Below are 57,671 nucleotides of genomic sequence, written 5' to 3' on the forward strand. Positions count from 1 at the left end.
GGTTACATTCCGAACCCGGAAGCTAAGCCCCAGAGCGCCGATGGTACTGCAGGGGGGACCCTGTGGGAGAGTAGGACGCCGCCGAACAAATTGTGACAGGGTTGGACTCCGAACTTCGGTTCGGGGTCCAACCCTTTTTTGTTCTGCGTCACTTGAAGTTCACGTTGCGCCACGAGCATCCATCCCATGGGTACTGCTGCACTGCTCAGGGCCGCCGGTGTCGGAGTCGGTGACGAGGTGGTCGTGTCCGCCTTCGGGAACGTGGAAGTCGCCGAGGCTGTCGCCCTTGCAGGCGCGTTGCCGGTGTTCGCCGAGATAGATCCGGTGACCTACTGCCTCGCGCCGGCTGCTGTGGAAGCCGCCATAACTCCGCGGACAGCAGCCGTTGTTGCCGTCCACCGCTTCGGCAGGCAGGCCGACATCGCCCGGTTGCACATCCTCGGGCAGCGGCACGGCCTGCTGATACTGGAGCGTGGGGAGTTCGAGGGGCCGTACGACGAGATCGCTCGGCGCAGGGCGCGGGCGGCCTATCTCGACGTGAAACTGCGGGGTGTTCGAACGCCCGACGGTGGCGACGGGCACACCTACCAGCAGTACGTCGTGCGAGTGCCCGGGAACGGTCGCCCGGACCGGGACGCTTTTGCACGGGCCGTACGGGCCAAGGGGGTTGACTGCAGGGTGCCGGTGAAGACGCCCGTGCACCGGCTGCCCGGATTCCGACGGTGCGTTTCCCTGCCCGAGACCGAGCGGGCTGCCGACGAGACGCTGGCCCTGCCCGTGGACGCCTCGCTGACCAAGCGGGACATGCAGCGTGTCGCGTCGGCCTGCAACGCGCTGGGCGGGCTGCTTCAGCCGGCTCTCTGAACCGTGGTTGGGAGCACAGGGCTGGTCAGGGTATGATCTATTCCGTTGCCAACGCGGGAAACCGCAGAGCGGCAACAGGCCCCTATAGCTCAGTCGGCAGAGCGTCTCCATGGTAAGGAGAAGGTCAACGGTTCGATTCCGTTTGGGGGCTCCGACAGAAAGGCCCCGCCCTCCCGGGCGGGGCCTTTCTCATGCCCTGGCTCTCAGTCCTGGTGGAGGCCCGGGACGCGCATGGCGAGGATCGCCATGTCGTCGGAGGGGGCGTCGGAGGCGAAGCGTTCCACGGCGCGCATGATGCGGGCGGCGACCGCGCCCGCAGTGAGGCCCGTGCAGGTCGTCAGGACCTCGGCGAGGCCGTCGTCGCCCAGCATGTTCAGGCCCTCACGGCGCTCGGTGACACCGTCGGTGACGCACAGCAGGACGTCGCCCGGGTCGAGGACGACCGTCTGCTCGTACAGGTCCAGGTCCTCGAGGACACCGAGGAGGGGTTGCGGTTCGGCGGCGGGTTCCACGGTGCCGTCCTGGCGCAGGCGCAGCGGGAGGGGGTGGCCCGCGCACACCACCTTCAACTCCGCGCTGCCGTCCTCCTGCGGGCGCAGCTCGCCGTACAGGAGGGTGAGGAAGCGGCTGCGGGCGCCCTCGTCGAGGATGGCGGAGTTCAGGCGCTCGAGGACCGCCGGGCCGCTGAGGCCCTCGCGGGCCAGCAGCCGGAGCGCGTGCCGGGCCAGCCCGGTGACGGCCGCGGCGTTCGGGCCCGTACCGCAGACGTCGCCGATGGCGAAGCCGTAGGCGCCGTCGCTGATCGGGAACAGGTCGTAGAAGTCGCCGCCGACCTCATTGCCTTCGCCGGCCGCGCGGTAGATGACCTCGACCTCGACGCCGTCGATCACGGGGAGTTCCGGCGGCAGGAGGCTGCGCTGGAGGGACTGGCTGATGGCCGTGCGCTCGGAGTAGAGACGGGCGTTGTCCAGGGCCAGGGCGGCCCTGCGGGAGAGGTCCTCGGCGAGTTCCAGGATCTCCTGCCGGAAGTGTTCGTCGGTCGGTTTGCCGAGCGTCAGCATGCCGATGACGCGGTTGCGGGCGACCAGGGGGAGGACCACCGTCTCGCCGCCCACCGCGGAGGCCGTCGTGAGGGTGGGGCCGATGCCGGAGGTGACCTGGTTGCTCGGGCCGCCGCTCAGGCCGAGGCTGCGCATGGAGGTGCGCAGGGCCGCCTGGTGGGCCACCTCGCCGGGCGCCGACCATACGCGGGCGCCGGGGGTGGGGACCGGGTCGGGCGGGGCCATCTTCGAGAGCAGGGACTTGATGCCGTCGATGAGTTCCTCGTCCTCGTGCAGGACGTAGGAGAGATACGGCTCGGAGGCCTGGTCGGCGATCGTGTAGACGGCGCACCAGGTGGCCAGGGTGGGGACGGTCATCTGGGCCATGAGCGCCAGGGTCTGGTCGCGGTCCAGGGTGCCGGCCAACAGGTCGGAGGCCTCGACGAGGAAGCTCAGTGAGCCGCGGCGCAGTCGTTCCAGCTCGCCCAGGCGGGCCGACTCGACGGCCAGGGCGATGCGGTCGGCGGCGAACTGGAGGCGCAGCGCCTCCTCATTGGAGTATCTGCCGGCTCCCTCCGCGGCGACGCCGAGAGAGCCGGTGAGACGGCCCTCGACCTTGAGCGGGACGGTGACGACCGAGCGCATGCCGGTGCCGTTGAGGAGGGGGACCGCGCCGGGCAGGGCGGTGAGGTCGTCGTGGACGGACGGCATCCGGGCGGAGCCGTAGCGGCCGGAGCCGGCCTCCACCGGGACGCGGGCGAAGCGCTGTCGGGCGGAGGGCAGACCGGTGGAGGCGCGTACCTCGAGTTCGGTCTCGTCGTCGGTGGCGAGCAGGAGGAAGGCGGAGTCGCCGTCGAGCATGTCGCGGGCGCGTTCCACCGTGCGCTGGAGGAGGCTGTCGAGGTCGTCGGGGGCGGGCGAGCCGATGAACACCTCGAAGGGGTCGGTGCTCTGGTTCTCGGAGGCGTCGGAGGCGGTGACTCGCAATGGGGTCTGCAGGACGGCCCGTTCGTGGTCCCTGACGAGGAGGCACACGGTGGACGGGTCACCGTCCGCGTCGCGGACGCGCAGGTGGGAGGCGTAGACGGGGGTCACTCGGCCGTGGGCGTCCCTTATGCCGTAGCTGCCTTCCCAGCGGGAGAGTTGGAGCGCCTCCGCGATGCCGGTGCCGGTGCCGGGAGTGTGCGGCCAGGCCGCGAGATCGGTGAGCGGCTTGCCGGTGACCTGGTCGGCTCTGTATCCGAAGAGTTCTTCCGCGTCTTCGTTCCAGGAGGAGATGGCGCCGATCCGGTCGATCTGCACGACGGCGACGCGGACCCGGGTGTCGGCGATGGGCAGGAGGTCGGACGGCAGTGCCGGACCGGCCGCGCGGGTGCCCACCGGACGCTCGGGCATGTCGAGTTGGAACCAGACGGTCTTGTAGGTGGGGCTGTACTCCACGCCCCAGCGGTCGGCCAGGGCCGCGCAGAGCTGGAGGCCGCGTCCGCCCTCGCGGTCGGGGCTGCCCATGGTGGCGGCCGAGCCCTGGAGCGGCACTTCGCGTTCCGGATACCGGTCGGCCACCTCGATCCGTACGCCGTCGTCACTGCGCAGGCACAGGAGGTCGGCGGAGGTGCCGGCGTGGACCACGGCGTTGGTGACGAGCTCACTGGTGAGGACCACGGCGTCGTCGATGATGTCGGCGAACCCCCACCCCTGGAGGGTGTCGCGGACGAAGGCGCGGGCACTCGCGACCGAGCGCCCGACGGGCTCGAAGCTGGCGGCCGCGCGCGCGGTGATCACAGAACTCCTCGACAGGTTCTCTGCGGGCATGGTTCCACGGCCGACCGGTTCGTCCCGCTGGTGCGGCAGGCCGTTCGTCGGCCGTGGGTCCGGGGGCTGGTCCCCCGGGATCAGTCCGGTGGTCATGTGTGCGGCCGCCCTCCGATGCCCGCTCGACTCCGTGCCGGCCATCGCCCGGGCCGGACGGACCGGCGTGGCTGGACAGCCGCATGCAAGGTTACTTACCTTCGCGGTCCGAGCGGATGCCGGTCTGCGGTGTTTCCGTCCGGAGGCGTCCGACGCTCGGAAGCTGTGCGGACGATGTGCGAAGCTGCCGAACTGTTATGGCCTGGTTCGGTGGGGGTGAAACACTGGGCAGGCTTGTTGTTGCGAAGGTCCGGACAGGCGGGGTGTCTTCCGTGCCGGGCAGGTATCGCGGCAGTACAGGAACATGCACGAGTAAGCAGAGTAAACAGTAGGAACAGCTTTCGCGGGTACGCCGTGCGGCGGTGCCCGAGCACGAGCAGTAACGGTCGACCCCTGCGGGAGGGACACAGTGGAGTCTGGCGCAGCGACGCGGGGCACGAACACGCGCGCGAAGGGCGGACGGTCCCTGAGTGGGCAGGGCAGGGCGCGGGGCGGGACCACCGAGGTGGACTCGGCGGCCCTGAACCGTTTGATGGTGGCCCTGGTGGCGATGCGGGACGGCAACTTCCGCAAGCGGCTCACGGTGTCCGGTGACGGCCCGATGTCGGAGATCGCCGCGGTCTTCAACGAGGTGGCCGACCGCAATCTTCATCTGACGGGTGAACTGGCGCGGGTGCGGCGCATGGTGGGGCGTGAGGGGAAGCTCACCGAGCGCCTGGAGACGGGGCCCTGTGAGGGCTCCTGGTCGACCGCGATCGACAACTCGAACGCGCTGGTGGACGATCTGGCACGGCCCGTTTCCGAGGTCAGCCGGGTGCTGTCGGCGGTGGCCGAGGGTGATCTGTCGCCGCGGATGGAGTTGCGGACGCAGGTCACCGACGGGTCGGGTCAGCCGCTGCGCGGAGAGTTCCTGAAGGTCGGCCGTACCGTCAACAACCTGGTCGACCAACTGTCGAGCTTCACCGACGAGGTCACCCGCGTGGCCAGCGAGGTCGGTACCGAGGGCAAGCTGGGCGGTCAGGCCCGGGTGCGCGGCATGTCCGGTTCGTGGAAGGACCTCACGGACTCGGTCAACACCATGGCGGAGCGGCTGACGGCGCAGGTGCGCGACATCGCGCTGGTGACGACGGCGGTCGCCCGTGGCGACCTGTCACGCAAGGTCACCGTGCATGTCGAAGGCGAGATGCTGGAGCTGAAGAACACCGTCAACACGATGGTCGACCAGCTCTCGGCGTTCTCCTCCGAGGTGACGCGCGTCGCGCGCGAGGTGGGCACCGAGGGGGCGCTGGGCGGACAGGCGCAGGTGCCCGGGGTGGACGGCGTGTGGAAGGAACTCACCGATTCGGTGAACACCATGGCCGGGAACCTGACGGCCCAGGTGCGCGGGATCGCGGAGGTGACGACCGCCGTCGCCAACGGCGACCTGTCACGGAAGGTGACCGTACCGGCGCGCGGCGAGGTCGCTCAGCTGGCCGAGACGATCAACCAGATGACCGAGACGCTGCGGATCTTCGCGGACGAGGTGACCCGGGTCGCCAACGAGGTCGGGGCCGAGGGGCAGCTGGGCGGTCAGGCGAACGTGCCGGGCGCCGCCGGTATCTGGAAGGACCTGACGGACTCCGTCAACACCGTGTTCCGGAACCTGACCACCCAGGTGAGGGACATCGCCGCCGTGACGACGGCGGTGGCCAACGGTGACCTGTCGCAGAAGGTCACCGTGGACGTGGCCGGCGAGATGCTGGAGCTGAAGAACACCGTCAACACGATGGTGGACCAGCTGTCCTCCTTCGGCGCCGAGGTCACGCGGGTGGCGCGCGAGGTCGGTGTCGAGGGTGAGCTGGGCGGGCAGGCGCAGGTGCCGGGGGCGGCGGGGACCTGGAAGGACCTGACGGACTCCGTCAACACCGCGTTCCGCAACCTCACCGGTCAGGTGAGGAACATCGCCCAGGTGACGACGGCGGTGGCCAACGGTGACCTGTCGCAGAAGGTCACCGTCGATGTCTCCGGTGAGATGCTCCAGCTGAAGAACACCGTCAACACGATGGTGGACCAGTTGTCGAGCTTCGCCGACCAGGTCACACGCATGGCCCGGGACGTGGGCACGGAGGGCCGCCTGGGCGGTCAGGCCCGCGTGGACGGCGTGTCGGGCACCTGGAAGGAACTCACCGACTCCGTCAACTCGATGGCGTCCAATCTGACCGGTCAGGTGCGCAACATCGCCCAGGTCACCACGGCGGTGGCCCGGGGTGACCTGTCGCAGAAGATCACCGTGGACGCGCGCGGCGAGATCCTGGAGCTGAAGAACACCGTCAACACGATGGTGGACCAGTTGTCGAGCTTCGCCGACCAGGTCACACGCGTGGCCCGCGAGGTGGGCACCGAGGGCCGGCTCGGGGGCCAGGCGCAGGTGCCCGGTGTCGCCGGGGTGTGGCGCGACCTCACCGACTCCGTGAACGGCATGGCCGGCAATCTCACCGCGCAGGTGAGGAACATCGCCCAGGTGGCGACGGCGGTGGCCCGGGGTGACCTGTCGCAGAAGATCACCGTGGACGCGCGCGGCGAGATCCTGGAGCTGAAGAACACCCTGAACACGATGGTGGACCAGCTGTCGAGCTTCGCCGAGGAGGTCACGCGGGTGGCCCGGGAGGTGGGTACCGAGGGCCAGCTCGGCGGTCAGGCCGAGGTGCAGGGCGTCTCCGGCACCTGGAAGGACCTCACCCAGTCGGTGAACGGCATGGCGAACAACCTGACCCTCCAGGTGCGCAACATCGCCGAGGTCACCACGGCGGTGGCCCAGGGCGATCTGTCGAAGAAGATCACCGTCGATGCCAAGGGCGAGATCCTCGCGCTCGTCACCACCGTCAACACGATGGTGGACCAGCTGTCGTCGTTCGCCGAGCAGGTGACCAGGGTGGCGCGTGAGGTGGGCACCGAGGGCATCCTCGGCGGCCAGGCCCACGTACCCGGGGTCACGGGCATCTGGAAGGACCTGAGCGACAACGTCAACCTGATGGCCAAGAACCTCACCACCCAGGTGCGGAACATCTCCGAGGTCTCCGCCGCGGTCGCCAACGGTGACCTGACGCGGCAGGTCACCATCGAGGCGCGCGGTGAGCTGGCGCAGCTCGCCGACACCATCAACATCATGGTGCGGACGCTGAGTTCGTTCGCCGAGCAGGTCACCAAGGTGGCCCGCGAGGTGGGTACGGACGGCATCCTCGGCGGTCAGGCGCACGTGCCGGGTGTGGCCGGTACGTGGAAGGACCTCACCGAGTCCGTGAACCGGATGGCGTCCAATCTGACCGGTCAGGTGCGCAACATCGCCATGGTGACCACGGCCATCGCCAAGGGCGACCTGACGAAGAAGATCGACATCGACGCGCGGGGCGAGATCCTGGAGCTGAAGACCACCATCAACACGATGGTGGACCAGCTGTCGAGCTTCGCCGAGGAGGTCACGCGGGTGGCCCGGGAGGTGGGCACCGAGGGCCAGCTCGGCGGTCAGGCACGCGTGCGGGACGTCGACGGGACCTGGCGGGACCTGACCGAATCCGTGAACGAGATGGCCGGGAACCTGACCCGGCAGGTGCGGGCCATCGCGCGCGTGGCGACGGCGGTGACCCGCGGCGACCTGAACCTGAAGATCGACGTGGACGCGTCCGGGGAGATCCAGGAACTCCAGGACTACATCAACAAGATGATCGCCAACCTGCGCGACACCACGATCGCCAACAAGGAGCAGGACTGGCTGAAGGGCAATCTGGCCCGCATCTCCGCGCTGATGCAGGGCCGCCGGGACCTGGAGGACGTGGCCTCGCTGATCATGAGCGAGCTGACGCCCGTGGTCTCCGCGCAGCACGGCGCGTTCTTCCTCTCGATGCCGCTGGTCGACGGGGAGGACGCGAGCGTCGCCGAGAACGACCAGTACGAGCTGCGCATGCTCGGTTCGTACGGCTACTCGCCGGGCTCCATGCCGACGTCGTTCCGGCCCGGTGAGGGGCTCATCGGGACGGCCGCCATGGAGAAGCGCACGATTCTGGTGGAGAACGCGCCCACTGGCTACCTGAAGATCTCCTCGGGGCTCGGGGAGGCACCGCCGGCCCAGGTGATCGTGCTTCCGGTGCTGTTCGAGGGGACCGTGCTGGGCGTCATCGAACTGGCCTCCTTCACTCCGTTCACGCACATCCAGAAGGACTTCCTGAACCAGATCGCCGAGATGATCGCGACGAGCGTCAACACCATCTCGGTGAACACCAAGACGGAGCTGCTGCTGGCTCAGTCACAGGAGCTGACCGAGCAACTCCGTGAACGTTCGGTCGAGTTGGAGCAGCGGCAGAAAGCGCTGCAGGCGTCCAACGCCGAACTGGAGGAGAAGGCCGAGCTGCTGGCGCGGCAGAACCGCGACATCGAGGTGAAGAACACCGAGATCGAGGAGGCACGGCAGGTCCTGGAGGAGCGCGCCGAGCAACTCGCGGTCTCCATGCGCTACAAGAGCGAGTTCCTGGCCAACATGTCGCACGAGCTGCGGACGCCGCTCAACTCCTTGCTGATCCTGGCCAAGCTGCTCGCCGACAACGCCGAGGGGAACCTCTCCCCGAAGCAGGTCGAGTTCGCCGAGACCATCCACGGTGCGGGCTCCGACCTGCTGCAGCTGATCAACGACATCCTCGACCTGTCGAAGGTCGAGGCGGGCAAGATGGACGTCTCCCCGACGCGTATCGCGCTCGTCCAGCTCGTGGACTACGTGGAGGCCACCTTCCGGCCGCTGACCGCGGAGAAGGGCCTGGACCTGTCGGTCAGGGTCTCCCCGGAGCTGCCGGCCACGCTGCACACCGACGAGCAGCGGCTGCTCCAGGTGCTGCGCAACCTGCTGTCGAACGCGGTGAAGTTCACCGACTCCGGGTCGGTCGAGCTGGTCATCCGGCCGGCTCGGGACGACGTTCCGCAGGCCATCCGGGAGCAGTTGCTGGAGGCCGGTTCGCTGACCGACCCGGACGCCGACCTGATCGCGTTCTCGGTGTCCGACACGGGTATCGGGATCGCCGGCAGCAAGATGCGGGTGATCTTCGAGGCGTTCAAACAGGCGGACGGCACGACCAGCCGCAAGTACGGCGGCACGGGGCTCGGGCTGTCCATCTCGAGGGAGATCGCGCAGCTGCTCGGCGGTGAGATCCACGCGCAGAGCGAGCCGGGCCGCGGTTCGACGTTCACGCTGTATCTCCCGCTGTATCCGAGCGAGTTGCCCCCGCACGGTTACCAGCAGTCCATGCCGTCGTTGGAGAGCGGCGGTCCGGCGGAGTCGGCGGCGTCCGCCGGCCCCGCGGTCGTGACACCGGCCGAGGTGACGTCGTACCGGGAGATCCAGAACGGTCCGGCCTCGCTGTTCCGGCGGCGCCGCAGGCCACTGCCCCAGCTGGAGCGGGGGCCCGCACCGCAGGCTCCCGAACAGGGGTCCGGCACGGAGCAGGAGCAGGAACCGGTGGCCCGGTCGCACCGCGGTATCCGGTTCGGCGGACAGAAGGTGCTCATCGTCGACGACGACATCCGTAACGTGTTCGCGCTGACCAGCGTCCTGGAGCAGCACGGCCTCTCCGTGCTGTACGCGGAGAACGGCCGCGAGGGCATCGAGGTGCTGGAGCAGCACGACGACGTGGCGGTCGTCCTGATGGACATCATGATGCCCGAGATGGACGGTTATGCGACGACGACGGCGATTCGTCGGATGCCGCAGTTCGCGGGGCTCCCCATCATCGCGCTCACCGCGAAGGCGATGAAGGGCGACCGTGAGAAGGCGATCGAGTCGGGAGCCTCCGACTACGTGACGAAGCCCGTCGACCCCGATCACCTGCTGTTGGTGATGCAGGAATGGATGAGGGGACTGAGGGGGCTGAGGGGGTCTGGGGGGATCTGAGGGGGTGTGAGGGCCTGAGGGCGGCACCACGGGAGAGGGGGCGCGTGGGCGGCGCCCTCTCGGCGTGCGATGGTGGTGGGAGACTTCGCCGCGCACGGAGAATCGTTGTCGTGGTGTGTGCGAAGTTGTGTAGAAGCACGTGATCCGGGGAACCTTCTGGTCTCCTGCCGCGTTTCCACCACGTGCACAGTGACATCACGGTGACAGGGTGTGGCGACAGGCGGGGTGCGGCTACGATGACCGGCACGAGGACGGGCGGCGCAAGGGAGCCGTCCCCTGGGGCGGCACCCGCCGGTGCCCATCCAGGTCCTGCGGACAGGGGAGGCCCCAAGCCGGGGCGAGGAGGGCGGGCCATGGTGCAGAAGGCCAAGATCCTCCTGGTCGATGACCGGCCGGAGAATCTGCTGGCGCTGGAGGCGATCCTCTCGGCGCTCGATCAGACGCTGGTACGGGCATCGTCCGGGGAGGAAGCGCTCAAGGCGCTGCTCACGGATGATTTCGCGGTCATCCTGCTGGATGTCCAGATGCCGGGCATGGACGGCTTCGAGACCGCGGCCCACATCAAGCGGCGGGAGCGGACCCGGGACATCCCGATCATCTTCCTCACCGCGATCAACCACGGCCCGCACCACACCTTCCGCGGCTACGCGGCAGGTGCGGTCGACTACATCTCCAAGCCGTTCGACCCGTGGGTGCTGCGCGCGAAGGTCTCGGTGTTCGTCGACCTGTACATGAAGAACTGTCAGCTGAGGGAGCAGGCGGGGCTGCTGCGGCTCCAGTTGGAGGGCGACGAGAAGGAGGCCGGGGAGCAGAAGGAGCCCGTCGGCCTGCTCGCCGAGCTCTCCGCGCGGCTTGCGGCTGTCGAGGAACAGGCCGAGGCCCTGACCAAGCAGCTCAACGACGAATCGACCGACGCGGCCGCGGTGGCCACGGCGGCCCACCTGGAGCGCAAGCTCACGGGGTTGCGGCGCGCGTTGGACGCGCTGGAGCCGGGTACGGGCCCCGCGTCGCCGATGCCGTCGCAGAACTGACCCGCAGGGTACGGCTCTTGCCGCTCACCCGGCACGGTCCCGGGATGAGGTGGCGTCAGTTCGGCGCCCCCGTCGAAGCGACACGAACGGGTGAAGCATCTGGCACGCGTGTCCACAGGCGCCTCCACCGGTAACCTCACCCCCATGGCCTCACGTCCCTCCGCCGCCAAGAAGCCACCCGCGAAGAAGGCGGCTGCTTCCGCGAAGGCTCCGGCGAAGAAGGCCGCTGCCAAGAAGCCTCCCGCGAAGAAGGCCACGGCGAGGAAAGCCACTGCGGCCAAGAAGGCCGCGGCGAGGAAACCCGTGCCCAAGCCGGCTCCCAGCCCGACGGGCGGCGTCTACCGCCTGGTGCGCGCCCTGTGGCTCGGCCTGGCGCACGCCGTCGGGGCGGTCTTCCGCGGCATGGGGCAGGGCGCCAGGAACCTCGACCCCGCCCACCGCAAGGACGGCCTCGCGCTGCTGCTGCTCGGCATCGGACTCGTCGTCGCCGCGGGCACCTGGGCCGACCTCGAGGGGCCCGTGGGCGACCTCGTGGAGATCCTGGTCACCGGTGCCTTCGGCCGGCTCGACCTGCTGGTGCCGATCCTGGTCGGGGGCGTCGCCGTGCGCTTCATCCGGCACCCGGAGAAGCCGGAGGCCAACGGCCGCATCGTCATCGGTCTGTCGGCCCTCCTCATCGGGGTGCTCGGCCAGATCCACATCGCCTGCGGCTCGCCCGCCCGCAGCGACGGCATGCACGCGATACGGGACGCCGGCGGACTCATCGGCTGGGGCGTGTCCACGCCACTGTCGTACACCGTGACCGATGTGCTCGCCGTGCCCCTGCTGGTGCTGCTCACCGTCTTCGGTCTGCTGGTCGTCACGGCCACCCCGGTCAACGCCGTCCCGCAGCGGCTGCGGCTGCTCGGTACCAAGCTGGGGCTCGTCCACGACCGGACGCCGGAGGAGTACGGCGAGTACGGCGATGACGACGAGCGCTACGAGGAGCAGTGGCGCGAGGCGTTGCCCGCGAGCCGCCGCGGCCGCGGACGGGCGCCCCAGGAGTACGACCCCGACATCCCCGACATCGCGGAGCAGGAAGCGCTCTCCCGGCGACGCTCCCGCCCGCGCCGGTCCGCGGTGCCGCAGCCCGACACGAACCGGCCGATGGACGCCGTGGACGTGGCCGCCGCTGCCGCCGCCGCGCTCGACGGTGCCGTGCTGCACGGGATGCCGCCCTCGCCGATCGTCGCCGACCTCACCCAGGGCGTACGCGTGGGGGACCGCGAGCCGACCACGCCGACACCGGTCCCGTCCGCACGTCCCCGGCAGGAGAAGCCGAGGGAGGGCGAGCCGAAGCAGGAGAGGCCCGAGGCGGGCATCCTGGACATGACGAAGGCGCCGCCCGCCGAACCACGAGACCTGCCCGCCCGCGCGGAGCAGCTCCGGCTCTCCGGTGACATCACCTACTCGCTGCCCTCGCTCGACCTGCTCACCCGCGGCGGTCCGGGCAAGGCGCGCAGCGCGGCCAACGACGCCATAGTCGAAGCCCTGCGGAAGGTCTTCACCGAGTTCAAGGTGGACGCCGCCGTCACCGGCTTCACCCGCGGTCCGACGGTCACCCGCTATGTGGTGGAGCTCGGACCGGCCGTCAAGGTCGAACGGGTGACCGCGCTGACGAAGAACATCGCGTACGCCGTCGCCAGCCCCGACGTGCGCATCATCAGCCCCATTCCCGGCAAGTCCGCCGTCGGCATCGAGATCCCCAACACCGACCGGGAGATGGTCAACCTCGGTGACGTGCTGCGCCTCGCGGAGTCCGCCGAGGACGACGACCCGATGCTGGTCGCCTTCGGCAAGGACGTCGAGGGCGGCTACGTGATGGACTCGCTGGCGAAGATGCCGCACATGCTGGTCGCCGGTGCCACCGGCTCCGGCAAGTCGTCCTGCATCAACTGCCTGATCACCTCGGTCATGATGCGGGCGACCCCGGAGGACGTCCGGATGATCCTGGTCGACCCCAAGCGCGTGGAACTCACCGCCTACGAGGGCATCCCGCACCTGATCACACCGATCATCACCAACCCCAAGCGGGCCGCCGAGGCCCTCCAGTGGGTCGTACGTGAGATGGATCTGCGTTACGACGACCTCGCCGCCTACGGCTACCGGCACATCGACGACTTCAACCGCGCGGTGCGCGAGGGCAAGGCCAAACCGCCCGAGGGCAGCGAGCGGGAGCTCCAGCCGTACCCCTACCTGCTGGTGATCGTCGACGAACTGGCCGACCTGATGATGGTCGCCCCGCGCGACGTCGAGGACGCCATCGTGCGGATCACGCAGCTCGCGCGGGCGGCCGGCATCCACCTGGTGCTCGCCACACAGCGGCCGTCGGTCGATGTCGTCACCGGCCTGATCAAGGCGAACGTGCCCTCCCGGCTGGCCTTCGCCACCTCCTCGCTGGCCGACTCGCGGGTCATCCTCGACCAGCCCGGCGCCGAGAAGCTGATCGGCAAGGGCGACGGGCTGTTCCTGCCGATGGGCGCGAACAAACCCACGCGCATGCAGGGCGCGTTCGTGACCGAGGAGGAGGTCTCGGCCGTCGTCCAGCACTGCAAGGACCAGATGGCGCCCGTCTTCCGTGAGGACGTCGTCGTCGGGGCCAAGCAGAAGAAGGAGATCGACGAGGACATCGGCGACGACCTCGACCTGCTGTGCCAGGCGGCCGAACTGGTCGTCTCCACCCAGTTCGGGTCGACCTCCATGCTCCAGCGCAAGCTGCGCGTGGGCTTCGCGAAGGCCGGTCGGCTCATGGACCTCATGGAGTCCCGGAACATCGTCGGACCGAGCGAGGGTTCGAAGGCGCGTGACGTTCTTGTGAAGGCCGATGAGCTGGATGGCGTGCTCGCGCTGATCCGGGGGGAGTCTGAAGGGTAGGAGGGACGCGGCCGTTGCTCCGCCGCAGCCGGACGGCGGATCGTGACCCACCCGTAAGGGCTCACCGCGCAACCGTTTCCCTTCGGCGTACGTCAACGTGAGGGAAGTGCCAAACCGCAGGTTCGCCATCGGTGTCTCGGGCCATTCCGATGGCCTACAAAGTCCTACCGCCCGGTTGCCCCATCCTTTTGTCGTCCCCCTAGACTGAACCTCCAGCACAGGTGGCTACACGCTCGAAAGGCGCCCCCGTGTCCATCGGCAACTCTCCTGAAGACGAGCGTCCGTTCGAAGACGTATCCGAGGAAGCCCGCCCCTCCGTCGGCCGTGCGCTGCAGCAGGCGCGCATCGCCGCCGGCCTCACCGTCGACGACGTCACCACCGCCACCCGGGTCCGTATCACCATCGTGCGTGCCATCGAGGCGGACGACTTCGAGCCCTGCGGCGGTGACGTCTACGCGCGCGGGCACATCCGGAGCCTGGCCAGGGCCGTGCAGCTCGACCCTGCCCCGCTGATCGCCCAGTACGAGGCCGAGCACGGAGGCCGCCCGGCTCCCACCCCGGCCGCCCCCCTGTTCGAGGCGGAACGCATCCGCCCGGAGCGGCGCGGACCCAACTGGACCGCGGCCATGGTCGCCGCGATCGTCGTCGTGGTCGGCTTCGTCGGGTTCACCCTGGTCAAGGGCGGCGACGAAGGCGGCAAGAAGAACGTCGCCGACAGCGCCACCCCCAGCACGTCCGCATCGCCCACCCCCGAGTCCAAGAAGCCCGCAGACCCCGAGCCGGAACCCTCGGACAGCGCCATCGCGGCCGCGCCGCAGGACAAGGTGACCGTCATGGTGAGCGCCCCCGACGGGCGCAGCTGGATCTCCGCCAAGGACCACAGCGGCCGGCTGCTCTTCGACGGGCTGCTCAAACAGGGCGACTCCAAGACCTTCCAGGACAGCACGAAGATCAACCTGGTACTCGGTGACGCCGGCGCGATCGACCTCTTCGTCAACGGCAAGAAGATCGAGGACGACTGGCAGCCGGGGGCCGTGGAGCGCCTCACGTACACGAAGGGCGACCCGCAGGCCGGGTAGCCGGAGGCGGACGACGCTTCGCCGACGGGGCCGGCCGGGATCGGCCAGCCCCGTCGGTCAACCCCGTCGACATGGGGGGTCAGCGGGACGAAGTAGTCTTGAGCCCATGCCTGAACGCCGCACCGTCGCACTCGTCACCCTTGGCTGCGCCCGTAACGAGGTGGACTCGGAGGAGCTCGCAGGCCGTTTGGAGGCGGACGGCTGGCAGCTCGTGGAGGACGCCGGGGAAGCGGACGTCGCCGTCGTGAACACCTGCGGCTTCGTCGAAGCCGCCAAGAAGGACTCCGTCGACGCCCTCCTGGAGGCCAACGACCTCAAGGGCCACGGAAGAACGCAGGCCGTGGTGGCGGTGGGCTGCATGGCCGAGCGGTACGGCAAGGAACTGGCCGAGGCGCTCCCCGAGGCCGACGGCGTGCTCGGCTTCGACGACTACACCGACATCTCGGACCGCCTCCAGACCATCCTGAACGGCGGCATCCACGCCTCCCACACCCCCCGCGACCGACGCAAGCTGCTGCCGATCAGCCCCGCCGAGCGCCAGGAGTCCGCCCCGTCCGTCGCCCTTCCGGGGCACGGCCCGGTGGACCTCCCCGACGGCGTCGCCCCGGCCTCCGGACCCCGCGCGCCCCTGCGGCGCCGACTGGACGGCACCCCGGTCGCCTCGGTGAAGCTCGCCTCCGGCTGCGACCGGCGCTGCTCCTTCTGCGCCATCCCGTCCTTCCGCGGTTCCTTCATCTCGCGCCGCCCGAGCGATGTGCTGAACGAGACGCGGTGGCTGGCCGAGCAGGGCGTGAAGGAGATCATGCTGGTCTCCGAGAACAACACCTCCTACGGCAAGGACCTCGGCGACATCCGCCTCCTGGAGTCCCTGCTGCCCGAACTCGCCGAGGTCGACGGCATCGAGAGGGTCCGCGTCAGCTACCTCCAGCCCGCCGAGATGCGCCCCGGCCTGATCGACGTACTGACCTCCACGCCCGGAGTCGTCCCCTACTTCGACCTGTCCTTCCAGCACTCCGCGCCCGACGTGCTGCGGGCGATGCGCCGCTTCGGCGACACCGACCGCTTCCTGGAGCTCCTCGACACCATCCGGAGCAAGGCACCGCAGGCCGGTGTGCGCTCCAACTTCATCGTCGGCTTCCCCGGCGAGACCGAGGCCGACCTCGCCGAACTCGAGCGGTTCCTGAACCACGCCCGGCTGGACGCCATCGGTGTCTTCGGCTACTCCGACGAGGAGGGCACCGAAGCGGCGACGTACGAGCACAAGCTGGACGAGGACATCGTCGCCGAGCGGCTGGCGCATGTCTCCCGGATGGCCGAGGAACTCGTCTCGCAGCGTGCCGAGGAGCGGGTCGGCGAGACCGTGCACGTGCTGGTGGAGTCCGTCGACGACGAGGAGGGCGTGTACGGGCGTGCGGCGCACCAGGCCCCCGAGACGGACGGTCAGGTGCTGCTCACGAACGGCACCGGTCTGCGTCCGGGCCGTATGGTCGAGGCGAAGGTCGTCGGCACGGAAGGTGTCGACCTGGTGGCCGAGCCGCTCTTCCAGGGTTCGCCCGCGTTGAGTCAGGAGGCTGGCAGATGACGGGTGTCCCGGCATCCGCGGCGGGAGGCCCCTCCGGCGCGAGGAGGGCGTCGGCGGGGCCGGCGGGCCGCCCGAGGGCCGGTGGGACCGCGGGCGGTGACGCCTCCCGGTCCTCGGTTTCCGGCGGCATGACCGACCGCGTCCCAGGCGGGAACGGCAATGGCCAGGGCAACGACGACCGTGACCGTGACGGGCAGTCGGCGCGGGGCGGGAAGATCACGGCGGCGGCCGTGAACCAGGCCAGCGTCTGGAACGTCGCCAACCTGCTCACCATGCTCCGGCTGGTGCTCGTACCGGCCTTCGTCGCCCTCATGCTCGCCGACGGCGGATACGACCCGGCCTGGCGCGCGTTCGCGTGGGCGGCCTTCGCCGTCGCCATGATCACCGACCTGTTCGACGGTCATCTGGCACGCACCTACGACCTCGTCACCGACTTCGGCAAGATCGCCGACCCCATCGCCGACAAGGCGATCATGGGAGCGGCGCTGATCTGCCTCTCCGCGCTGGGTGACCTCCCCTGGTGGGTCACCGGAGTCATCCTCGGCCGGGAACTCGGCGTCACCCTGCTGCGTTTTCTGGTCATTCGCCACGGCGTGATCCCGGCAAGTCGCGGGGGCAAGCTCAAGACCCTCACCCAGGGCGTGGCCGTCGGCATGTACGTGCTGGCGCTGACCGGGTGGTTGGCCACCCTGCGGTTCTGGGTGATGGCGGCGGCCGTCGTGCTCACCGTCGTGACCGGACTCGACTATGTGAGGCAGGCCATGGTGCTGCGCAGGAAGGGAATCATCGAGCGCGAAGCGGCGTTGAAAGAGCCGGAAGCTTGAGTTCCCCGGCTGCCGAAGCAGTGCGACTACTCACCGTCAAGGGTGAGACGCTGGCCGTCGCCGAGTCGCTCACCGGCGGTCTGGTCGCGGCGGAGATCACCTCCGTGCCCGGAGCGTCGAAGGTCTTCCGCGGCTCGGTGACGGCTTACGCCACCGAGCTGAAGCACGGACTGCTCGGCGTCGACGCCACCCTGCTGGCGCAGCGCGGAGCGGTGGATCCGCAGGTGGCGGCCGAGATGGCGGTCGGCGTCCGCAAGGCGCTGGGCACCGACTGGGGCATCGCGACCACAGGTGTCGCCGGCCCGGACCCCCAGGACGGGCAACCCGTCGGGACGGTCTATGTGGCGGTGTGCGGGCCGTCGGTGACGGATTCCGTCTTTGCCGGTGGCGGAAAAGTGGAGCATCTGCGATTGAACGGCGACCGGGCGGAAATTCGTATGGAGAGTGTACGGAGCGTACTCGCACTGCTTCTCGGGGAGCTTGCGGGCCAACAGACCGGGAATGAGCGGGCACAGGATACGGAACGGAACGGGGGGTTTTGATGTTTGCAGCCCAGAGAGAACACGACATCGCTCCCCGCACGGCCGCAGCGCAAGGCGGTACGGTGGGGCGAGAAGGATCCGGATACACGGCCCGAGGAGGGAGCCACCGATGATTCTGCTCCGTCGCCTGCTGGGTGACGTGCTGCGTCGGCAGCGCCAGCGCCAGGGCCGTACTCTGCGCGAAGTCTCCTCGTCCGCCCGAGTCTCACTCGGCTATCTCTCCGAGGTGGAGCGGGGGCAGAAGGAGGCTTCCTCCGAGCTGCTCTCCGCGATCTGCGACGCGCTGGACGTACGGATGTCCGAGCTCATGCGGGAAGTGAGCGACGAGCTCGCCCTCGCCGAGCTGGCCCGGTCGGCTGCGGCGACCCCCAACGAGCCCGTGCCCGCGTCGGTCCGTCCGATGCTGGGTTCCGTCTCGGTGACCGGCGTGCCACCGGAACGGGTGACCATCAAGGCGCCCGCCGAGGCGGTCGACGTCGTCGCCGCCTGAGCGGTGTGAAGGTGTGAGAGGCCCCGGCCGGGGTCCTTCCGGAAGATCCGGAGGGGCGCCGCCGGGGTTTTCGCTTGCCCACGGCTTCCCGGTGCGTGCGTTTGCCGGTCCGGTGCGTGGCGGCGATGGTTGAGGGAATGAGGGAGAAATCCACACGCGGTGACCAGCCTTGGAGGCGCGGATGTACGTCGTGAAGAGCCCGTTGTCCGACGAGAACCTGAAAACCGTGTCCGAGGCGCTCCAGGGGGCCCTCGTCGACTTGGTGGACCTCGCTCTGGTGGCGAAGCAGATCCACTGGAACGTCGTCGGGCAGCGTTTCCGTTCCGTGCACCTGCAGCTCGACGAGGTGGTGACCCTCGCGCGGACGCACTCCGACACCGTGGCGGAGCGTGCCGCGGCGCTGGGCGTCTCACCCGACGGGCGCGCCGCGACGGTGGCCGTCGGCAGCGGCATCGGGGTGACGCCCGAGGGCTGGGTCGACGACACGGCCGCGGTGGGCGCCATGGTGGACGCACTGGGCGCGGTGATCGAGCGGATGCGCGAGCGGGTCGGTGCGACCGCCGAGCCGGACCCGGTGAGCCAGGACATCCTCATCTCGGCGACGGCGGATCTCGAGAAGCAGCACTGGATGTTCCAGGCCGAGAACGGGTGACGTGGCCCCGGGCTCTGTGCTGAGCGGCGGGGTGGGTGTGCGGCCCACGGGGCACACGTGGCGTACGCGGCCTGGGGCGGCATCGGCGCGGCGGCAGGCGCGGGGCGTGGTGCGCCCGTGTGCCGGCGGTGCGCCCTGGCTGCCCGGATGAGTGCCCCTATAGCGTCCGGCTGGAGGTGCCGGAGGTGGGGGCCATGAGGGTGCGGGCAGTCCGCCGGGGTGCGGCGCTGGGGCTCGGGATGCTGTGGTGGTGGGCCGTGGCGCGGCTGTTGCTCGTGCCCGACGCGGGAGCGCTGGAGGCGGCGGTCGCGGTCGGGGGATGGGGGCTGAGCGTGCTTCCGGTGCACTGCATGCCGAAGGCGCGGGCGGAAGGAGCCCTGGCGGCCGGGCGCTGGCGTCGGGCTTGGCACCAGGGCGCGGCCGCACCCGGGACAGGCACACCGGCCGACACCACATCCACGGTCACCACGGCGTCGCCGCGCCCCCGTCCGGACGGGGAGACCGGCCGGTGGTGAAGGCCGCTCCGGGGGCCGGGCCCGGCTGGCAGGCGGGGCACCAGTAGGTGGGGCGCTCGCGGGAACCGTCGCCCTGGTCGGCCCGGCGGACCGGGGTCCGGCAGCGCAGACAGGGGCGGTCCGCGCGGCCGTAGACGAACAGGTCCCGGCCGCGGCGGCCGGTGGTGTTGCGGATCGGGCGGTCGCGGTTGTGCACCAGCAGCTTCCTGGCGAGCTCGGGCAGCTTCGCGGCGCGTTCGCCGGACAGTTCGCCGACGGGGAGCCAGGGCGTGACACCGAGCAGGAAACAGAGCTCGCTCTTGTACACGTTGCCGACCCCGGCGAGGTTGCGCTGGTCCAGCAGGGCTTCGCCGAGCGGACGGGCCGGGTCCTGGAGAAGGTTCGCCAGCGCCAGGCCGGGGTCCCAGTCCGGGCCCAGGAGGTCGGGGCCGAGGTGGCCGACCACGCGGTTCTCGTCGGTGGTGCGCAGGAGTTCGAGGACGGGCAGACGGTAGCCGACGGCGGTGCGGTCGGCGTTGCCCAGGATCGCGCGGATCTGGTGGGCGGGGCCGCCGCTCCAGCGCTGCCCGTGCGCGTACACCCGCCAGGAGCCGTCCATCCGCAGGTGCGAGTGCAGGGTCAGACCGCCCTCGACACGGGTGAGCAGGTGTTTGCCGCGCGGGGTGACGTTCAGGACGGCGCGGCCGGTGAGGTCGGCCGTGGCGAACCTGGGCACCCTCAGGTCGCTGCGGGTCAGCACCGTGCCGGCGAGGGCGCCGTGCAGCTGCCGCGCGGCCTGCCAGACGGTGTCTCCTTCGGGCATGGGGCAAGGGTCGCACGCCTCGCGCGGCGGGCGGGGGGCCGCTGGTCAGGGGCGCAGGCGCAGGCCTCGGGGGGTCGCGACGAAGCCCGCGGCCTCCAGAAGCGCCCCGAGCGGGGACGTCAGGGCGAAAGCGCCGTTGAGGCGCTCCACCGTGACCGTGCCGAGGGAGCCCCCGCGCGCGGCCGCCGCGAGTGCTTCTGCCGCGGCCGGGAGGCGGGGGTCGTCGGCGGGCTCCCCGTCCGGGTCCGCGGGCCAGGCCAGTACCGTCTTGCCGCCGCGCTCCACGTAGAGCGTCAACTCACCGTCGACGAGCACCACCAGCGAGCCCGCCTTGCGGCCGGGCTTGTGCCCGGCGCCCGTCGGGGGCTCGGGCCAGCTCAGCGCGGCACCGTACGCGTTCGCGGGATCGGCGGCAGCCAGGACGACGGCCCGCAGGGCGAGGTCCGGGCCGGTGCGGCGGCCCGCGAAGGGGTCGTACGAGGGACGCCCCCCGTACTGCCGGGGACCGGGAGCGAGGTCGCGGGAGCCGTCGGCGGGCGGGGTCAAGCCATGGAGGGCGAAGGGGGCGGAGTCGCCGTCGAGGAGACCGGAGCCGCTCCCGTCCGGGTCCGGGCCGGGGAGGGCCTCCCCCCGCTCGCGGGCGTTGGCCGCCGCGCGGAGGCGGTCCACCGCGCCGTCCATGGCGAACTGGGCGGCCCCCAGCCCTTCGACCACATAACCGCGCCGGGCCTGCCCGGTCTCCTCGAAGGCGGACAGGACGCGGTAGACCGCGGAGAAACCTCCCTCGACGCCCTCCGCCGAGACGGCGCCCCGAGTCACCACGCCGTGCCGGTCGAGCAGGGTGCGGGCCAGTGCGTGGGCACGGACCGTGGGGTCGGCCTCCCGGTCCGGGAGCAGCGACCAGCGTCCGGCGACGGTCGGGGGGCCGGTGCGGGAGATACCGCGGGCGGCTGCCGTGAGCGAGCCGTAGCGGCCGCGTGGCACCGGGCGCTTCGCGCGGTGGGCGGTCGAGCCCGCGGTACGGCCCGAGCCCAGCAGGGAGCGCATGGGGGCGAGGGTGTCGTTGGTCAGCCGGCCGGACCAGACCAGGTCCCAGAGGGCGTCGGCCAGCTGGGGCTCGGTGGCCTCGGGGTGGGTGGTGGCGCGGACCTGGTCGGCGATCTGGCGGAAGAACAGGCCGTAGCCGCCGGCGAGGGCGTCCAGCACCGACTGGTGCAGGGCGGTCGTCTCCAGGGGCTGTGCGGGCGGCAGGAGCAGCGGGGCCGCGTCCGCGAGGTACAGGGAGACCCAGCCGTCCTTTCCCGGGAGGGAACCGGCACCGGCCCACACCACCTCTCCGGCGGCCGTGAGTTCGTCCAGCATCGCGGGGGAGTAGTGCGCGACCCGGGAAGGCAGGACCAGCTTCTCCAGGGAGGACGCGGGCACGGACGCACCCTGCAACTGCTCGACGGCGCGCACCAGCCCGTCGACGCCGCGCAGCGTGTGTCCCCTGCCGATGTGCTGCCACTGGGGGAGGAACTGGGCGAGCGCGGTCGGCGGCACCGGTTCCAGCTCATGCCGCAGGGCGGCCAGGGAACGGCGGCGCAGCCTGCGCAGCACGGTCGCGTCGCACCACTCCTGGCCGATCCCGGCCGGGTGGAACTCGCCCTGGACGATCCTGCCCGCTGCCGAGAGCCGCTGCAGGGCGCCTTCGGTGACCGCCACGCCCAGCCCGAAGCGGGCCGCGGCGGCGGCCGACGTGAACGGGCCGTGGGTCCGGGCGTACCGTGCGAGGAGGTTGCCCAGCGGGTCCTTGACCGGCTCGGTGAACGCCTCCGGCACGCCGACCGGCAGCGCCGTGCCCAGCGCGTCGCGCAGGCGCCCGGCGTCCTCGACCGCCGCCCAGTGCTCGGTGCCGGCGACGCGGACCCGGATCGCGCGGCGGGCCGAGGCCAGCTCCTCCGCCCACCCCGGCTCGGCACCCCGCTCCGCCAGCTCGGCCCCGGTGAGTGGTCCGAGTACGCGCAGCAGGTCGGCCACGCCCTCCACGTCCTTGACCCGCCGGTCCTCGGTGAGCCACTGCAGTTCGCGCTCCAGCTCGGCCAGCACCTCGGCGTCGAGCAGCTCGCGCAGCTCCGCTTGGCCGAGCAGCTCGGCCAGCAGCCGCGAGTCCAGCGACAGGGCCGCCGCACGGCGCTCGGCGAGCGGGGAGTCGCCCTCGTACAGGAACTGGGCGACGTATCCGAACAGGAGCGAGCGGGCGAAGGGGGACGGCTCGGGGGTGGTGACCTCGACGAGCCGCACCTTGCGGGACTCCAGATCGCCCATCAGCTCGGCCAGCCCGGGAACGTCGAAGACGTCCTGGAGACATTCGCGGACGGCCTCCAGGACGATCGGGAACGAGCCGAACTCGCCCGCCACCTGGAGCAGCTGGGAGGCACGCTGCCGCTGCTGCCACAGCGGGGTGCGCTTGCCGGGGTTGCGGCGCGGAAGCAGCAGCGCACGGGCGGCGCACTCGCGGAAGCGGGACGCGAACAGCGCCGAGCCGCCCACCTGGTCGGTGACGACCTGGTCGACCTCCCCCCTGTCGAAGACGACGTCCGCCGCATCCAGCGGCGCCCGGTCCGCGTCGTACTCGGTGCCCGTCCGCACCGGCTCCTGGTCGAGCAGGTCCAGACCCATCAGGTCGGCGTCCGGCAGGCGCAGCACGATGCCGTCGTCGGCGTGCATCACCTGGGCGTCCATGCCGTACCGCTCGGAGAGGCGGGCACCGAGCGCGAGCGCCCACGGGGCGTGCACCTGGGCCCCGAACGGGGAGTGCACCACGACCCGCCAGTCGCCGAGCTCGTCACGGAAACGCTCCACGACGATCGTGCGGTCGTCCGGGACGTGGCCGCAGGCCTGGCGCTGTTCGTCGAGGTAGGACAGCACGTTGTCGGCGGCCCAGGCGTCCAGCCCGGCGGCGAGGAGCCGCAGGCGCGCCTCCTGCGGAGACAGTGAGCCGACCTCCCGCAGGAACGCGCCCACCGCGCGGCCCAGCTCCAGCGGGCGGCCCAGCTGGTCCCCCTTCCAGAACGGGAGCCGCCCCGGCACGCCCGGGGCCGGAGAGACCAGCACACGGTCGCGCGTGATGTCCTCGATGCGCCAGGAGGTGGTGCCGAGCGTGAAGACGTCGCCGATCCGGGACTCGTAGACCATCTCCTCGTCGAGTTCGCCGACCCGTCCGCCGCCCTTCTTGGGGTCGGCGCCCGCGAGGAACACCCCGAACAGGCCCCGGTCGGGGATCGTGCCCCCGGAGGTGACGGCGAGGCGCTGCGCCCCCGGGCGGCCGGTGATCTCGCCCGTGACCCGGTCCCACACCACGCGCGGGCGCAGCTCCGCGAACGCGTCGGACGGATAACGGCCGGCGAGCATGTCCAGCACGCCCGTGAAGGCCGACTCGGGCAGTGAGGCGAAAGGGGCCGCCCGGCGCACCATGGCCAGCAGATCGTCGAACTGCCAGGTGTCCATGGCCGTCATCGCGACGATCTGCTGCGCCAGGACGTCCAGCGGGTTCGCGGGAACCCGCAACGACTCGATGGCGCCGGTCCGCATCCGCTCGGTGACCACGGCGGCCTGGACGAGGTCGCCCCGGTACTTCGGGAACACCACGCCCGTGGAGACCGCCCCCACCTGGTGGCCCGCGCGGCCGACGCGCTGGAGCCCCGAGGCCACCGACGGCGGCGACTCGACCTGGACCACCAGGTCGACCGCGCCCATGTCGATCCCCAGCTCCAGGCTGGAGGTGGCCACCACCGCGGGCAGCCGGCCCGCCTTGAGGTCCTCTTCGACCAGGGCCCGTTGCTCCTTGGACACCGAGCCGTGATGCGCGCGGGCGATGACGGCGGGCGCGCCCTGGGCGGCCCCGGAGCCGCCCATGAGCTCGGCCGGGGCGTGCTGCTCGCCCAGCGGCTCCCCGGTGGCCCGCTCGTAGGCGATCTCGTTGAGCCGGTTGCACAGGCGCTCCGCGAGACGGCGGGAGTTCGCGAACACGATCGTCGAACGGTGGGACTGGACCAGGTCGGCGATCCGCTCCTCGACGTGCGGCCAGATCGACGGGCGTTCCGCCCCCTCCGATCCGTCGGCCGCCGGGGAGCCTCCCAGCTCACCCAGGTCCTCGACCGGGACCACGACGGAGAGGTCGAACTCCTTGCCGGCCTCGGGCTGGACGATCTCCACCTTGCCGCGCGGGGACAGGAAACGGGCGATCTCGTCGACCGGGCGGACCGTCGCCGACAGGCCGATGCGGCGGGCCGGCCTGGGCAGCAGTTCGTCCAGTCGCTCCAGGGAGAGCCCGAGGTGCGCCCCGCGTTTGGTGCCGGCGACCGCGTGCACCTCGTCCAGGATCACCGTCTCCACGCCCGTCAGCGCGTCCCGCGCGGCCGACGTCAACATCAGGAACAGGGACTCCGGAGTGGTGATGAGGATGTCCGGCGGGCGGGTGGACAGGGCCCGGCGCTCGGCGGGCGGAGTGTCGCCGGAGCGGATCCCGACCTTGATCTCGGGCTCGGGCAGCCCCAGGCGCACGGCCTCCTGGCGGATGCCGGTCAGCGGACTGCGGAGATTGCGCTCGACGTCGACGGCCAGGGCCTTCAGCGGGGAGACGTACAGGACGCGGCAGCGCTTCCGGTGGTCCGCGGGCGGGGGTGTGGCGGCCAGCTGGTCCAAGGCCGCGAGGAACGCGGCCAGCGTCTTGCCGGAGCCTGTGGGGGCGACGACCAGCACGTCCGACCCCTCGTGGATGGCCCGCCAGGCACCCACCTGGGCCGCGGTGGGCGCGGAGAACGCCCCCGTGAACCAGCCGCGGGTCGCGGCGGAGAAGCCGTCCAGGGCTCGGTGCGGAGTGCTGACCATGCGTCCATCCTGCACCCGGGCACTGACAACGGGCCTGAGCAGGCCGGACGTGGGCGTCCGGTGCTCGGCCTCGGTGCGCAGGGGCCGGGCGGGCCCCTGCGGGTCCGGCCAGGGGCGGGTGACAATGGCCGTGTGACTCCGCTCCCCCTCCCGAAGGAAGGGGGCTTCCAACCCGAGGGTTGCGGTCCAGCCCGAACCGATTCCTTGCGGGACACCAGAAACGTACACCAGGGACTCGGTTCCCCCACCGGCTGAAGCCGGTGGTTCCCTCGAAAGAGGCCCGATGGCGGAAACAGGCAAGGAACGGGCGCGGCACTGGCAGTACGCCGACCTGCCCGGCGTCGATCTGCTCCGGGCCCGCTACATACGCAAGACGTTCGTACGGCACACCCACGAGAACTTCGTGATCGCCGCCATCGCCGACGGCGTGGAGGTCTTCCACCACGGCGGCGGCGACCAGTACGCGGGGGCCGGGGCACTGGCGCTGGTGAACCCGGACACCCCGCACACCGGGCGGGCCGGGGTGCCGGAGGGCTGGCGGTACGGCGCGGTGTACCCCTCGCCCGAGGTGGTCGCGGCGATCGCCGCGGAGACCACCGCACTGCGCGGCACCCCGGGCTTCGTGCGGCCGGTGCTCGAGGATCCGTACACCGTCCGCCTGGTGCACCGGGTACTGCGGGCCACCGACGAGGGCAACGCGCTCGCCGCCGACACACTGCTGCGGGTGGCCGTGACCCGGCTGCTGAGGCTGAACGGCGGGTCGCTGCCCCGGCGCGAGGTGCGCACGGCCGGCGCCCGGACCGCCGCACGCGCGCGTGCCCTGCTGGAAGAGCGGATGGCCGCCCCGCCGACGCTGGAGAAACTGGCCGACGAACTGGGCACCAGCCCGTTCGCACTGCTGCGGGCCTTCCGGGACGCCTACGGAATGCCGCCGCACGCCTGGCTCACCGACGCACGGGTACGGCGGGCGCGCCGGCTGCTGGACGCCGGGACCGTGCCGTCGGAGGCCGCCGTCGTGGTCGGATTCACCGACCAGCCGCACCTGAACCGGCACTTCGGCCGGATCGTGGGAGTGCCGCCCGGCGCCTACCAGCGCGAGCGCAAGAACGTACAAGACATCCGAAGAGCGCTCCACGTACCGTCCGGGGTGTGGCAACAGAACAGACAACACTCGCGGACGTCCGGGACGGGGACGCCCGGGGAGAAAAACCGGACGGCGCCGTCGTCCGGGACGCCCTGGGCGTCGGGATAGCCGTCGGACTCTCCGGATTCGCCTTCGGGGTCACCTCGGCCGGCAGCGGGCTCACGCTGCTCCAGACGTGCGTGCTCAGCCTTCTCGTGTTCACCGGGGCGTCCCAGTTCGCGCTGGTGGGGGCGCTCGCCGCCGGCGGGAGCCCGTTCACGGCCGCCGCCGGGGCGTTCTTCCTGGGGGTGCGCAACGCCTTCTACGGGCTGCGCCTGTCCCAGTTGCTGGCCCTCCCGCGCGCGGTGCGGCCGTTCGCGGCCCAGTGGGTCATCGACGAGACGGCCGCGGTCTCCCTCGCCCAGCCCACCCGGCGCAGCGCGCGGATCGGTTTCCTGGTGACCGGGCTCAGCCTGTACGTCCTGTGGAACCTCACCACGCTGCTCGGCGCGCTGGGCGCCGAGGCCATCGGGGACACCGGCGCGTGGGGACTGGACGCGGCCGGCCCCGCGGTCTTCCTGGCCCTGCTCGCGCCGATGCTGCGGACCGGCACCGAACGGATGGTCGCCGGGCTCGCCGTCCTGCTGGGACTCGGTCTGCTGCCGGTCCTGCCCGCCGGTGTACCGGTCCTGGTGGCCGCGCTCGCGGCACCGGCGGTCCTGTGGGCACAGGGCCGCCGCAGGGGAACACCGCGCGGTGACGCACCGGGGGAGGACCGTTGAACATCTGGATCGCGATCGGCGTGACCGTCCTCGGGTGCTACGCCGTCAAGCTGGCCGGGCTGCTGGTCCCCGCCGGTGCCCTCGAGCGGCCGCTGGTCAGGCGTCTGGCCGCGCTGCTGCCCGTCGCCCTGCTCGCCGCCCTCACGGCCCAGCAGACCTTCGCCGACGGTCAGGCGCTGGTGCTGGACGCGCGGGCGGTGGGGCTCGCCGCCGCCGCCGTGGCGCTGATGCTGCGCGCCCCGTTCCTGGTCGTCGTCGGGGCGGCCGTGGTGGTGACGGCGGGGGTCCGGGCCCTGGGCGGCTGAGACCGGTGCCGGGTCAGCCGACCGGGCGGCCGTACGCCCTGAGCGTGCGCAGCGCGTCGATGGTCACCATGGAGCGTGCCGCCGGGGCCGGGGCCGGCGCCCACTCGTGCCGGCGCACCGGCCAGCCGCCGTCGTCCTCCTGCTCGGCCGCGAGGTGGTCCAGCGAGCGTGACATCTCCTCATCGGTGAACCACCCGCGCGCGAGGGAGCGCGGTGTCTGTGCGTAGTCGTGCGGGAAATGGTGCTCACCCGGGGCGTAGCCGGGCGCGACCGGGTGGGCGTCGAGGTCGTCCGGATCGAGCGCCGCCAGTCGCTGTCCGCGCACCAGGCGGCCCAGCCGGTCGGCGGCCGCCTTCGCGCGTGGGCGGGCGGGGGCGGAGTCCAGGAAGGCGAGCGCTGCCCGGATCCCGTACGGATGGCTCCGCTCCAGTGATTCGGCGGCCTGCCGGCAGAAGTCCGTGGCCCGGAACAGCCACGCGTGCCACACGGCGTTGCGGTGCAGCAGCCCCACCACCGGTGGCCAGAAGTTCACCGGGCGGGTCGTCCACGACCGGTACGGAGGGGGCCGAGGGGCAGCCGCGCCGACTGGGGTGGATCGCCGGCAGCGCGCCGTCCGGAGTGGACACGGACGTCAGGTAGCGGCACGCGCACTCCACGCGCGTGCCGCCACAGCGCCCCACGGAGTCCAGGACACGCAGGGCGCGGGCGGGTGCGCAGCGGCTGGCTGACGGGACCCCGCAGGTCGGGCTCCAGCGCGTGACCGTGTCCGCCGTCCTCGTTGCGGTAGGCGTCCAGCGCCCGCTCCACCGGGTCGGCACCGCCCTTCCGGAACTCGTGGGCGAACAGACGCTGTTCGAGCACCCGCGCGGTCAGCCGGACGAAACGCCCCGCGCGGGCGAGCGGGCTGTCGGCCGGGGGGTTCGGGGGCAGGGGGACCGATCCGGTTGATGACATGGGGCAGACGTCAGGGCGCAAAGCGGTCTCGGCAGGCGGTCCGGGCCCGGGCCCACGCTCTCGGACGGGATACTGAGGGCATGCGGTTGACGGTCTTCTGGGAACGGATGGCGGAGTACTTCGGTACGGGCTACGCCGACACCTTCGCGCGCGATCACGTCATGTCGGAACTCGGCGGGCGCACCGTGCACGAGGCACTGAGGGCCGGTTGGGACGCCAAGGACGTCTGGCAGGTGGTCTGCATGGTGATGGACGTGCCGCGGGAAAAGCGCTGATCGTCACAGAGAGGGCCAGGGGGCGGACGGCTGCCGGTGGCGTGCGCGAAACTTACTCCGTGGCACCCACAGACGAGACCGAGCAGGCGGCCCGGCACCCTTCGGCGCCCGGCGCGCCTCCGCCCCCCGGCCCACCGGCGGGTTCCGCCGCCCCGCCCGGCACCCGCATGCCGCGCTGGCTGCCGCGCGCCATGGTGCTCGCGCTCGCGCTGATCGCCCTGTTCCAGCTGGGCAGCTGGGCCTTCCACGAACTCACCGGGTTGCTGATCAACATCCTCATCGCGTTCTTCCTGGCGCTCGCCGTCGAGCCCGCGGTGAGCTGGATGGCCGCGCGGGGGGTGCGCCGGGGGCTGGGCACCTTCCTGGTCTTCCTGGGAGTGCTGATCGCGGCGGCGGGCTTCGTCACGCTGCTCGGGTCCATGCTCGCGGGACAGATCATCAAGATCGTCGAGGATTTCCCGGAGTACCTCGACTCCGTCATCAACTGGGTCAACACCCACTTCCACACCGAACTGCGACGGGTGGACATCCAGGAGGGCCTGCTCCGCTCCGACTGGCTGCGCACCTACGTGCAGAACAGCGCCACCGGTGTCCTGGACGTTTCCGCGCAGGTCCTCGGGGGCCTCTTCCAGCTGCTGACCATAGGGCTGTTCTCGTTCTACTTCGCCGCCGACGGTCCGCGGTTGCGACGAGCCGTCTGTTCCGTACTGCCGCCCGTGCGCCAGGCCGAGGTGCTGCGCGCGTGGGAGATCGCCGTGAACAAGACCGGCGGCTACTTGTACTCGCGCGGGCTGATGGCGCTGGTCTCCGGCATGGCCCACTACGTACTGCTCGAGATGCTCGAGGTGCCCTACGCACCGGTGCTCGCCGTGTGGGTGGGCCTGGTGTCGCAGTTCATCCCCACCATCGGTACGTATCTGGCGGGCGCTCTGCCCATGCTGATCGCCTTCACGGTCGACCCCTGGTACGCGCTGTGGGTGCTGATCTTCGTGGTGATCTACCAGCAGTTCGAGAACTACGTGCTGCAGCCCAAGCTGACCGCGAGGACCGTCGACATCCACCCGGCGGTCGCCTTCGGCTCGGTCGTCATGGGCACGGCCCTGCTCGGTGCCGTCGGCGCGCTGATAGCCATCCCCGCGGTCGCCACCCTCCAGGCGTTCCTGGGCGCGTACGTGAAGCGCTACGACGTGACGGACGACCCCCGTGTGCACGGCCATCGCCGCCCCGGCGAGCGCGTCCCCGGAGAGCAGAGCCCCGGAGAGCGGGAGAGCCTCGTCGCCCGCGCCCGGCGCCTCTGGAGCCGCCGGCGAGGCGCGACACCACTTCGGAGTGGGGGCACCGGGGACATCGGGGACGCCGGGGACGCCGGGGGCTCCTGAGCGACGGCGGAGCCGTTGCCGCAGGGTGAACGCCTTGTGAGGGTGCCGCGTGGTGCGCTTGACACGAAAATCGAACATCTATTCTCATGGGTGTGCCGGTGAGGTCCGATCATGGGTGCTATGGCCCGGTTCGTGAGGGAAAGGGCCCCGGTTGTCCACAGGGCGGAGGTGCGCCGGGGCGCGTTGTCAGTGGCAGGCGCTAGCGTCGTCGACGTGAAGCGATCGAACCAAGCAAATCGGGTGGAACCCATGGCAGGAACCGACCGCGAGAAGGCGCTCGACGCCGCGCTCGCACAAATTGAACGGCAATTCGGCAAGGGCGCGGTCATGCGCATGGGTGACCGGACGAACGAGCCCATCGAGGTCATCCCCACCGGGTCGACCGCGCTCGACGTGGCCCTCGGCGTCGGCGGTCTGCCGCGCGGCCGTGTGGTGGAGATCTACGGCCCGGAGTCCTCCGGCAAGACGACCCTGACCCTGCACGCGGTGGCCAACGCGCAGAAGGCCGGCGGCCAGGTCGCCTTCGTGGACGCGGAGCACGCCCTCGACCCCGAGTACGCGAAGAAGCTCGGCGTCGACATCGACAACCTGATCCTGTCCCAGCCGGACAACGGCGAGCAGGCGCTGGAGATCGTGGACATGCTGGTCCGCTCCGGTGCCCTCGACCTCATCGTGATCGACTCCGTCGCGGCGCTGGTGCCGCGCGCGGAGATCGAGGGCGAAATGGGCGACAGCCACGTGGGTCTGCAGGCCCGGCTGATGAGTCAGGCGCTGCGGAAGATCACCAGTGCGCTCAACCAGTCGAAGACCACGGCGATCTTCATCAACCAGCTCCGCGAGAAGATCGGCGTGATGTTCGGCTCCCCGGAGACCACGACCGGTGGCCGGGCACTGAAGTTCTACGCCTCGGTGCGCATCGACATCCGCCGCATCGAGACCCTCAAGGACGGCACCGAGGCGGTCGGCAACCGCACCCGCTGCAAGGTCGTCAAGAACAAGGTGGCGCCGCCCTTCAAGCAGGCCGAGTTCGACATCCTCTACGGCCAGGGCATCAGCCGTGAGGGTGGCCTGATCGACATGGGCGTGGAGCACGGCTTCGTCCGCAAGGCCGGCGCCTGGTACACCTACGAGGGCGACCAGCTCGGCCAGGGCAAGGAGAACGCCCGCAACTTCCTCAAGGACAACCCCGACCTCGCCGACGAGATCGAGAAGAAGATCCTGGAGAAGCTCGGCGTCGGCGTGCGGCCCGAGGAGTCGGCCGCCGGGCAGGGCACGGACGCCGCCGGTCTCACCGCTCCGGCCGAGGCGACCGCGGCCCCGGCGGCCAAGACCACCAAGTCCAAGGCCGCTGCGGCCAAGAGCTGACCCGTGACGCGACGAACCGACTGGGCCGAGTACGAGTTCGCCGCCTCCGGCACCTCATGGGGGAGAGGTACCGAAGACGGCGCAGACCCAGCCGCGAGCGTTGGCGGGGCGGACGGGGACGCCGGCGGCCCGGCCGGCTTCCCCGGGGAGGACCCGGGCGGCGGCCGGCGTCGAGGCGGTGCCGGGTCCCGTCGTGCGGGCGACTCATGGGGGAGCGGCTCGCGTGACGGCGGGCCGCGCGGTGGGCGCGGGCGCCGGGCTGTCGGCGAGGCGAGCGCGGCGGACGGGGACGCCTCCTCCTCTTCGAGGGCCGAGCGGGAGGAGCCCGAGGGGGACCCGGTCGAGCGGGCGCGGGCCATCTGCCTGCGCCTGCTCACCGGGACCCCACGCACCCGGAAGCAGCTCGCCGACGCCCTGCGCAAGCGGGAGATCCCGGACGAGGCCGCCGAGGAGGTGCTGTCCCGGTTCGAAGAGGTCGGACTGATCGACGACAGTGCCTTCGCGGACGCCTGGGTGGAGTCCCGGCACCACGGTCGGGGCCTGGCCCGGCGTACCCTCGCCCGGGAGCTGCGGACCAAGGGCGTCGACGCCACCCTGATCGACGCGGCCGTCTCCCGACTCGACTCCGAGCAGGAGGAAGCCACCGCGCGCGAACTCGTCGCCCGCAAGCTGCGCTCCACCCGCGGACTCGACCGTGACAAGCGGATCCGCCGCCTCGCCGGCATGCTCGCCCGCAAGGGCTACCCCGAGGGCCTCGCCCTGCGCGTGGTCCGCCAAGCCCTGGAAGAGGAGGGCGAGAACACGGAGTTCCTGGACGACGGGGGCTACTGAGGGGCCCCGCCCGGCGCCCGCACCGGCAGACCCGCCGTGCGCCATGCCTGGAAACCGCCGATCAGGTCGGTGGCCCGATGGAGCCCCAGCCGGTGCAGGGACTCCGCGGCCAGGCTGGAGGCGTACCCCTCGTCGCAGATCACGACGACGCGCAGATCGTGACCGGTGGCCTCGGGGAGGCGGTGGCTGCCCCGCGGGTCGAGACGCCACTCCAGCTCGTTGCGCTCGACGACGAGGGCGCCGGGGATGAGGCCGTCCCGGTCGCGCAGGGCCGCGTACCGGATGTCGACCAGCAGCACCTCCCCGCCGCAGGCGGCCTCGTACGCGGGCACCGCCCCGATCCGCGTGTAGCCCGCGCGTACCCGCTCCAGCAGTTCGTCGATCCCGGGGGCACCGGCAGCCTGCTCGTGTGTCCCGCTCACTGCCAGTCCGCCGGGCGCTCGACCTGCTCCAGACGCAGGGTCCGGCCGCTGCGGCCGTAGCGGCGCATCAGGGGCAGGGGCGGGTGGTAGGCGTGGACGGAGACCGCGTGCCGGTCGGGGGACTCGTTGAGCACCTCGTGCACGTGATGCCGGCCGAAGGCGCGGCCCTCACCAACCGTCAGCCGACGTTCCCGGTCCACGCCGTCGTTCAGTTCCAGAGTCTTCCAGCCGTCGGTGGGCAACCGCACCGCGAGCGAGTTCTCCCGCAGCTCGCCCGCCGCGGTCACGAAGGCACCGAGGGACTCGCCGTGGTCGTGCCAGCCGGTGCCCGTGCCGGGCGGCCAGCCGATCAGCCAGGCCTCGCTGCCGGCGGGCCCGTCGAGCCGCATCCAGGTGCGGCCCTCCGGATCGAGCGGAAGCGCGGCGACCAGCTCGGCGTCGGCGGCGACATGCCGTACGAAGTCGAGGAGTTCTGCCTGTGAAGGGCCGGGAGCAGAGAGGGAGCCCGCAGGGGAGGAGGGGAGGGCAGGGGAAGCAGACACGTGCACCGTCCTGAAGAAAGGTTCGCGGAGCGCGCACGGCGGCGGGGAAGCGGCGAGCGGCGCGCGGGAAAGAGGGAACGCGAGTTCAGCAGGACGGGCGACACACGCAGCCCGCGTAGCGGACGAGGTCCATATGGACCCTCCGCCACAGGCGCACACAGGTGTCGGTCACGGACCGGAGTACACCACGACGACGCACACGGGATCAACTCACCGTCAGCACGCGGACCCCCACGGAAGCATGCGGATACGGATCGTCCGTGCCCAGCACCTCAGCGCGATCCGGCTCCGGCGGCTGCCCGGGCCTCCGTCCCCGCTGTCCCCGCTGTTTCCGTATCCGCCGGTCCACCGACCACCGTTTCGGCCGCCGCGTACAGGTCCGCCGGACGGACTCCGCCGAGCGCCGTGACCAGGTGACCGTCGGGGCGTACCAGCAGCACGGTGTGGGCCGCCGCCCCCGGATAGCTCTCCGCGACCAGCAGTTCGGCCGGATGCGGCAGCGCCGCCACGGCCGCCGCCAGCCGGGGCATGATTCCGGCGGACACCCAGTGCCTGCGCTCCCACACGCCGGTACCCGGCGCGATCAGCACCACCAGCAGCGCACCTCGGCCGAGCCGGTCCCGCAGCCGGACGAAGGTGCCGTCCTCCGCAGTGACCCGCACATCGGTGACCGGCGCCCCGAGGGGCGTGTCCACGGGGACCTCACCCTCGAGGTCCCGGGGCGCGAGGGGCGATCCGGCGTGCCCGCCCGGCGCTCCCAGCGGCCCCTGCCCCAGGTGGCCGTCCACCAGGAGCGCGTCATGACCGCGGGCGGAGCCGGGGACGTAGGAACGCAGGCCTCCCCCGCCCCGCAGCAGCGGCAGCGCCTGATCGGCGGCGCGCAGCCGGGCGGAGACGATCGCGCGCCGCTCGGCCTGGTAACTGTCGAGCAGCGCTTCGTGGTGGCCGTGGTGCCAGGCCAGAGCCAGCTTCCAGGCGAGGTTGTCGGCGTCGCGAAGCCCTTCGTCCAGCCCGTGTGTGCCCAGCGTGCCGAGCAGATGTGCGGCGTCCCCGGCGAGGAACACGCGGTCCGCCCGCCAGCGCCGGGCGAGCCGGTGGTGGACGGTGTGGACCCCGGTGTCGAGCAGTTCGTACGGTGGCGTCGGGCCGCCGGCCCAGCCGGCGAGAGTCTCCCGGATCCGGGCCAGCAGCAGCTCGGGGGTGACCAGTTCCTTGCCCGGCGGCAGCAGCCAGTCCAGACGCCACACGCCGTCCGGCAGCGGGCGCGCGGTGATCTCCCCGGCGAAGGGACCGGAAGCGCGCCACGGCGGCATCCGGTGCAGCAACGCTTCGTCCGACCAGGGGAGTTCCGTACGCAGCGCGGCCACGGCGTGACGTTCCACCGCCGTGCGGCCCGGGAAGCGGATGTCCTGGAGCTTGCGCACGGTGGAGCGGGGGCCGTCGCAGCCGACCAGATAACTGCCGCGCCACCAGGTGCCCCTGGCGCCGCGGGTGTGCGCGGTGACGCCGGAGGGCTCCTGTTCGAGGGAGTCCAGACGGCTGTCCACGGCGACCCCGACGAGCCGTTCACGAGCGAGGGCCGCACGCAGGGCACCGGTGAGGACGTGCTGGGCGATGTGCACGGGGGCGGGTGCGGTGGCGTCGAAAGTGACCTCGTGTGTCACCTGCTTGCGCCGCATCGACTGCCATCCGGCCCAACGGGAGCCGGCCCGGGTCAGTGGCGCACCGGTCAGCCGCTCCAGCAGAGCCGTGGTGTCCTCGCGCAGCACCACCGACCGGGCAGGACGCGGTTCGTCCTTGCCCGGCCCCTCGTCGAGGACCACGCACGGCACCTCCTGACGCGCCAGCGCCAGGGCGAGCGTGAGCCCGACGGGCCCCGCTCCGACGATGATCACCGGGTCCACGGCGCGGCGCCCCCTGCTCGAAGTGACGTCCCGGAGGACGGGGCGGAACAGGACGATGGAGCAGGGTGCGCGATCACAGAACGTATGCAACCTACTGCCGGTGCTTGCGTCAAGTGACGGGCGCGGTCGGCGATCATGAAACCGGTCCGGTTCCGTCACACCACTTGACTGTTCATCACACAGGCCCGGCCCGTACCGGGATGATTTCCGCGCGCCGCCGGTGCCGTCCCGGGCCCGACATGGCTGTGGCCCGCCGGAGGGGCGGGCCACAGCCATGTCGGTACAGCAGGGCGTGCGTCAGGTGGCGCCGCCCGCGCCGGTCCCGTAGGTGCCCCCGACCTCGGCCGTGTTGAGCTCCTCGATCTGGTCGCCGCCCACCACCGCGCCCGTGCTGCGCTTGCTGCGGCGGAGCCTGACCTCCAGCCACGAGGCGAAGGAGGTGAGAAGGAAGTTCAGCGCGATGAAGATGATCGCCACGACGATGAAACTCGGCACCACGTTGGCGTAGTTGGCCGCCAGGGTGCTGCGAGAGTTGAGCAACTCGGTGAACCCGAGCATCACGCCGCCCAGCGCGGTGTCCTTCACGATGACGACGAGCTGGCTGACGATCGCCGGCAGCATCGCGGTGACGGCCTGCGGCAGCAGGATGGTGGACATCGTCTGGCTCTTGCGCAGGCCGATCGCGTAGGCGGCCTCGGACTGGCCCTTGGGCAGCGAGAGGATGCCGGCCCGGACGACCTCGGCGAGCACCGAGGCGTTGTAGAGCACCAGGCCGGTGACCACCGCGTACAGTGGCCGGTCCTCGCTGGAGAGGTCCGTGGAGCGGACGTAGACCTCGTAGGCGAAGAGCATCAGCAGCAGGACCGGGATCGCGCGGAAGAACTCGACCACCGCACCGGCCGGGACGCGTACCCAGCGATGGTCGGACATGCGGGCGATACCCAGGACCGCGCCCAGGGGTAGAGCGATGATCATGGACAGGGCGGCGGCCTTCAGGGTGTTGCCGAGCCCCGGCAGCAGATAGGTCGTCCAGGCCTCTGCCTCGGTGAAGGGCGACCAGAGGGAGCCCTCCAGCTGGCCCTTGTCGTCCAGTGTCTGCCAGACCCACCACAACAGGAGGGCGAGGAGGACGAAGAAGACGACCGAGAGGGCCAGGTTGCGCCGTTTGGCACGGGGGCCGGGCTCGTCGTAGAGGACGGAGCTCATCGCTTCACCGCCAGTCGCTTGCTGAGCCAGCCGAGGAACAGGCCCGTGGGGAGGGTCAACACCACGAAACCGAGGGCGAAGACCGCGCCGATGGCCAGCGTCTGTGCCTCGTTCTCGATCATTTCCTTCATCAGCAGCGCCGCTTCCGCGACACCGATCGCGGCTGCCACCGTGGTGTTCTTGGTCAGGGCGATCAGGACGTTGGCCAGAGGCGTGATGACCGCGCGGAACGCCTGCGGCAGCACGATCAGCCGCAGGGTCTGGCTGAAGCTCAGTCCGATCGCGCGTGCGGCCTCGGCCTGGCCGAGGTGCACGGTGTTGATGCCGGAACGGATCGACTCGCAGACGAAGGCCGCGGTGTAGGCGGCCAGGCTGAGCACCGCCAGCCGGAAGCCCTGCAGCTTGAAGTCGTCGGCGGCGCCCATCGTGGCGCCGAAGATGTCGGCGAGGCCGAGCGAGGAGAAGACGATGATGACCGTCAGCGGGATGTTCCGGACGATGTTGACGTAGGCGGTGCCGAACCCGCGCATCAACGGAACCGGACTGACCCGCATCCCGGCCAGCAGGGTGCCCAGGATCAGGGAACCCAGGGCCGAGAAGACGGTGAGTTTCACCGTCACCCAGAACGCCCCTAGGACGTCATAGCCTTCAAGAAAGTCGAACACGATCTCCCGCGCTTCCGGGTGTGTGGCGTACGTGGACGGCGTGGCGCGCCGCCGTCGGTCAAGCGGTGGACGGCGGCGCGCCCGCGGAACCCTGCGTTACGTGCCGGGTTCCTGCGTCAGCGGGACCCCGCGTTACTGGACGAGCTCGCCGACCTTCGGGGCCGGCTCGTTCTTGTACTCGGCCGGGCCGAAGTTGTCGTCGACGGCCTTCTGCCACGACTTGTCGCTGACCATCTTCTCCAGCGCCTCGTTGATCTTGTTCACGGTCTCGGAGTCGCCCTTCTTGACACCGATGCCGTAGTTCTCGTTGCTCAGCTTCAGACCCGCCAGCTTGAACTGGCCCTTGAACTTGTCCTGCGAGGCGTAGCCCGCGAGGATCGAGTCGTCCGTGGTCAGCGCGTCCACGGCGCCGCTCTGCAGGCCGGCGATGCACTCGGAGTAGCCGGGGTACTCACGCAGCTGGGCCTTCGGGGCGAAGTCCTTCTTGACGTTCTGCGCCGAGGTCGAGCCGGTCACGGAACACAGCTTCTTGTCGTTGAGGTCCGTGGCCTCGGAGATGTCCGAGCCCTTCTTCACCAGCAGGTCCTGGTGGGCGAGCAGGTACGGGCCGGCGAAGTCGACCTTCTCCTTGCGCTCGTCGGTGATCGAGTACGTGGCCACGATGAACTTCACGTCACCGCGCGCCAGGGCGTTCTCGCGGTCGGCGCTCTTGGTCTCGACCCACTCGATCTGGTCGGCCTCGTAGCCGAGCTCCTTGGCGACGTAGGTTGCGACGTCCACGTCGAAGCCGGTGAAGGAGCCGTTCGGCGTCTTCAGGCCGAGACCGGGCTGGTCGTACTTGATGCCGATCTTGATCTTGTCGCCGCCGCCCCCGGAGGAGGACGAACCGCTGTCCTTGTCGCTGCCGCCCCCGCAGGCGGTGGCGGTCAGGGCGAGGGCGAGCACGGCGGCCGAGGCGGCGGTGACCTTGCGGAGCTTCATGGTGGACTTCCTTTTGACTGGTGAAGTGATGCGGCCCGGTTCATCCGGTGACGCAAGTCGTCAGGGCGCGAGGGCGCCGTCAGTGGTGCAGGATCTTCGACAGGAAGTCCTTGGCACGGTCGCTGCGCGGATTGCTGAAGAACTGGTCCGGCGAAGCGGCTTCGACGATGCGGCCGTCCGCCATGAACACCACGCGGTTGGCGGCGGACCGGGCGAATCCCATCTCGTGGGTCACGACGATCATGGTCATGCCGTCGCGGGCGAGCTGCTGCATGACCTCCAGAACCTCGTTGATCATCTCCGGGTCGAGAGCCGACGTCGGCTCGTCGAAGAGCATGACCTTGGGCTCCATCGCCAGGGCCCGCGCGATGGCGACACGCTGCTGCTGGCCGCCGGAGAGCTGCGCGGGGTACTTCTCGGCCTGCGCGCCCACGCCGACCCGGTCGAGCAGGGCACGGGCCCGCTCCTCGGCCTGTTTCTTGTCCTTCTTGCGGACCTTGACCTGGCCCAGCGTCACGTTCTCGAGCACCGTCTTGTGCGCGAAGAGGTTGAAGGACTGGAAGACCATGCCCACGTCGGCCCGCAGCCTCGCCAGCTCCTTGCCCTCGTGGGGCAGGGGCTTCCCGTCGATCGTGATCGACCCGGTGTCGATCGTCTCCAGGCGGTTGATGGTGCGGCACAGGGTGGACTTTCCGGACCCGGAGGGCCCGATGACCACGACGACTTCGCCGCGGGCGACCGTCAGGTCGATGTCCTGGAGTACGTGCAACGCGCCGAAGTGCTTGTTGACGCTCTTCAGGACGACCAGTTCGCCGGTCGTGGCCACATCTTCCTTGGCCGCCGATACTTCGGTCATCGCTTTCGGGCTCCGTCCTCCTCGGTTTGGGAGGACAGTAGTGATCCTGCAGATCCGCGTCATCACATCTGAGGGGAATCTGAGCATCACGATCCGGTAGCAATCGGATACATGTCGTAGCACTTGTGAGCAGGGCTCATTTCGGCCGGGTAACGGTACCGAAGCGCAACCGGAACCCTCTTGACGCCGTCCCCGTCCATCGGCGTCACTGCAAGGTGCACGTGCGCGTGCACACGTTTTCGTGCACGGACCGTTTTGTACGCAGGCGGATCGTACGGCCGATGAACCGAAGGGGGACCGGATGAGACTGCTGCTCGTCGAGGACGACAACCACGTCGCCGCCGCCCTGTCGGCGATCCTGGCGAGGCACGGGTTCGACGTCACCCACGCGCGCAGCGGCGAGGAGGCACTCCAGGCGCTCGTCCCCGAGGCCGACGGCTTCGGCGTCGTCCTCCTCGACCTGGGCCTGCCCGATCAGGACGGCTACGAGGTCTGCGGCAAGATCCGTAAACGCACCGGCACCCCGGTGATCATGGTCACCGCCCGTTCCGACGTGCGTTCCCGCATCCACGGGCTCAACCTCGGCGCCGACGACTACGTGGTCAAGCCGTACGACACGGGCGAGCTGCTCGCCCGGATCCACGCCGTCAGCCGGCGCACCGTCCAGGAGGACGCCGTCGCCGCCGATGAGGCCGAGCTGCGTCTCGGCTCCGTGCGCATCGAGCTGCCGACCCGGCGGGTCAGCGTGAACGGTTCGGTCGTCCAACTGACCCGCAAGGAGTTCGACCTGCTGGCCCTGCTCGCCCAGCGACCCGGGGTCGTCTTCCGCCGTGAGCAGATCATCAGTGAGGTGTGGCGCACCAGCTGGGAGGGGACGGGGCGCACCCTGGAAGTGCATGTCGCCTCCCTGCGCGCCAAGTTGCGCATGCCGACCCTCATCGAGACGGTACGCGGAGTCGGCTACCGACTCGTCGAGCCCGCGGCATAGCGTGGCCGGGTGCACACACGTCTGCTGCCGCTGCTCATCGTCCTGATGGCGGCCGTACTGCTCGCGCTAGGGGTTCCGCTCGCCGTCAGCCTGGCGCGTGCGCAGCAGCAACAGGTCGTCGTCGACCGGATCGACGACACGGCGCGCTTCGCGGCCCTCGCCCAGTTCGTCACCGAGCCGGCCGACCCCGCGGCCGGCGACATCGACGAGCGCCGGGAGACCCTCAGCAGCGAACTCCGCAGCTACCACGAGGTGTACGGCATCCGGGCCGGCGTCTTCCACCGCAACGACGTCCCGATGGCGCACGCGCCGGACGACTGGTTCCTGCCCAGGACGGGCGAGGTGCGCGACGCCTTCCAGGAGGCGCTGCTCAGCCGCCGCAGCCATGATCCCGAGCAGGTGTGGCCCTGGGAGCGGCGCAACCTGGTGGTGGCCTCGCCGGTCATCCGGGACGGTGACGTCGTCGCGGTCGTCGTCACCGACTCGCCCACCGGGCAGATGCGCTCACACATCCTCCAGGGCTGGCTGATCATCGCCGTGGGTGAGGGGGCGGCGATGCTGCTGGCCGTCGGCGCGGCCCTGCGGCTGACCGGCTGGGTGCTCAAGCCCGTACGAGTCCTGGACGCCACCACTCACGACATCGCCACCGGGCGGTTGAAGTCCAGGGTCGCGGTGGCCGGCGGACCGCCGGAGCTCCGGCGGCTCGCCCGGTCGTTCAACGAGATGGCGGACAACGTCGAGGGCGTGCTGGAACAGCAGCGTGCCTTCGTCGCCGACGCCTCGCACCAGTTGCGCAACCCGCTCTCGGCGCTGCTGCTGCGCATCGAACTGCTCGCGCTGGAGCTGCCCGACGGCAACGAGGAGATCGCCTCGGTCCAGGCCGAGGGCAGGCGGCTGGCGCACGTCCTGGACGACCTGCTCGACCTGGCGCTGGCCGAGCACAGCGAGGCCCAGCTCCAGGTCACCGACATCGGGGCCCTGGCCGCCGAACGTGTGGCGGCGTGGTCGCCCACCGCCGAGGCCAAGGGGGTTCTGCTGGCCGGGGACTGCCCGCCGACCACGGCGTGGGCCGACCCGGTCGCCCTGTCCAGCGCGCTGGACGCGGTCATCGACAACGCGGTGAAGTTCACGCCGGAGGGCGAGAGGGTCGAGGTGGCCGTCGCCTCCAACGGTGACACCTCCACCGTCGTCGTCACCGACCACGGCCCCGGCCTGAACGACGAGGAGCTGGCCCGCGTCGGCGACCGCTTCTGGCGCAGCGGGCGGCACCAGAACATCAAGGGCTCGGGCCTCGGCCTGTCCATCGCCCGGGCCCTGCTCACGGCGGGCGGCGGCTCGATCGCGTACGACCGCCACGAGCCGCACGGGCTGACGGTGACGGTGACGGTGCCGAGGAGCGCCCCCGCGGGGGCGACCACCGGTCAGGGCTTGACGGACCGGTAGTACCGGCGTGCGCCGTCGTGCAGCCGGAGCGGATCGGTGTAGATGGCGGTGCGCACGTCGACCAACTGGGCGGAGTGGACGTGTGCCCCGATGCCGTCCCGGCTCTTGAGCACGATCCGGGTCAGCCATTCGATGAGCCGCGGGTCCGCGTCCGCCCGTGTGATCAGCAGATTGGACACGGCCATCGTCGGGACGGTCGCGCCGTGCTGGCTGCCGGGGTAGGCCGACTCCGGCATGTTGGTGGCCCGGTAGTAGCGCGTGGCACCACTCTGCCGGTGGAGCTGGGCGACCAGCTCGGCCGTTATCGGTACGAACCGCAGACCGGAGTCCTCGGAGAACGTCCGCAGGCCGTCCGTGGGCAGTCCGCCCGACCAGAAGAACGCGTCCAGCCCGTGCCCGAGCCGCTCCGGGCCGATGTCGATGCCGTCCGCGGAGGGACTGATGTCCTGCTCGGGATCGATGCCCGCCGCCCTGAGCACCTGGTTCGCGATGAGCCGCACGCCCGACTTGGGCGGCCCGATGGCGACCCTCTTCCCCCGCAGATCGGCGACGGAACGGATGTCGGAACCGGGCGGGACCACGAGCTGCACGTAGTCGTCGTAGAGACGGGCGACTCCGCGCAGCCGGTCGGCACCGGGCTGCTCGCTCAGTCTGTACGTCTCCACCGCGTCGGCCGCCGCGATCGCGAAGTCGGCCTCGCCGGTCGCCACCCGGCGGACGTTCTCCTGCGACCCGTCGCTCGTCAGCAGCCGCACTTCGAGGTCCGGCATGTGTTTACCGAGCGAGGTGCGCAGGAGCTCACCGTATTTCTGGTACACACCCGCGCGTGTCCCCGTGCTCAGGGTGACCGTCCCACGGGGCGGCGCCTCGCTCCAGGGGGCCAGCCACCACAGCAGCAGTCCGAGCGCCACGAAACCGGCGACCGCGCCCCGCAGGACCCGGCGCCTGCCGATACGGGACAGCGCGTTGGACATGGCGCGATCCTGCCAGTCCGCACGCCCCGCTGACCAGGGCAGAGCGCACATACCCGGCCGGAAGGCGGGCAGGGCGACGGACCGGACGACGCAATCCGGACTGTCCGGGACGGCCGCTAAAGTCACGGCATGAGCTCTTCGCCCGCCGACCTGGTCCGTGAGTTCCACCGTGCCTTCGGGCTGGACGCGCGCGAGACACCGACCGAGGTCTCCCCGGAACTCGCCGCCCACCGCGGCGAACTGCTCGCCGAGGAGGCCGCCGAGGTCGCGGAGGTGGCGGTGCACGGTCCGCTCGACCGGCTCGCACACGAACTGGCCGATGTCGTCTACGTCGCCTACGGCACGGCGCTCGTCCACGGCATCGACCTCGACGCGGTGATCTCCGAGATCCACCGTTCCAACATGACCAAGCGTGGCCCCGACGGCCGGATCACCCGCCGTTCCGACGGCAAGGTCCTCAAGGGGGACCACTACGAGGCTCCGGACGTGTCCCGGGTGCTGCGCCGGCAGGGATGGACGCCGGGCGCGGAGGTCTGAGCCGGAGCCCGGGACCCCGTCGGGAACGCGATCCGGCCCCGGACGCACGGTCGCCGCCGGGCGGGTTCTCCGCCGTCCCGGCGTGTCGTGGCGAGCGCATACCCTGTAGGGCATGAGCAGCATCGACCGGAGCCAGTCAGTGGGCGGCACGCGCACCTACGAAGTCCGCACCTACGGGTGCCAGATGAACGTCCACGACTCCGAGCGATTGTCCGGGCTGCTGGAGGACGCGGGCTACGTCCGCGCCCCCGAGGGCGCCGACGGCGACGCCGACGTCGTCGTCTTCAACACCTGCGCCGTGCGGGAGAACGCCGACAACAAGCTCTACGGCAACCTCGGCCACCTCGCTCCGAAGAAGGCGCAGCGCCCCGGCATGCAGATCGCGGTCGGCGGCTGCCTCGCGCAGAAGGACCGCGACACCATCGTGAAGCGGGCCCCCTGGGTGGACGTCGTCTTCGGCACGCACAACATCGGCAAGCTGCCGGTCCTCCTGGAGCGCGCCCGCGTCCAGGAGGAGGCGCAGGTCGAGATCGCCGAGTCGCTGGAGGCCTTCCCGTCCACGCTGCCGACCCGCCGTGAGAGCGCCTACGCGGCCTGGGTGTCCATCTCCGTCGGCTGCAACAACACCTGCACCTTCTGCATCGTTCCGGCGCTGCGCGGCAAGGAGAAGGACCGGCGCCCCGGCGACATCCTCGCCGAGATCGAGGCCCTGGTCGCCGAGGGCGTCTCGGAGATCACCCTGCTCGGCCAGAACGTCAACGCGTACGGCTCCGACATCGGCGACCGGGAGGCGTTCAGCAAGCTGCTGCGGGCCTGCGGGAGCATCGACGGACTGGAGCGCGTCCGCTTCACCTCTCCGCACCCGCGCGACTTCACCGACGACGTCATCGCCGCCATGGCCGAGACGCCCAACGTGATGCCGCAGCTCCACATGCCGCTCCAGTCCGGCTCGGACACGGTGCTGAAGGCGATGCGCCGCTCGTACCGGCAGGAGCGCTACCTCGGCATCATCGAGAAGGTCCGCGCCGCCATCCCGCACGCGGCGATCAGCACCGACATCATCGTGGGCTTCCCCGGAGAGACCGAGGAGGACTTCGAGCAGACCCTGCAGGTGGTGCGCGAGGCCCGCTTCGCGCAGGCCTTCACCTTCCAGTACTCCAAGCGGCCGGGCACCCCGGCCGCGGAGATGGACGGCCAGATCCCCAAGAAGGTCGTCCAGGAGCGCTACGAGCGGCTGGTCGCCCTCCAGGAGGAGATCTCCTGGGAGGAGAACAAGAAGCAGGTCGGCCGGACCCTGGAACTGATGGTGGCCGAAGGGGAGGGCCGCAAGGACGACACCACCCACCGCCTCTCCGGCCGTGCCCGGGACAGCCGTCTGGTGCACTTCACCAAGCCGGAGCAGGAGGTCCGCCCCGGTGACGTCGTGACCGTCGAGATCACGTACGCGGCCCCCCACCACCTTCTCGCCGAGGGCCCCACCCTGGACGTGCGCCGCACGCGCGCGGGTGACGCCTGGGAGAAGCGGAACGCCGAGAAGGCGGCGCGGCCGGCGGGCGTGATGCTGGGTCTGCCGAAGATCGGTGCGCCCGAACCCCTGCCGGTCGCGGCGGGCGGCTGCGGCTGCGACTGACGGCGACCGGCCGGGGACTCGCGGGCGGCCCGCCCGGGCTACGCTGCCGATCATGATGGTCGCCGCCGCAGTCTGCCCCTGCCCGCCGCTCCTCGTGTCCGAGGTCGCCGTGGGCGCCGCCCACGAGCTGGACGCCGCACGGGCCGCGTGCACGGACGCGGTCGGGGTGCTCGCCGCCGCCCGCCCCGACCGGCTCGTGGTCGTCGGCCCGCTGCAGGGCGACGCGGGGCCCGAGCGCTACCCGGAGGGCAGCACGGGGTCCTTCCGCGGCTTCGGCGTCGATCTCGGCGTACGGCTCGGCGCGGACCGGGGCACGGCGACCGAACGGGAACTTCCCCCCGGGCCGGCGGTGGGCGCCTGGCTGCTGGAGCGGACCGGCTGGGCGGACGTTTTGGTCGAGGGTCTCGGCGTGGGGGAACATCTCGCAGCCGAGCGGTGCGTCCAGGAGGGAAGGGACATCGCCGCCGGGGAGGAGCGGGTGGCGCTGCTGGTGATGGGTGACGCCAGCGCCTGCCGCACGCTCAAGGCCCCCGGCTACCTCGACGAGCGGGCGGCGCCCTTCGACGCGGAGGCCGCCCGGGCACTGGGAGCGGTCGACACAGCGGCCCTGCGGGCACTGGACAGCGGCCTGGCGCGCGAACTCATGGTGTCCGGCCGGGCGCCGTGGCAGGTCCTCGCGGGCGCGGCCGAGGGCACCGCCCTGGAGGGCCGCCTGCTGTACGAGGACGCTCCGTACGGGGTGGGCTACATCGTGGCCGCCTGGTCGTAGCCGCCGACCGGGTACGACGTCGGCCTGAAGGCCTGGAGCCCTGAACCTCTGAGGCGACGAACGGCCTGAAACGGCGAACGGCCGGGAGCGCCAGGCGCGTGAGACGCGCCTGGCGGGCTCCGCGGCCGTCCGTCGCTGTACCGCGCCGTACCGCGCTCAGGAAGCGGGCGGCGGCCCGGCCTGCGGCGTGCTGCCACCCGTGTCCGGACCGGGGTGATCCTTGTGAGCGAGCCGGTCCATGGCGTGCTTGGCCTTGCCCGTGCCCGACTGGATCTTGTCGCTGTACTTGCCCTTGGTCCGCTCGTCGACGGTCTTCGCGGCCTTGTCCAGCCCGTGCTGGATCTTGCCCTCGTGTTGCTGCGCGAGGTGCGAGACCTTGTCCTTGGCAGGCCCCAGCCTGGCCTTCATGTTGTCCAGGAGACCCATGATCCACCTTCCCTCGCGGTGCGGGCATGTGCGAAAACGCCCATATCCACTTCATACGGTACTCGGGTGGAGGCTGTCCCGCCCGGCTGCGGCGTTTGCGAGACTGGACCGGTGAGCAGCGCATCCTCCGCCCCCCGGGTCATCGCCGTCGTCGGTCCCACCGCAGCCGGAAAGTCCGATCTGGGCGTGTTCCTGGCCCGGCAGCTCGGCGGTGAGGTGGTCAACGCCGACTCCATGCAGCTCTACCGGGGGATGGACATCGGCACCGCCAAGCTGACGCCCGAGGAGCGCGGGGGAGTCGCGCACCACCTCCTGGACATCTGGGACGTGACCGTCACCGCGTCCGTCGCCGAGTACCAGCGTCTGGCCCGGGAGCGGATCGACGCCCTGCTCGCCGAGGGGCGCTGGCCCGTCCTGGTCGGGGGGTCCGGCCTCTACGTCCGCGGGGCCGTCGACAACCTGGAGTTCCCGGGCACCGACCCCGACGTCAGATCGCGCCTGGAGGAGGAGCTCACCCTGCGCGGCTCCGGCGCGCTGCACGCCCGTCTCGCCGCCGCGGACCCCGAGGCCGCGCGGGTCATCCTGCCGAGCAACGGCCGCCGCATCGTCCGGGCGCTCGAAGTGATCGAGATCACCGGCCTGCCCTTCACCGCCAACCTTCCCGGCCACGACTCGGTCTACGACACCCTTCAGATCGGCGTCGACGTGGCCCGCCCCGAACTCGACGAGCGCATCGCCCACCGGGTCGACCGGATGTGGGAGGCGGGTCTCGTGGACGAGGTGCGCGCACTGGAGGCGCAGGGGTTGCGCGAGGGGCGTACGGCCTCGCGCGCGCTCGGCTACCAGCAGGTCCTCGCGGCGCTCGCCGGGGAGTGCACCCTGGAGGAGGCGCGGTCGGAGACCGTGCGTGCCACGAAGCGCTTCGCGCGCCGTCAGGATTCATGGTTCAGGCGCGATCCGCGGGTGCACTGGTTGAGTGGGGCCGCGGCGGACCTCGGGGAACTTCCGCAGCTCGCGCTGTCGTTGGTCGAACGACCGGTTACAGCCTGATCACGTCATGGCATCGGGACGCCCAGGCCGTCATCCGGGCCTCTGACACCGTGCCATCATCGAGCTTCGATCGACCAAGTGGAGTCCAAGTTGGGAGGGCGCGTGGTGATGGAGGCCGGCCCTCGCGACACCGCACACGGCACCGAACACCTCACCACCGAGCGGGGTGCGCCGGAGCAGGATCCCGACCGTCTCGACCCCGGACGTCTCAGCCCCGACGGGCCGGACGAGACGCAGGGCGGAGTGACCGACGACGGCCCCGAGCCGGACGAGATGTTCGCGGGCGGCGACGAGGTCGAGGTCGAGCTGCGCCCGCAGCGCCGGCTGCGCATCTGGCAGCTCGCGCCCATCGTCGGCCTGGCCGCGGTCGGCTCGCTGATGTTCGCGTTCCCGCTCGCCTTCGACTTCGGCGACAGCGGTGCCGTGATCGCCATGCTGGGCCTGCTGATCTGCTCCTGCGCGGCCGGCTGGGGCATGATGGCCGCCCGCAGGGTGGGCCACACCTGGCCGGGGCTGCCGGCCCGGGGTTCCGGACGCAGACCCGACTGGCGGGTCGTGACCGCCTACGCCGTGCTGGTCGCCGCGGTGGTGGCGTTGGCCGTCTGGCGGGTGGCCCGCCTCCGCTGACGCCCGCGCGGGGCCGCGGCGGGACGGGCTGTCGTGGCCACCCCGTACGATCGAGGGATGAGCACGCGGATCGCCTTCCTCAAGGGGCACGGCACCGAGAACGACTTCGTGATCGTCCCGGACCCCGAGAACGCCATCGACCTGCCCCCCGCCGTCGTCGCGGCCCTGTGCGACCGCCGCGCGGGCATCGGCGGCGACGGACTGCTGCACGTGGTGCGGTCCGCGGCGCATCCCGAGGCACGGCACCTGGCCGCCGAGGCCGAGTGGTTCATGGACTACCGCAACGGCGACGGCTCGATCGCCGAGATGTGCGGCAACGGAGTGCGGGTGTTCGCGCGCTACCTTCAGCGGGCAGGGCATGTGGCCGAGGGGGACATCGCGATCGCCACGCGCGGGGGCGTGAAGACGGTGCACATCGCCAAGACCGGGTCCGACAGCGGCTCCGTCGCGGGTGACATCACCGTCGGCATGGGCCGGGCGCTGCTCCCCGACGGCGACGTCACCGTGAGCGTCGACGGGCGCGGCCGACCGGCGCGGAACGTGAACATGGGCAACCCGCACGCCGTGGTTTTCGTGGACGACCTCGCGCACGCCGGTGATCTGCTCACCGCGCCCTCCTTCAGCCCCGCCTCGGCCTATCCGGACGGCGTCAACGTCGAGTTCGTGGCCGACCGGGGCCCGCGGCACGTGGCGCTGCGCGTCCATGAGCGGGGGGCCGGTGAGACCCGCTCGTGCGGCACGGGTGCCTGCGCGGTCGCGGTGGCCGCCGCCCGCCGGGACGGCGTCGACCCGAGCGTCACCGGAACGCCGGTGACGTACACCGTGGACGTGCCCGGCGGCACCCTGGTGATCACCGAACGGCCCGACGGCGAGATCGAGATGACCGGACCCGCGGTGATCGTCGCCGAGGGAGTGATCGAGCAGGAGTGGCTGGAGAACCCGCCCCGCTGAAGTCCGGGCCGGCTTGGCATCCCAGATGCACGGGGGCAGGAGGCCGACATCCGTGGGTGCGGGGGCGGATTTCGGCTTCGAGAGCACGGCCCGCCGCAGGTCCCGTGGCGTGAAACCGCCGCAGTGCCGGGCTTCGCTCGATGGGGTGATCCGTTTCACGCTCGGCGGGAGGCGGTCGGTCGCACGTGTTGGGGTCGGTAGCATCAAGCACCGGCCCGGACGGGGGACGAACGCCGTCCCCTGAGCCCGAGTCCGCCCTGGGGCACACCGTCCGCCGGTCAACGCAGCCGGAGGTGCCCATGAACGCGGAGGCCGTGGATCCTGCGAGCCCAGGTCCTGCGACATCGGGTCATGTCGCGCCCACAGGGGCCCGCAGGAAGGCCCGCCCCCGGCTCGACCTGCGCAGACTGGGCCGTGCAGCGCTGCTCGGCCCCGCCTCCCGCGACCGGCTCCCCGACGCCATCGGCCATGTGGTCGACGCTCATCGCGCCCACCATCCCGACGCCGGTCTCGAACCCCTGCGCCAGGCCTATCTCCTGGCCGAGTCCTCGCACCGCGGCCAGATGCGCAAGAGCGGCGAGCCGTACATCACCCACCCGCTGGCCGTGACCCTGATCCTCGCCGAACTCGGCGCCGAGACGACGACCTTGACGGCATCCCTGCTCCACGACACCGTCGAGGACACGGAGGTGACGCTCGATCAGGTCCGTGAGCAGTTCGGTGAGGAGGTGAGCTACCTCGTCGACGGCGTCACCAAGCTGGAGAAGGTCGACTACGGCGCCGCGGCCGAGCCCGAGACCTTCCGCAAGATGCTCGTCGCCACCGGCAACGACGTCCGCGTGATGTCGATCAAACTCGCCGACCGGCTGCACAACATGCGCACCCTCGGCGTCATGCGTCCCGAGAAACAGGAGCGCATCGCCAAAGTGACCCGGGACGTCCTCATCCCCCTCGCCGAGCGGCTCGGGGTCCAGGCGCTCAAGACGGAACTCGAGGACCTGGTCTTCGCGATCCTGCACCCCGAGGAGAACGAACGCACGCGCGAGTTGATCCTCCGCAACGCCTCCCGCGCGGACGACCCGCTCGCCGAGGTCGCCGACGAGGTGCGCGAGGTGCTGCGCGAGGCGGACATCCCCGCCGAGGTCCGCATCCGCCCCCGTCACTTCGTCTCCGTGCACCGGGTGTCCCGCAAACGCGGCCGGCTGCGCGGCGCCGACTTCGGCCGTCTGCTGGTGCTGGTGAACGAGGACGCCGACTGCTACGGGGTCCTGGGCGAGCTGCACACCTGCCTGACGCCGGTCGTCTCGGAGTTCAAGGACTTCATCGCCGTACCCAAGTTCAACCTGTACCAGTCGCTGCACACCGCGGTCGCCCGGGACGACGGCCAGGTCGTCGAAGTCCTCATCCGGACCCACCAGATGCACAAGGTCGCCGAGGCCGGTGTCGTCGCCCTGGGCAACCCGTACGCCGCCCCGGTCGAGGAGCAGTCCGCGAGCGACGGCGAGCGCGTCGACCCGACCCGGCCCGGCTGGCTCTCCCGGCTCCTGGAGTGGCAGCGCGGCGCACCCGACCCCGACACCTTCTGGTCGACCCTGCGCGAGGACCTCGCCCAGGACCGCGAGATCACCGTGTTCCGCCCCGACGGCGGCACGATCGGCCTGCCCGACGGGGCGACCTGCGTGGACGCCGCGTACGCGCAGTACGGGGAGGACGCGCACGCGTGCATCGGCGCCCGCGTCAACGGCCGTCTGGCGACGTTGAGCACCACCCTGAAGGACGGGGACACCGTCCAGCTCCTGATGGGACAGGACCCCGCCTCCGAGCCCTCCAGGCAGTGGCTGGAGCACGCCCACACGCCCGCCGCGCGGATCGCCATCCAGCGCTGGCTGACCGCCCACCCCGAGCGGAGCGACCCGCCGGCCGCCCGCTCCGAGGAGGCCCGGCGGGCTCCCCGCCCCGCCGAGGAGCCCGCCGCCCAGGCGCCCGGAACGGTGCCCGGTCCCTCCACCGGCGCCCAGGTCCTGGCCGACCGGCCCGGCGCGACCGTACGGCTGGCCGGCTGCTGTACGCCCGTGCCGCCCGACGCGGTGACCGGCTTCGCCGTGCGCGGGGGAGCGGTCACCGTGCACCGGGTCGAGTGCGCCGCCGTGGCGCGGATGAAGAACGCGGGGCGCGCGGAGGTCGGCGTGCACTGGGGGGAGGGAGCCGAATGCCGGGTCACGCTCGTCGCCGAATCGTTCGTCCGGCCTCACCTGCTCGCGGACCTCACCGAGGCCATGGCCCTCGAAGGCGCCGAGATCGTCTCCGCGACCGTCGAGCCCCCGACCCAGCAACAGGTGCGGCACACGTACACCGTGCAGCTGCCCGACGCCGCACACCTGCCCGCCCTCATGCGCGCGATGCGCAACGTGGCCGGTGTGTACGACGTGAGCCGGGCCAAGCCGCAGACCCAGGGCGCCTGACGGCACACGTGCGTGCGGGGCGCCCGGCCGTGAGCGCCCGCCGCGCGGCGGCCCCACCGTCCGAATGCCTCTCTGCCGGCCCACCCGATCGGGTGGGCCGGGAGCGCGCCGTCGCCGAGGCGCCCGCGCGCGCTGGTAGCCGTGGGCCATGCTGCTCACTCCCCACGGCCCGACCGCTCCCGGCCCGACGGCTCCCGGCCCGACCGCTCCCGGTCCGGCATCCGACCGTCCGGCCGTCCCCGGTCCGTCCGCCCACGGCGCGACCGCCCGTACGGTGGTCCCTCGTGGCCGTCGCCGGCGGACCTCCGCCGCGCTGCTCGCGTCGGCCGTCTCCGTCTGCCTCCTCGCCGCGAGCGCCCCGGCCACGCCGCTGGGCATCGGCGACCGCCTCTTCCCGCACCTGGGCAACCCCGGATACGACGTGGCGTCGTACGACCTCGCCCTCAACTACCCCGGAACCAACGACAAGGCGCTCCGGGCCACCACGACGATCGTCGCCCGGCTGACCGCGGACCTGGACCGGATCAACCTCGACTTCGCCCACGGCACGGTCCAGTCGGTCGAGGTCGACGGGGCCCCGGCCGCCTTCACCACCGCCGGGGAGGATCTCGTGATCACGCCCGAGGGCGGTCTGGGGGCGGGCGAACGGACCCGCATCACGGTGCGGCACACCAGCGATCCGGTGCCGGCCGAGGGCCGCGACGGCGGCTGGGTGCGCACCGCGGACGGCCTCGCCATGGCCAACCAGGCCGACGCCGCGCACCTGGTGTTCCCGTGCAACGACCACCCGTCCGACAAGGCGATGTTCACCTTCCGCATCACCGCCCCCGAGGGGCACACGGCCGTCGCCAACGGTTTGCCGACCGGTGTCGACCGCGCACGCGGAGCGACCACCTGGACGTACCGCACCCGGCACCCCATGGCCACCGAACTCGCCCAGGTGTCCATCGGCCGCTCCGCGGTCCTGCACCGCACCGGCCCGCAGGGGCTGCCGCTGCGTGACGTCGTCCCCGCGGAGCACCGCGAGAAGCTCGAACCGTGGCTGGCGAAGACCCCCGACCAGATCGCCTGGATGGAGGCCAGGGTCGGCCGCTACCCCTTCGAGACGTACGGCCTGCTCATGGCCGACGCCTCCACCGGCTTCGCACTGGAGACCCAGACGCTGTCCCTCTTCGAGAGGGATTTCTTCACCGAGCCCGGCCTCCCCGCGTGGTACATCGAGTCGATCATGATGCACGAACTCGCCCACCAGTGGTTCGGCAACAGCGTCAGTCCTCACACCTGGTCCGATCTGTGGCTCGGCGAGGGCCACGCCACCTGGTACGAGGCGCTGTACGCGCAGGAGAAGTCCGGCCCGTCCCTCGACGCCCGGATGAAGGTCGCCTACGAGGCCTCCGACCACTGGCGCGCGACGGGCGGGCCCCCCGCCGCTCCCAAGGCCCCGGAACCCGGTCAGAAGGTCAGCATCTTCAGGCCGAGCGTCTACGCCGGAGCCGCGCTCGTGCTGTACGCCCTGCGCGAGGAGATCGGCCGCACCGCCTTCGAACGCCTGGAACGTCTCTGGGTGACCCACCACCGGAACGGCACGGCCACCACCGCCGACTTCGTCCGGCTCGCCTCCGAGGTCGCGGGACGGGACCTGACGGAATTCCTGGAGCCCTGGCTCTACGACTCCAAGACCCCACCGATGCCCGGCCACCCGGACTGGAAGTCCACGACCGAGCCCGGAGCCCCGTCCACGAGACCGCTCGCGCCGGTCGAGCATCGATCGGGTGGGAACCGGGAACAAACACGATGACGAGACGCCCCGTGCCGTGTCACCATCGTCAGGTCGCCGCGGCACGGGCGACGGGAATCTCCCGGCGGGCTCGTGCGTTGTGGAGTGTGACGGCCGCATTCCGTCGCCACCTGCGACATCCCATCGACGTAAGGACCCAATGACCTCCTCTTCTTCCTCTTCCCAGGACACCAAGCGCCTCGCGCAGACCTACCCCGAGGGCCTCCGGGCCGATGCCCTGATGGAAGCGGACGTCGCCTGGAGCCTCGAGATCGACGGAGAGCGGGACGGCGACCAGTTCGACCGCTCCGAGCGTGCGGCCCTGCGCCGCGTCGCAGGCCTCTCCACCGAGCTCGAGGACGTCACCGAGGTCGAGTACCGACAGCTCCGGCTGGAGCGGGTCGTGCTCGTCGGCGTGTGGACATCGGGAACCGCGCAGGACGCCGAGAACTCCCTCGCGGAGCTCGCGGCCCTGGCGGAGACGGCGGGCGCCCTCGTACTCGACGGCTTGATCCAGCGCCGGGACAAGCCCGACGCGGCGACCTACATCGGCTCGGGTAAGGCCGAGGAGCTGCGTGACATCGTCCTCGAGACGGGCGCCGACACGGTCGTCTGCGACGGTGAGCTGAGCCCCGGCCAGCTGATCCACCTCGAGGACGTCGTCAAGGTCAAGGTCGTCGACCGTACGGCCCTGATCCTGGACATCTTCGCCCAGCACGCCAAGTCCCGAGAGGGCAAGGCGCAGGTCGCGCTCGCGCAGATGCAGTACATGCTGCCGAGGCTGCGCGGCTGGGGTCAGTCGCTGTCCCGGCAGATGGGCGGCGGCACGGGCGGTGGGCTCGCCACCCGTGGCCCCGGTGAGACCAAGATCGAGACCGACCGGCGCCGGATCCGCGAGAAGATGGCGAAGATGCGCCGGGAGATCGCGGAGATGAAGACCGGCCGCGACATCAAGCGCCAGGAACGCCGACGCAACAAGGTGCCGTCCGTCGCCATCGCGGGCTACACCAACGCGGGCAAGTCCTCGCTGCTCAACCGCCTCACGGGCGCGGGCGTACTGGTCGAGAACGCCCTGTTCGCGACCCTCGACCCGACCGTGCGCCGGGCCGAGACGCCGAGCGGACGGCTGTACACGCTGGCCGACACCGTCGGTTTCGTCCGGCATCTGCCGCACCATCTGGTCGAGGCGTTCCGCTCCACCATGGAGGAGGTCGGCGACGCCGATCTGATCCTGCACGTGGTGGACGGCTCGCATCCCGTTCCGGAGGAGCAGCTGGCTGCCGTGCGCGAGGTGATCAGGGACGTCGGTGCCACCGACGTACCCGAGATCGTCGTGATCAACAAGGCCGACGCGGCCGACCCGCTGACGCTCCAGCGGCTGCTGCGGACGGAGAAGCGCTCCATCGCGGTCTCGGCCCGCACCGGTCAGGGCATCGAGGAACTGCTCGCCTTCATCGACGACGAGCTGCCCCGCCCGGCGGTGGAGATCGAGGCGCTCGTGCCGTACACGCACGGCAAGCTGGTCGCCCGCGCCCATGACGAGGGCGAGGTGATCTCCGAGGAACACACCCCGGAGGGCACCCTGCTCAAGGTGCGGGTGCACGAGGAACTGGCGGCGGAACTCACGCCGCACCTGCTCGCCCCGGCCGCTCACTGAGCCGGCGGCCCGCAGCGACGCGACGGCCCGCCCCCTGCTCCGGCAGGGGGCGGGCCGTCGGCGTGTGCGGTCACCGGCCGCAGTAGGCCCTGCTCGTGTTCTGGTACAGCGACTCGGCGTCCCGGCCCCCTGCGGGTTCGCGAGCCAGGTGTCGTCGATCGGACCGATCGAGGTGTTCGACACCAGACGGTCTTGCCGTTCAGTACCCGGAACCGCCGCACGCGGTCACGGCGAGCGCCAGGGTGACGACGAGCCCGGTGGCGGCGAGGACTCTGCGATGCCGGCGTGGCGCGGACGTACCTATGGAACGCATGGTGCGATGACCCCCGTTGAACCCATGGATGCCCTGCTGGACATGTGCCCGTTCCCCGGTGCGCGGAGCACGCGGGAACGGGCACGTCGGTCACTGTCCGGCGAACTTGTCGCTGACCGCGTCGTAGACGCCCTTGGCCTCGTCGCCCAGCCGGGGACCGGCCAGCCAGCCCGAGGTCACCGGGCCGATGGAGGTGTTGGACACCAGAGCGGGCTTGCCGTCCGAGCCCGCCGCGACCCAGCCGCCACCGGACGAACCGGCCGTCATGCTGCACCCGATCCGGTACATCGTCGGCTCGGACGTGTCGAGCGAGAGCCGGCCCGGCCGGTCCTCGCAGCTGAACAGCTTCTGGCCGTCGTACGGGGTTCCGGCCGGGTAACCGGTCGCGGTCACGCTCTCCATGTCGGGCACCGCCGGAGCGTTGAAGTCCACCGGCAGCGCCGAACCGACCGTCTCCTCCAGCGACTTGCCGTCACCGCCCTTCTCCGGCGTCACATGGATGACCGCGAAGTCGTACGAGGCGCCGTCGCCACCGGTCGAACCGCCCTGCTCGATCCACTGGTCGGAGGTCTGCGCCCAGTCACCCCACCAGACGCCGTACGGAGCGACCTCCTCCTGGGCGGCGCCCTCGAGTTCCGCCGTCGGCCTGCCCGCGTCGTTGTACGACGGCACGAAGGCGATGTTGCGGTACCAGCCGCCCTTCTTGCCGGCGTGCACACAGTGGCCGGCCGTCCACACCATGTTGGACTTGCCCGGGTTGGCGGGGTCCTGCACCACGGTGGCGGAGCACACCATGGTGCCCTCCGGTGAGTCGAAGAACACCTTGCCGGACGTGGGGGCGCTGGCGTGGTAGGAAGGCGGCACGGCCTGCGCCTGCACCGGCTCCGGCGTCGGGTCGGTCACGCCCTGGTCACCGGAGATGTCGCTCTCGTCGATCTCCTGTTCCGGCTCCTCCGCGTCCCGCATGCGGTCCGGATCCCACAGGTCCTCGATGATCGGGTTGATGTAGTCGTTGGCCTCACGCAGCCAGTCGTCCCTGTCCCAGTTCTTCCACTCGCCGTTCCGCCACTTGTCGACATCGATCCCGTGCTCCTTGAGCCGGTCCTTGATGTCGTCCGGGATCGTGATCTTGCCGTCGCCGGCCGCGGCGGTCGCGGAGGCGTCGCCGCCCGCGGTGTCGTCACTCGAACCGCAGGCGGTCGCCGTGAGCGCGAGCACCGAGGCGAGCGCGACGGCGGTCAGCACGGGGGAGGTTCCGCGGCGCGCCCTCCCGCCTCGGCGAGTGGTGGACGACGGCCGTATGGATCGCATGATCTGACTCCCCCTGCTGTGGACGAACATGGTGCTTCGGCCGTGCTCACATCCTGGACTCGAGCGGAGTCCGGAGCGAACACACGACCACCGGGAACGGCACCACACACTATGCGCTCGCCGTGGGGGACGACCGACGGAACGGCAACGGTTTCGCTACGAGCGTTCCGGCCCGGACGATCTCCGGAACCCGCCACTGTGACGCCTGACCGGACACGGCCTGTCGCCCCTCGTGCGGTGAGCAACGGCCCCCGGGCTCACCGGACTTCGCGCCGGGACGGCTCCGCCGACCCGGCGTCGGCACCTCCCCGGCGGTCACGGAGGACATGATTGTCGGTGCCGGGCCGTAGGGTGGTCGCGCTATGACGAAGCCCTCACTCCCTGAACTCCTGCACGCCGCCGTCACCGCCGTCGGCGGCACGGAGCGCCCCGGCCAGGTGACCATGGCCGAAGCCGTCGCCGAAGCGATCGACGACGCCTCCCATCTGCTGGTCCAGGCCGGGACCGGCACCGGAAAGTCGCTCGGCTATCTGGTGCCCGCGCTCGCCCAGGGGGAGAGAGTCGTCGTGGCGACGGCGACGCTGGCCCTGCAGCGCCAGCTCGTGGAGCGCGACCTTCCGCGCGCGGTGGAGGCGTTGCATCCCCTGCTGCGCCGCCGCCCGGAGTTCGCGATGCTCAAGGGCCGGTCCAACTACCTGTGTCTGCACCGTCTCCACGAAGGCGTACCGCAGGACGAGGAGGAGGGCCTCTTCGACCAGTTCGAGGCGGCCGCCCCCAGCAGCAAGCTGGGCCAGGACCTGCTGCGCCTGCGTGACTGGGCGGACGAGACGGAGACCGGCGACCGGGACAACCTCACGCCGGGCGTCTCCGACCGGGCCTGGTCCCAGGTGTCGGTGTCGTCCCGGGAGTGCCTGGGCGCCACGAAGTGCGCCTACGGCGCGGAGTGCTTCGCGGAGATGGCCCGTGAACGGGCCAAACTGGCCGACATCGTCGTCACCAACCACGCGCTCCTCGCGATCGACGCGATCGAGGGCGCTCCGGTGCTTCCGCAGCACGAGGTGCTGATCGTCGACGAGGCCCATGAACTGGTCTCCCGGGTCACCGGGGTCGCCACGGGGGAACTCACCCCCGGCCAGGTCAACCGGGCGGTGCGCCGTGCTGCGAAACTCGCCGATGAGAAGTCCGCCGACCAGCTGCAGACCGCGGCCGAAGGCTTTGAACGAGTGATGGAACTGGCTCTCCCGGGTCGCCTGGAGGAGATCCCGGAGGACCTCGGATACGCGCTCATGGCGCTGCGCGACGCGTGCCGGACCGTCATCTCCGCGATCGGGGGCACCCGCGACAGGTCCGTCCAGGACGAGGACGCGGTCCGCAAACAGGCGCTGGCCTCGGTGGAGAGCGTGCACGACGTGGCGGAGCGGATCACCGACGGCTCCGAATGGGACGTCGTCTGGTACGAGCGCCACGAGCCCCGCGGCGGCGCCGCATACCGGCACAGCGGCGCCTCTTTGCGCGTCGCCCCCATGTCCGTCTCCGGTCTGCTGCGCGAAAAGCTCTTCACCGACCGCTCCGTCGTCCTGGCGTCCGCGACCCTGAAACTGGGCGGCGACTTCAACGGGGTGGGAGCCTCCCTGGGACTCGGCCCCGAGGGCGCCGAAGGAGACGACCTGCCGCGGTGGAAGGGCGTCGACGTCGGTTCTCCGTTCGACTACCCCAGGCAGGGCATCCTCTACGTCGCGAAGCACCTGGCGCGCCCGGCCCGTGACGGCGACCGCGCGGACATGCTCGACGAACTCACCGAGCTGATCCAGGCGGCGGGCGGCCGCACGCTGGGCCTGTTCTCCTCGATGCGGGCCGCCCAACTCGCCGCGGAGGAACTGCGCTCCCGGATCCCGGAGTTCCCGATTCTCCTTCAGGGCGAGGAGACGCTCGGCGAACTGATCAAGACCTTCGCGGCCGACCCGAAGACCTGCCTGTTCGGCACGTTGTCACTCTGGCAGGGTGTCGATGTCCCCGGCCCCAGTTGCCAACTGGTCGTCATGGACAAGATCCCGTTCCCGCGTCCGGACGACCCGTTGATGAGCGCCCGCCAGAAGGCCGTGGAGGAGGCGGGCGGCAACGGCTTCATGGCGGTCGCCGCC

At 71.1% G+C, this 57,671-nt stretch carries 44 protein-coding genes, 1 tRNA gene, 1 rRNA gene and 1 pseudogene (1 of these 47 running past the window's edge); 32 read left to right on the forward strand and 15 right to left on the reverse strand.

Features of this window, described 5'->3' with window-relative positions; genetic code table 11:
- From rrf to AB0I73_RS25740, 3 genes are all read left to right on the forward strand, one after another.
- Positions 1-87, forward strand: a 5S ribosomal RNA gene (gene rrf / locus AB0I73_RS25730); the annotation flags it as partial.
- Between the two features lie 114 nt (positions 88-201).
- Positions 202-864, forward strand: coding sequence for a DegT/DnrJ/EryC1/StrS family aminotransferase (locus AB0I73_RS25735; RefSeq protein WP_363041121.1), 663 nt, complete (start codon positions 202-204; stop codon positions 862-864).
- A gap of 78 nt (positions 865-942) precedes the next feature.
- A tRNA-Thr gene (locus AB0I73_RS25740) sits at positions 943-1,015 on the forward strand.
- Positions 1,016-1,067: 52 nt separating this feature from the next.
- Here the strand turns inward: AB0I73_RS25740 and AB0I73_RS25745 are convergent.
- A complete protein-coding gene (locus AB0I73_RS25745; RefSeq protein ID WP_363041043.1) occupies positions 1,068-3,812 on the reverse strand; it encodes a SpoIIE family protein phosphatase in 2,745 nt (914 codons plus the stop codon).
- Between the two features lie 409 nt (positions 3,813-4,221).
- Here AB0I73_RS25745 and AB0I73_RS25750 point away from each other — a divergent pair, with 409 nt between their 5' ends.
- The 10 genes from AB0I73_RS25750 (at position 4,222) to AB0I73_RS25795 (ending at position 19,351) form a co-directional block, all read left to right on the forward strand.
- Positions 4,222-9,723 (forward strand): HAMP domain-containing protein, encoded by a 5,502-nt coding sequence (locus AB0I73_RS25750; protein WP_363041045.1) that lies wholly within the window; start codon positions 4,222-4,224, stop codon positions 9,721-9,723.
- Between the two features lie 353 nt (positions 9,724-10,076).
- On the forward strand, positions 10,077-10,754 hold the full coding sequence (locus AB0I73_RS25755) for a response regulator (protein WP_361461818.1): 678 nt from the start codon (positions 10,077-10,079) through the stop codon (positions 10,752-10,754).
- A 144-nt stretch (positions 10,755-10,898) separates the two neighbouring features.
- Positions 10,899-13,667: a DNA translocase FtsK gene (locus AB0I73_RS25760; protein ID WP_363041047.1), complete on the forward strand. Its 2,769-nt coding sequence runs from the start codon at positions 10,899-10,901 to the stop codon at positions 13,665-13,667.
- Positions 13,668-13,915: 248 nt separating this feature from the next.
- Positions 13,916-14,746 carry a RodZ domain-containing protein gene (locus AB0I73_RS25765; RefSeq protein ID WP_363041049.1) on the forward strand — a complete coding sequence of 277 codons (831 nt, stop codon included), beginning with the start codon at positions 13,916-13,918 and terminating at the stop codon, positions 14,744-14,746.
- A gap of 106 nt (positions 14,747-14,852) precedes the next feature.
- Positions 14,853-16,328 carry a 30S ribosomal protein S12 methylthiotransferase RimO gene (rimO, locus tag AB0I73_RS25770; protein ID WP_363041051.1) on the forward strand — a complete coding sequence of 492 codons (1,476 nt, stop codon included), beginning with the start codon at positions 14,853-14,855 and terminating at the stop codon, positions 16,326-16,328.
- Positions 16,325-17,152 (forward strand): CDP-diacylglycerol--glycerol-3-phosphate 3-phosphatidyltransferase, encoded by an 828-nt coding sequence (gene pgsA / locus AB0I73_RS25775; RefSeq protein ID WP_363041053.1) that lies wholly within the window; start codon positions 16,325-16,327, stop codon positions 17,150-17,152. Before rimO ends, pgsA begins: the two co-directional genes overlap by 4 nt.
- A complete protein-coding gene (locus AB0I73_RS25780) occupies positions 17,149-17,694 on the forward strand; it encodes a CinA family protein (RefSeq protein WP_363041055.1) in 546 nt (181 codons plus the stop codon). Before pgsA ends, AB0I73_RS25780 begins: the two co-directional genes overlap by 4 nt.
- Before the next feature lie 109 nt (positions 17,695-17,803).
- Positions 17,804-18,184 (forward strand): helix-turn-helix transcriptional regulator, encoded by a 381-nt coding sequence (locus AB0I73_RS25785; RefSeq protein ID WP_363041057.1) that lies wholly within the window; start codon positions 17,804-17,806, stop codon positions 18,182-18,184.
- A 181-nt stretch (positions 18,185-18,365) separates the two neighbouring features.
- Positions 18,366-18,836 (forward strand): DNA starvation/stationary phase protection protein, encoded by a 471-nt coding sequence (locus AB0I73_RS25790; RefSeq protein WP_363041059.1) that lies wholly within the window; start codon positions 18,366-18,368, stop codon positions 18,834-18,836.
- Between the two features lie 194 nt (positions 18,837-19,030).
- Entirely contained in the window at positions 19,031-19,351 is a 321-nt protein-coding gene (locus AB0I73_RS25795; RefSeq protein WP_363041060.1) for a hypothetical protein, read from the forward strand.
- Here AB0I73_RS25795 and AB0I73_RS25800 read toward each other — a convergent pair.
- Both AB0I73_RS25800 and AB0I73_RS25805 read right to left on the reverse strand, forming a co-directional pair.
- Complete coding sequence (locus tag AB0I73_RS25800) at positions 19,299-20,153, reverse strand: DNA-formamidopyrimidine glycosylase family protein (RefSeq protein WP_363041062.1); 855 nt, start codon at positions 20,151-20,153, stop codon at positions 19,299-19,301. The genes AB0I73_RS25795 and AB0I73_RS25800 overlap by 53 nt on opposite strands.
- Positions 20,154-20,198: 45 nt before the next feature.
- Positions 20,199-25,025 carry an ATP-dependent helicase gene (locus AB0I73_RS25805; protein WP_363041064.1) on the reverse strand — a complete coding sequence of 1,609 codons (4,827 nt, stop codon included), beginning with the start codon at positions 25,023-25,025 and terminating at the stop codon, positions 20,199-20,201.
- Between the two features lie 283 nt (positions 25,026-25,308).
- Between AB0I73_RS25805 and AB0I73_RS25810 the strand changes: the two genes are divergently transcribed.
- Genes AB0I73_RS25810 through AB0I73_RS25820 form a run of 3 tightly spaced genes read left to right on the forward strand, consistent with a single transcriptional unit; the run spans position 25,309 to position 27,235 of the window.
- Positions 25,309-26,277: an AraC family transcriptional regulator gene (locus AB0I73_RS25810; protein ID WP_363041066.1), complete on the forward strand. Its 969-nt coding sequence runs from the start codon at positions 25,309-25,311 to the stop codon at positions 26,275-26,277.
- A complete protein-coding gene (locus tag AB0I73_RS25815; protein WP_363041068.1) occupies positions 26,175-26,930 on the forward strand; it encodes an AzlC family ABC transporter permease in 756 nt (251 codons plus the stop codon). Before AB0I73_RS25810 ends, AB0I73_RS25815 begins: the two co-directional genes overlap by 103 nt.
- Positions 26,927-27,235 carry an AzlD domain-containing protein gene (locus tag AB0I73_RS25820; protein WP_363041070.1) on the forward strand — a complete coding sequence of 103 codons (309 nt, stop codon included), beginning with the start codon at positions 26,927-26,929 and terminating at the stop codon, positions 27,233-27,235. Before AB0I73_RS25815 ends, AB0I73_RS25820 begins: the two co-directional genes overlap by 4 nt.
- 13 nt (positions 27,236-27,248) lie before the next feature.
- On the opposite strand, the pseudogene AB0I73_RS25825 reads toward AB0I73_RS25820, so the two are convergent.
- A pseudogene (locus AB0I73_RS25825) lies at positions 27,249-28,189 on the reverse strand (hypothetical protein).
- Between the two features lie 80 nt (positions 28,190-28,269).
- On the opposite strand from AB0I73_RS25825, the gene AB0I73_RS25830 reads away from it, so the two are divergent.
- The 4 genes from AB0I73_RS25830 to recX all read left to right on the forward strand — a co-directional run bounded on the left by AB0I73_RS25830 (position 28,270) and on the right by recX (position 32,039).
- Positions 28,270-28,464 (forward strand): DUF3046 domain-containing protein, encoded by a 195-nt coding sequence (locus AB0I73_RS25830; protein WP_363041072.1) that lies wholly within the window; start codon positions 28,270-28,272, stop codon positions 28,462-28,464.
- A 59-nt stretch (positions 28,465-28,523) separates the two neighbouring features.
- Positions 28,524-29,843, forward strand: coding sequence for an AI-2E family transporter (locus tag AB0I73_RS25835; RefSeq protein WP_363041074.1), 1,320 nt, complete (start codon positions 28,524-28,526; stop codon positions 29,841-29,843).
- A 249-nt stretch (positions 29,844-30,092) separates the two neighbouring features.
- Positions 30,093-31,208: a recombinase RecA gene (gene recA / locus AB0I73_RS25840; RefSeq protein ID WP_363041076.1), complete on the forward strand. Its 1,116-nt coding sequence runs from the start codon at positions 30,093-30,095 to the stop codon at positions 31,206-31,208.
- A gap of 3 nt (positions 31,209-31,211) precedes the next feature.
- Positions 31,212-32,039, forward strand: a complete 828-nt coding sequence (gene recX, locus AB0I73_RS25845) for a recombination regulator RecX (RefSeq protein WP_363041078.1) — start codon at positions 31,212-31,214, stop codon at positions 32,037-32,039.
- Here recX and AB0I73_RS25850 read toward each other — a convergent pair.
- The 8 genes from AB0I73_RS25850 to AB0I73_RS25885 form a co-directional block, all read right to left on the reverse strand.
- Complete coding sequence (locus tag AB0I73_RS25850; RefSeq protein WP_363041080.1) at positions 32,033-32,461, reverse strand: rhodanese-like domain-containing protein; 429 nt, start codon at positions 32,459-32,461, stop codon at positions 32,033-32,035. The genes recX and AB0I73_RS25850 overlap by 7 nt on opposite strands.
- Entirely contained in the window at positions 32,458-33,003 is a 546-nt protein-coding gene (locus AB0I73_RS25855) for a cysteine dioxygenase (protein WP_363041082.1), read from the reverse strand. The genes AB0I73_RS25850 and AB0I73_RS25855 overlap by 4 nt, the downstream gene beginning before the upstream one ends.
- A gap of 85 nt (positions 33,004-33,088) precedes the next feature.
- Complete coding sequence (locus AB0I73_RS25860; protein WP_309506048.1) at positions 33,089-33,136, reverse strand: hypothetical protein; 48 nt, start codon at positions 33,134-33,136, stop codon at positions 33,089-33,091.
- A 139-nt stretch (positions 33,137-33,275) separates the two neighbouring features.
- Positions 33,276-34,907: an FAD-dependent monooxygenase gene (locus AB0I73_RS25865; protein ID WP_363041084.1), complete on the reverse strand. Its 1,632-nt coding sequence runs from the start codon at positions 34,905-34,907 to the stop codon at positions 33,276-33,278.
- Positions 34,908-35,204: 297 nt separating this feature from the next.
- Positions 35,205-36,113, reverse strand: coding sequence for an amino acid ABC transporter permease (locus AB0I73_RS25870; RefSeq protein WP_363041086.1), 909 nt, complete (start codon positions 36,111-36,113; stop codon positions 35,205-35,207).
- The gene (locus AB0I73_RS25875; RefSeq protein ID WP_363041088.1) at positions 36,110-36,778 is read right to left on the reverse strand and encodes an amino acid ABC transporter permease; all 669 of its coding nucleotides are present in this window, start codon (positions 36,776-36,778) and stop codon (positions 36,110-36,112) included. Before AB0I73_RS25875 ends, AB0I73_RS25870 begins: the two co-directional genes overlap by 4 nt.
- A 132-nt stretch (positions 36,779-36,910) precedes the next feature.
- Positions 36,911-37,759 carry a glutamate ABC transporter substrate-binding protein gene (locus AB0I73_RS25880; RefSeq protein ID WP_363041090.1) on the reverse strand — a complete coding sequence of 283 codons (849 nt, stop codon included), beginning with the start codon at positions 37,757-37,759 and terminating at the stop codon, positions 36,911-36,913.
- Between the two features lie 79 nt (positions 37,760-37,838).
- On the reverse strand, positions 37,839-38,615 hold the full coding sequence (locus AB0I73_RS25885; protein ID WP_109380102.1) for an amino acid ABC transporter ATP-binding protein: 777 nt from the start codon (positions 38,613-38,615) through the stop codon (positions 37,839-37,841).
- A gap of 301 nt (positions 38,616-38,916) precedes the next feature.
- On the opposite strand from AB0I73_RS25885, the gene AB0I73_RS25890 reads away from it, so the two are divergent.
- Positions 38,917-39,603 carry a response regulator transcription factor gene (locus tag AB0I73_RS25890; RefSeq protein WP_363041092.1) on the forward strand — a complete coding sequence of 229 codons (687 nt, stop codon included), beginning with the start codon at positions 38,917-38,919 and terminating at the stop codon, positions 39,601-39,603.
- A 9-nt stretch (positions 39,604-39,612) separates the two neighbouring features.
- On the forward strand, positions 39,613-41,046 hold the full coding sequence (locus AB0I73_RS25895; protein ID WP_363041094.1) for a HAMP domain-containing sensor histidine kinase: 1,434 nt from the start codon (positions 39,613-39,615) through the stop codon (positions 41,044-41,046).
- On the opposite strand, the gene AB0I73_RS25900 is transcribed toward AB0I73_RS25895, so the two are convergent.
- A complete protein-coding gene (locus AB0I73_RS25900) occupies positions 41,025-42,020 on the reverse strand; it encodes a TAXI family TRAP transporter solute-binding subunit (RefSeq protein ID WP_363041096.1) in 996 nt (331 codons plus the stop codon). The genes AB0I73_RS25895 and AB0I73_RS25900 overlap by 22 nt on opposite strands.
- Positions 42,021-42,149: 129 nt before the next feature.
- Here AB0I73_RS25900 and AB0I73_RS25905 point away from each other — a divergent pair, with 129 nt between their 5' ends.
- From AB0I73_RS25905 to AB0I73_RS25915, 3 genes are all read left to right on the forward strand, one after another.
- Positions 42,150-42,557, forward strand: coding sequence for a MazG nucleotide pyrophosphohydrolase domain-containing protein (locus tag AB0I73_RS25905; protein ID WP_363041098.1), 408 nt, complete (start codon positions 42,150-42,152; stop codon positions 42,555-42,557).
- 112 nt (positions 42,558-42,669) lie between these two features.
- Complete coding sequence (gene miaB / locus AB0I73_RS25910) at positions 42,670-44,187, forward strand: tRNA (N6-isopentenyl adenosine(37)-C2)-methylthiotransferase MiaB (RefSeq protein ID WP_363041100.1); 1,518 nt, start codon at positions 42,670-42,672, stop codon at positions 44,185-44,187.
- Positions 44,188-44,239: 52 nt separating this feature from the next.
- Positions 44,240-44,956: a class III extradiol dioxygenase subunit B-like domain-containing protein gene (locus AB0I73_RS25915; RefSeq protein WP_363041102.1), complete on the forward strand. Its 717-nt coding sequence runs from the start codon at positions 44,240-44,242 to the stop codon at positions 44,954-44,956.
- Between the two features lie 156 nt (positions 44,957-45,112).
- Here the strand turns inward: AB0I73_RS25915 and AB0I73_RS25920 are convergent, their stop codons facing one another.
- On the reverse strand, positions 45,113-45,382 hold the full coding sequence (locus AB0I73_RS25920) for an antitoxin (RefSeq protein ID WP_363041103.1): 270 nt from the start codon (positions 45,380-45,382) through the stop codon (positions 45,113-45,115).
- A gap of 111 nt (positions 45,383-45,493) precedes the next feature.
- On the opposite strand from AB0I73_RS25920, the gene miaA reads away from it, so the two are divergent.
- The 6 genes from miaA (at position 45,494) to hflX (ending at position 53,906) form a co-directional block, all read left to right on the forward strand.
- Positions 45,494-46,432, forward strand: a complete 939-nt coding sequence (miaA, locus tag AB0I73_RS25925; protein ID WP_363041105.1) for a tRNA (adenosine(37)-N6)-dimethylallyltransferase MiaA — start codon at positions 45,494-45,496, stop codon at positions 46,430-46,432.
- Positions 46,433-46,540: 108 nt separating this feature from the next.
- Positions 46,541-47,059 (forward strand): hypothetical protein, encoded by a 519-nt coding sequence (locus tag AB0I73_RS25930; protein ID WP_363041123.1) that lies wholly within the window; start codon positions 46,541-46,543, stop codon positions 47,057-47,059.
- A gap of 57 nt (positions 47,060-47,116) precedes the next feature.
- Positions 47,117-48,010, forward strand: coding sequence for a diaminopimelate epimerase (dapF, locus tag AB0I73_RS25935; protein WP_363041107.1), 894 nt, complete (start codon positions 47,117-47,119; stop codon positions 48,008-48,010).
- Between the two features lie 299 nt (positions 48,011-48,309).
- Positions 48,310-50,472, forward strand: a complete 2,163-nt coding sequence (locus AB0I73_RS25940) for an HD domain-containing protein (RefSeq protein WP_363041109.1) — start codon at positions 48,310-48,312, stop codon at positions 50,470-50,472.
- A gap of 148 nt (positions 50,473-50,620) precedes the next feature.
- Positions 50,621-52,270: a M1 family aminopeptidase gene (locus AB0I73_RS25945; RefSeq protein WP_363041111.1), complete on the forward strand. Its 1,650-nt coding sequence runs from the start codon at positions 50,621-50,623 to the stop codon at positions 52,268-52,270.
- Positions 52,271-52,409: 139 nt separating this feature from the next.
- Positions 52,410-53,906: a GTPase HflX gene (gene hflX, locus AB0I73_RS25950; protein ID WP_363041113.1), complete on the forward strand. Its 1,497-nt coding sequence runs from the start codon at positions 52,410-52,412 to the stop codon at positions 53,904-53,906.
- Positions 53,907-54,309: 403 nt separating this feature from the next.
- On the opposite strand, the gene AB0I73_RS25955 is transcribed toward hflX, so the two are convergent.
- Positions 54,310-55,530 carry a hypothetical protein gene (locus AB0I73_RS25955; protein ID WP_363041115.1) on the reverse strand — a complete coding sequence of 407 codons (1,221 nt, stop codon included), beginning with the start codon at positions 55,528-55,530 and terminating at the stop codon, positions 54,310-54,312.
- A 362-nt stretch (positions 55,531-55,892) separates the two neighbouring features.
- On the opposite strand from AB0I73_RS25955, the gene AB0I73_RS25960 reads away from it, so the two are divergent.
- Positions 55,893-57,671, forward strand: partial view of an ATP-dependent DNA helicase gene (locus AB0I73_RS25960; protein WP_363041117.1) — the 5' portion only. Its footprint extends 246 nt past the window's final position; only the first 1,779 of its 2,025 coding nucleotides appear in the window; the start codon lies at positions 55,893-55,895; its stop codon lies off the right edge, out of view.

The sequence above is a fragment of the Streptomyces sp. NPDC050388 genome, from assembly GCF_040655635.1.
Lineage (GTDB): Bacteria > Actinomycetota > Actinomycetes > Streptomycetales > Streptomycetaceae > Streptomyces.

Excerpts from the sequence above, each read along its gene's own strand:
- AB0I73_RS25745 (WP_363041043.1), bottom strand. The coding sequence starts at position 3,812 with ATGACCACCGGACTGATCCCGGGGGACCAGCCCCCGGACCCACGGCCG.
- AB0I73_RS25880 (WP_363041090.1), bottom strand. The coding sequence starts at position 37,759 with ATGAAGCTCCGCAAGGTCACCGCCGCCTCGGCCGCCGTGCTCGCCCTC.
- AB0I73_RS25930 (WP_363041123.1), top strand. The coding sequence starts at position 46,541 with ATGGAGGCCGGCCCTCGCGACACCGCACACGGCACCGAACACCTCACC.
- pgsA (WP_363041053.1), top strand. The coding sequence starts at position 16,325 with ATGACGGGTGTCCCGGCATCCGCGGCGGGAGGCCCCTCCGGCGCGAGG.
- AB0I73_RS25800 (WP_363041062.1), bottom strand. The coding sequence starts at position 20,153 with ATGCCCGAAGGAGACACCGTCTGGCAGGCCGCGCGGCAGCTGCACGGC.
- rimO (WP_363041051.1), top strand. The coding sequence starts at position 14,853 with ATGCCTGAACGCCGCACCGTCGCACTCGTCACCCTTGGCTGCGCCCGT.
- AB0I73_RS25830 (WP_363041072.1), top strand. The coding sequence starts at position 28,270 with ATGCGGTTGACGGTCTTCTGGGAACGGATGGCGGAGTACTTCGGTACG.
- AB0I73_RS25955 (WP_363041115.1), bottom strand. The coding sequence starts at position 55,530 with ATGCGATCCATACGGCCGTCGTCCACCACTCGCCGAGGCGGGAGGGCG.
- AB0I73_RS25920 (WP_363041103.1), bottom strand. The coding sequence starts at position 45,382 with ATGGGTCTCCTGGACAACATGAAGGCCAGGCTGGGGCCTGCCAAGGAC.
- hflX (WP_363041113.1), top strand. The coding sequence starts at position 52,410 with ATGACCTCCTCTTCTTCCTCTTCCCAGGACACCAAGCGCCTCGCGCAG.
- miaB (WP_363041100.1), top strand. The coding sequence starts at position 42,670 with ATGAGCAGCATCGACCGGAGCCAGTCAGTGGGCGGCACGCGCACCTAC.
- AB0I73_RS25885 (WP_109380102.1), bottom strand. The coding sequence starts at position 38,615 with ATGACCGAAGTATCGGCGGCCAAGGAAGATGTGGCCACGACCGGCGAA.
- AB0I73_RS25940 (WP_363041109.1), top strand. The coding sequence starts at position 48,310 with ATGAACGCGGAGGCCGTGGATCCTGCGAGCCCAGGTCCTGCGACATCG.
- AB0I73_RS25760 (WP_363041047.1), top strand. The coding sequence starts at position 10,899 with ATGGCCTCACGTCCCTCCGCCGCCAAGAAGCCACCCGCGAAGAAGGCG.
- dapF (WP_363041107.1), top strand. The coding sequence starts at position 47,117 with ATGAGCACGCGGATCGCCTTCCTCAAGGGGCACGGCACCGAGAACGAC.
- AB0I73_RS25915 (WP_363041102.1), top strand. The coding sequence starts at position 44,240 with ATGATGGTCGCCGCCGCAGTCTGCCCCTGCCCGCCGCTCCTCGTGTCC.
- AB0I73_RS25900 (WP_363041096.1), bottom strand. The coding sequence starts at position 42,020 with ATGTCCAACGCGCTGTCCCGTATCGGCAGGCGCCGGGTCCTGCGGGGC.
- AB0I73_RS25795 (WP_363041060.1), top strand. The coding sequence starts at position 19,031 with ATGAGGGTGCGGGCAGTCCGCCGGGGTGCGGCGCTGGGGCTCGGGATG.
- AB0I73_RS25805 (WP_363041064.1), bottom strand. The coding sequence starts at position 25,025 with ATGGTCAGCACTCCGCACCGAGCCCTGGACGGCTTCTCCGCCGCGACC.
- AB0I73_RS25890 (WP_363041092.1), top strand. The coding sequence starts at position 38,917 with ATGAGACTGCTGCTCGTCGAGGACGACAACCACGTCGCCGCCGCCCTG.
- recA (WP_363041076.1), top strand. The coding sequence starts at position 30,093 with ATGGCAGGAACCGACCGCGAGAAGGCGCTCGACGCCGCGCTCGCACAA.
- AB0I73_RS25785 (WP_363041057.1), top strand. The coding sequence starts at position 17,804 with ATGATTCTGCTCCGTCGCCTGCTGGGTGACGTGCTGCGTCGGCAGCGC.
- AB0I73_RS25905 (WP_363041098.1), top strand. The coding sequence starts at position 42,150 with ATGAGCTCTTCGCCCGCCGACCTGGTCCGTGAGTTCCACCGTGCCTTC.
- AB0I73_RS25755 (WP_361461818.1), top strand. The coding sequence starts at position 10,077 with ATGGTGCAGAAGGCCAAGATCCTCCTGGTCGATGACCGGCCGGAGAAT.
- AB0I73_RS25790 (WP_363041059.1), top strand. The coding sequence starts at position 18,366 with ATGTACGTCGTGAAGAGCCCGTTGTCCGACGAGAACCTGAAAACCGTG.
- AB0I73_RS25945 (WP_363041111.1), top strand. The coding sequence starts at position 50,621 with ATGCTGCTCACTCCCCACGGCCCGACCGCTCCCGGCCCGACGGCTCCC.
- AB0I73_RS25870 (WP_363041086.1), bottom strand. The coding sequence starts at position 36,113 with ATGAGCTCCGTCCTCTACGACGAGCCCGGCCCCCGTGCCAAACGGCGC.
- AB0I73_RS25810 (WP_363041066.1), top strand. The coding sequence starts at position 25,309 with ATGGCGGAAACAGGCAAGGAACGGGCGCGGCACTGGCAGTACGCCGAC.